This window comes from Arthrobacter sp. P1_D4 (assembly GCF_056406115.1).
Genome location: NZ_JBFUAU010000006.1, coordinates 1 through 56019, shown reverse-complemented (window position 1 = coordinate 56019; position 56019 = coordinate 1). Strand labels below are relative to the sequence as shown.

Annotated in this window: 54 protein-coding genes and 3 tRNA genes (1 of these 57 only partly in view); 40 read left to right on the top strand and 17 right to left on the bottom strand. The window is 69.4% G+C overall.

Annotation, left to right across the window (positions count from 1 at the left end):
• The 6 genes from AC1D0A_RS06825 to ppsA form a co-directional block, all read left to right on the top strand.
• Positions 1-281: the 3' end of an O-methyltransferase gene (locus AC1D0A_RS06825; protein ID WP_476945437.1), read on the top strand. 397 nt of this gene lie to the left of the window's left edge; only the last 281 of its 678 coding nucleotides appear in the window; the start codon falls outside the window, past its left edge; it ends in the stop codon at positions 279-281.
• A gap of 230 nt (positions 282-511) precedes the next feature.
• Positions 512-1618 (top strand): acyl-CoA dehydrogenase family protein, encoded by a 1107-nt coding sequence (locus tag AC1D0A_RS06820; protein WP_243178370.1) that lies wholly within the window; start codon positions 512-514, stop codon positions 1616-1618.
• Positions 1612-3177, top strand: a complete 1566-nt coding sequence (locus AC1D0A_RS06815) for a PIG-L family deacetylase (RefSeq protein ID WP_476945436.1) — start codon at positions 1612-1614, stop codon at positions 3175-3177. Before AC1D0A_RS06820 ends, AC1D0A_RS06815 begins: the two co-directional genes overlap by 7 nt.
• A gap of 5 nt (positions 3178-3182) precedes the next feature.
• A complete protein-coding gene (locus tag AC1D0A_RS06810; RefSeq protein WP_243181332.1) occupies positions 3183-3968 on the top strand; it encodes a glycosyltransferase family 2 protein in 786 nt (261 codons plus the stop codon).
• A gap of 42 nt (positions 3969-4010) precedes the next feature.
• The gene (locus AC1D0A_RS06805; RefSeq protein WP_028277122.1) at positions 4011-4229 is read left to right on the top strand and encodes a three-helix bundle dimerization domain-containing protein; all 219 of its coding nucleotides are present in this window, start codon (positions 4011-4013) and stop codon (positions 4227-4229) included.
• A gap of 248 nt (positions 4230-4477) precedes the next feature.
• Positions 4478-6907 carry a phosphoenolpyruvate synthase gene (gene ppsA, locus AC1D0A_RS06800; RefSeq protein ID WP_476945435.1) on the top strand — a complete coding sequence of 810 codons (2430 nt, stop codon included), beginning with the start codon at positions 4478-4480 and terminating at the stop codon, positions 6905-6907.
• Here ppsA and AC1D0A_RS06795 read toward each other — a convergent pair whose 3' ends face one another.
• Entirely contained in the window at positions 6908-8854 is a 1947-nt protein-coding gene (locus AC1D0A_RS06795) for a heavy metal translocating P-type ATPase (protein ID WP_476945434.1), read from the bottom strand.
• Positions 8855-9067: 213 nt separating this feature from the next.
• On the opposite strand from AC1D0A_RS06795, the gene AC1D0A_RS06790 reads away from it, so the two are divergent.
• The 3 genes from AC1D0A_RS06790 (at position 9068) to AC1D0A_RS06780 (ending at position 11312) form a co-directional block, all read left to right on the top strand.
• Positions 9068-10159 carry an SDR family oxidoreductase gene (locus AC1D0A_RS06790; protein WP_476942659.1) on the top strand — a complete coding sequence of 364 codons (1092 nt, stop codon included), beginning with the start codon at positions 9068-9070 and terminating at the stop codon, positions 10157-10159.
• Positions 10160-10222: 63 nt separating this feature from the next.
• Positions 10223-11188: a polysaccharide deacetylase family protein gene (locus AC1D0A_RS06785; RefSeq protein WP_476945433.1), complete on the top strand. Its 966-nt coding sequence runs from the start codon at positions 10223-10225 to the stop codon at positions 11186-11188.
• Complete coding sequence (locus AC1D0A_RS06780) at positions 11172-11312, top strand: hypothetical protein (RefSeq protein WP_476945432.1); 141 nt, start codon at positions 11172-11174, stop codon at positions 11310-11312. Before AC1D0A_RS06785 ends, AC1D0A_RS06780 begins: the two co-directional genes overlap by 17 nt.
• A gap of 56 nt (positions 11313-11368) precedes the next feature.
• Here the strand turns inward: AC1D0A_RS06780 and AC1D0A_RS06775 are convergent, their stop codons facing one another.
• Together AC1D0A_RS06775 and AC1D0A_RS06770 are read right to left on the bottom strand one after the other, a co-directional pair.
• Positions 11369-12376 (bottom strand): zinc-dependent alcohol dehydrogenase family protein, encoded by a 1008-nt coding sequence (locus AC1D0A_RS06775; RefSeq protein WP_308197248.1) that lies wholly within the window; start codon positions 12374-12376, stop codon positions 11369-11371.
• 54 nt (positions 12377-12430) lie between these two features.
• Positions 12431-13342 carry a universal stress protein gene (locus AC1D0A_RS06770; RefSeq protein ID WP_476945431.1) on the bottom strand — a complete coding sequence of 304 codons (912 nt, stop codon included), beginning with the start codon at positions 13340-13342 and terminating at the stop codon, positions 12431-12433.
• Positions 13343-13519: 177 nt separating this feature from the next.
• Between AC1D0A_RS06770 and AC1D0A_RS06765 the strand changes: the two genes are divergently transcribed.
• The gene (locus AC1D0A_RS06765; RefSeq protein WP_243181337.1) at positions 13520-14503 is read left to right on the top strand and encodes a spermidine synthase; all 984 of its coding nucleotides are present in this window, start codon (positions 13520-13522) and stop codon (positions 14501-14503) included.
• A gap of 28 nt (positions 14504-14531) precedes the next feature.
• Here AC1D0A_RS06765 and AC1D0A_RS06760 read toward each other — a convergent pair whose 3' ends face one another.
• Positions 14532-15449 (bottom strand): LysR family transcriptional regulator, encoded by a 918-nt coding sequence (locus AC1D0A_RS06760; RefSeq protein ID WP_459383653.1) that lies wholly within the window; start codon positions 15447-15449, stop codon positions 14532-14534.
• Positions 15450-15580: 131 nt separating this feature from the next.
• On the opposite strand from AC1D0A_RS06760, the gene AC1D0A_RS06755 reads away from it, so the two are divergent.
• Together AC1D0A_RS06755 and AC1D0A_RS06750 are read left to right on the top strand one after the other, a co-directional pair.
• Entirely contained in the window at positions 15581-16927 is a 1347-nt protein-coding gene (locus AC1D0A_RS06755) for an MFS transporter (RefSeq protein ID WP_476945430.1), read from the top strand.
• 16 nt (positions 16928-16943) lie between these two features.
• A complete protein-coding gene (locus AC1D0A_RS06750; RefSeq protein WP_028277131.1) occupies positions 16944-17693 on the top strand; it encodes a 3-hydroxybutyrate dehydrogenase in 750 nt (249 codons plus the stop codon).
• A gap of 181 nt (positions 17694-17874) precedes the next feature.
• Here the strand turns inward: AC1D0A_RS06750 and AC1D0A_RS06745 are convergent, their stop codons facing one another.
• Both AC1D0A_RS06745 and AC1D0A_RS06740 read right to left on the bottom strand, forming a co-directional pair.
• Positions 17875-18510, bottom strand: coding sequence for a LysE family translocator (locus tag AC1D0A_RS06745; RefSeq protein ID WP_476942652.1), 636 nt, complete (start codon positions 18508-18510; stop codon positions 17875-17877).
• A 64-nt stretch (positions 18511-18574) separates the two neighbouring features.
• Positions 18575-20071, bottom strand: a complete 1497-nt coding sequence (locus AC1D0A_RS06740; RefSeq protein WP_243181342.1) for an amino acid permease — start codon at positions 20069-20071, stop codon at positions 18575-18577.
• A gap of 378 nt (positions 20072-20449) precedes the next feature.
• On the opposite strand from AC1D0A_RS06740, the gene AC1D0A_RS06735 reads away from it, so the two are divergent.
• From AC1D0A_RS06735 to AC1D0A_RS06725, 3 genes are read left to right on the top strand one after another with little or no spacing between them, the layout of a single operon-like run.
• Positions 20450-20878, top strand: coding sequence for a hypothetical protein (locus tag AC1D0A_RS06735; RefSeq protein ID WP_476945429.1), 429 nt, complete (start codon positions 20450-20452; stop codon positions 20876-20878).
• On the top strand, positions 20872-21105 hold the full coding sequence (locus AC1D0A_RS06730; protein ID WP_028277135.1) for a helix-turn-helix transcriptional regulator: 234 nt from the start codon (positions 20872-20874) through the stop codon (positions 21103-21105). Before AC1D0A_RS06735 ends, AC1D0A_RS06730 begins: the two co-directional genes overlap by 7 nt.
• Positions 21102-22073, top strand: a complete 972-nt coding sequence (locus AC1D0A_RS06725; protein ID WP_459383657.1) for an NAD(P)-dependent alcohol dehydrogenase — start codon at positions 21102-21104, stop codon at positions 22071-22073. Before AC1D0A_RS06730 ends, AC1D0A_RS06725 begins: the two co-directional genes overlap by 4 nt.
• A gap of 28 nt (positions 22074-22101) precedes the next feature.
• Here AC1D0A_RS06725 and AC1D0A_RS06720 read toward each other — a convergent pair whose 3' ends face one another.
• Positions 22102-22542 carry a protein-tyrosine phosphatase family protein gene (locus tag AC1D0A_RS06720; RefSeq protein ID WP_028277136.1) on the bottom strand — a complete coding sequence of 147 codons (441 nt, stop codon included), beginning with the start codon at positions 22540-22542 and terminating at the stop codon, positions 22102-22104.
• A 56-nt stretch (positions 22543-22598) separates the two neighbouring features.
• Positions 22599-23516 (bottom strand): SDR family oxidoreductase, encoded by a 918-nt coding sequence (locus AC1D0A_RS06715; protein ID WP_476945428.1) that lies wholly within the window; start codon positions 23514-23516, stop codon positions 22599-22601.
• A 283-nt stretch (positions 23517-23799) separates the two neighbouring features.
• On the opposite strand from AC1D0A_RS06715, the gene AC1D0A_RS06710 reads away from it, so the two are divergent.
• The 5 genes from AC1D0A_RS06710 to AC1D0A_RS06690 all read left to right on the top strand — a co-directional run bounded on the left by AC1D0A_RS06710 (position 23800) and on the right by AC1D0A_RS06690 (position 30044).
• Complete coding sequence (locus AC1D0A_RS06710) at positions 23800-24675, top strand: IclR family transcriptional regulator (RefSeq protein ID WP_476945427.1); 876 nt, start codon at positions 23800-23802, stop codon at positions 24673-24675.
• 262 nt (positions 24676-24937) lie between these two features.
• On the top strand, positions 24938-26635 hold the full coding sequence (hutU, locus tag AC1D0A_RS06705) for a urocanate hydratase (RefSeq protein ID WP_476945426.1): 1698 nt from the start codon (positions 24938-24940) through the stop codon (positions 26633-26635).
• 9 nt (positions 26636-26644) lie between these two features.
• Positions 26645-28237: a histidine ammonia-lyase gene (hutH, locus tag AC1D0A_RS06700; RefSeq protein WP_243181348.1), complete on the top strand. Its 1593-nt coding sequence runs from the start codon at positions 26645-26647 to the stop codon at positions 28235-28237.
• 152 nt (positions 28238-28389) lie between these two features.
• Positions 28390-28626, top strand: a complete 237-nt coding sequence (locus AC1D0A_RS06695) for a hypothetical protein (RefSeq protein ID WP_243181349.1) — start codon at positions 28390-28392, stop codon at positions 28624-28626.
• Positions 28627-28739: 113 nt separating this feature from the next.
• Positions 28740-30044: a cation:proton antiporter gene (locus tag AC1D0A_RS06690; RefSeq protein ID WP_243181350.1), complete on the top strand. Its 1305-nt coding sequence runs from the start codon at positions 28740-28742 to the stop codon at positions 30042-30044.
• A 30-nt stretch (positions 30045-30074) separates the two neighbouring features.
• On the opposite strand, the gene hutG is transcribed toward AC1D0A_RS06690, so the two are convergent.
• Together hutG and AC1D0A_RS06680 are read right to left on the bottom strand one after the other, a co-directional pair.
• A complete protein-coding gene (gene hutG / locus AC1D0A_RS06685) occupies positions 30075-31034 on the bottom strand; it encodes a formimidoylglutamase (protein ID WP_243181351.1) in 960 nt (319 codons plus the stop codon).
• A 150-nt stretch (positions 31035-31184) separates the two neighbouring features.
• Positions 31185-32627 carry an NCS2 family permease gene (locus tag AC1D0A_RS06680; protein ID WP_028277143.1) on the bottom strand — a complete coding sequence of 481 codons (1443 nt, stop codon included), beginning with the start codon at positions 32625-32627 and terminating at the stop codon, positions 31185-31187.
• A gap of 121 nt (positions 32628-32748) precedes the next feature.
• Here AC1D0A_RS06680 and AC1D0A_RS06675 point away from each other — a divergent pair, with 121 nt between their 5' ends.
• Complete coding sequence (locus AC1D0A_RS06675) at positions 32749-33342, top strand: copper resistance CopC family protein (RefSeq protein ID WP_476945425.1); 594 nt, start codon at positions 32749-32751, stop codon at positions 33340-33342.
• A gap of 40 nt (positions 33343-33382) precedes the next feature.
• Here the strand turns inward: AC1D0A_RS06675 and AC1D0A_RS06670 are convergent, their stop codons facing one another.
• Positions 33383-34012, bottom strand: coding sequence for an NAD(P)/FAD-dependent oxidoreductase (locus AC1D0A_RS06670; protein ID WP_043436212.1), 630 nt, complete (start codon positions 34010-34012; stop codon positions 33383-33385).
• Between the two features lie 472 nt (positions 34013-34484).
• Here AC1D0A_RS06670 and AC1D0A_RS06665 point away from each other — a divergent pair, with 472 nt between their 5' ends.
• From AC1D0A_RS06665 to AC1D0A_RS06640, 6 genes are all read left to right on the top strand, one after another.
• The gene (locus tag AC1D0A_RS06665) at positions 34485-35522 is read left to right on the top strand and encodes a universal stress protein (protein ID WP_243181353.1); all 1038 of its coding nucleotides are present in this window, start codon (positions 34485-34487) and stop codon (positions 35520-35522) included.
• Positions 35523-35559: 37 nt separating this feature from the next.
• Positions 35560-38292, top strand: coding sequence for a PEP/pyruvate-binding domain-containing protein (locus AC1D0A_RS06660; RefSeq protein ID WP_476945424.1), 2733 nt, complete (start codon positions 35560-35562; stop codon positions 38290-38292).
• Positions 38293-38384: 92 nt separating this feature from the next.
• Positions 38385-39161: a hypothetical protein gene (locus AC1D0A_RS06655; RefSeq protein WP_243181355.1), complete on the top strand. Its 777-nt coding sequence runs from the start codon at positions 38385-38387 to the stop codon at positions 39159-39161.
• 109 nt (positions 39162-39270) lie between these two features.
• Positions 39271-40359 carry a LolA family protein gene (locus AC1D0A_RS06650; protein ID WP_476945423.1) on the top strand — a complete coding sequence of 363 codons (1089 nt, stop codon included), beginning with the start codon at positions 39271-39273 and terminating at the stop codon, positions 40357-40359.
• 58 nt (positions 40360-40417) lie between these two features.
• Positions 40418-41485, top strand: a complete 1068-nt coding sequence (locus AC1D0A_RS06645) for an ABC transporter ATP-binding protein (RefSeq protein ID WP_476945422.1) — start codon at positions 40418-40420, stop codon at positions 41483-41485.
• Between the two features lie 124 nt (positions 41486-41609).
• On the top strand, positions 41610-42422 hold the full coding sequence (locus AC1D0A_RS06640; RefSeq protein WP_459385941.1) for an ABC transporter permease: 813 nt from the start codon (positions 41610-41612) through the stop codon (positions 42420-42422).
• A 6-nt stretch (positions 42423-42428) separates the two neighbouring features.
• On the opposite strand, the gene AC1D0A_RS06635 is transcribed toward AC1D0A_RS06640, so the two are convergent.
• From AC1D0A_RS06635 to AC1D0A_RS06615, 5 genes are all read right to left on the bottom strand, one after another.
• Entirely contained in the window at positions 42429-43919 is a 1491-nt protein-coding gene (locus AC1D0A_RS06635) for a C40 family peptidase (RefSeq protein WP_476945421.1), read from the bottom strand.
• Positions 43920-44109: 190 nt separating this feature from the next.
• Positions 44110-45030 carry a cation diffusion facilitator family transporter gene (locus tag AC1D0A_RS06630; protein WP_243181360.1) on the bottom strand — a complete coding sequence of 307 codons (921 nt, stop codon included), beginning with the start codon at positions 45028-45030 and terminating at the stop codon, positions 44110-44112.
• A gap of 10 nt (positions 45031-45040) precedes the next feature.
• Positions 45041-45484 (bottom strand): metallopeptidase family protein, encoded by a 444-nt coding sequence (locus AC1D0A_RS06625; protein WP_243181361.1) that lies wholly within the window; start codon positions 45482-45484, stop codon positions 45041-45043.
• Positions 45485-45493: 9 nt separating this feature from the next.
• Positions 45494-46474 carry a DMT family transporter gene (locus tag AC1D0A_RS06620; protein ID WP_476945420.1) on the bottom strand — a complete coding sequence of 327 codons (981 nt, stop codon included), beginning with the start codon at positions 46472-46474 and terminating at the stop codon, positions 45494-45496.
• Positions 46475-46558: 84 nt separating this feature from the next.
• Complete coding sequence (locus AC1D0A_RS06615) at positions 46559-47440, bottom strand: ArgP/LysG family DNA-binding transcriptional regulator (RefSeq protein WP_476945419.1); 882 nt, start codon at positions 47438-47440, stop codon at positions 46559-46561.
• A 68-nt stretch (positions 47441-47508) separates the two neighbouring features.
• Here AC1D0A_RS06615 and AC1D0A_RS06610 point away from each other — a divergent pair, with 68 nt between their 5' ends.
• On the top strand, positions 47509-48111 hold the full coding sequence (locus tag AC1D0A_RS06610; RefSeq protein WP_243181364.1) for a LysE/ArgO family amino acid transporter: 603 nt from the start codon (positions 47509-47511) through the stop codon (positions 48109-48111).
• A gap of 161 nt (positions 48112-48272) precedes the next feature.
• Positions 48273-48818, top strand: coding sequence for a methyltransferase family protein (locus AC1D0A_RS06605; RefSeq protein ID WP_243181365.1), 546 nt, complete (start codon positions 48273-48275; stop codon positions 48816-48818).
• A gap of 98 nt (positions 48819-48916) precedes the next feature.
• On the opposite strand, the gene AC1D0A_RS06600 is transcribed toward AC1D0A_RS06605, so the two are convergent.
• Positions 48917-49936: a PHP domain-containing protein gene (locus AC1D0A_RS06600; protein ID WP_243181366.1), complete on the bottom strand. Its 1020-nt coding sequence runs from the start codon at positions 49934-49936 to the stop codon at positions 48917-48919.
• Between the two features lie 201 nt (positions 49937-50137).
• Here AC1D0A_RS06600 and AC1D0A_RS06595 point away from each other — a divergent pair.
• The 11 genes from AC1D0A_RS06595 to AC1D0A_RS06545 all read left to right on the top strand — a co-directional run.
• Positions 50138-50210: transfer RNA gene (locus AC1D0A_RS06595), tRNA-Glu, on the top strand.
• 105 nt (positions 50211-50315) lie between these two features.
• A tRNA-Asp gene (locus AC1D0A_RS06590) sits at positions 50316-50389 on the top strand.
• A gap of 48 nt (positions 50390-50437) precedes the next feature.
• Positions 50438-50513 (top strand) — tRNA-Phe (locus AC1D0A_RS06585).
• A gap of 230 nt (positions 50514-50743) precedes the next feature.
• Positions 50744-51217: a hypothetical protein gene (locus tag AC1D0A_RS06580; RefSeq protein ID WP_476945418.1), complete on the top strand. Its 474-nt coding sequence runs from the start codon at positions 50744-50746 to the stop codon at positions 51215-51217.
• 194 nt (positions 51218-51411) lie between these two features.
• Positions 51412-51930 (top strand): Asp23/Gls24 family envelope stress response protein, encoded by a 519-nt coding sequence (locus AC1D0A_RS06575; protein ID WP_459383677.1) that lies wholly within the window; start codon positions 51412-51414, stop codon positions 51928-51930.
• Positions 51930-52121 (top strand): hypothetical protein, encoded by a 192-nt coding sequence (locus AC1D0A_RS06570; RefSeq protein WP_243181369.1) that lies wholly within the window; start codon positions 51930-51932, stop codon positions 52119-52121. Before AC1D0A_RS06575 ends, AC1D0A_RS06570 begins: the two co-directional genes overlap by 1 nt.
• Positions 52118-52501, top strand: a complete 384-nt coding sequence (locus AC1D0A_RS06565; RefSeq protein ID WP_243181370.1) for a hypothetical protein — start codon at positions 52118-52120, stop codon at positions 52499-52501. The genes AC1D0A_RS06570 and AC1D0A_RS06565 overlap by 4 nt, the downstream gene beginning before the upstream one ends.
• Entirely contained in the window at positions 52498-53157 is a 660-nt protein-coding gene (locus AC1D0A_RS06560; protein WP_243181371.1) for a DUF6286 domain-containing protein, read from the top strand. The genes AC1D0A_RS06565 and AC1D0A_RS06560 overlap by 4 nt, the downstream gene beginning before the upstream one ends.
• Positions 53154-53765: a hypothetical protein gene (locus AC1D0A_RS06555; RefSeq protein ID WP_243181372.1), complete on the top strand. Its 612-nt coding sequence runs from the start codon at positions 53154-53156 to the stop codon at positions 53763-53765. Before AC1D0A_RS06560 ends, AC1D0A_RS06555 begins: the two co-directional genes overlap by 4 nt.
• A 196-nt stretch (positions 53766-53961) precedes the next feature.
• Positions 53962-55245, top strand: a complete 1284-nt coding sequence (locus AC1D0A_RS06550; protein ID WP_028277787.1) for an ABC transporter substrate-binding protein — start codon at positions 53962-53964, stop codon at positions 55243-55245.
• A gap of 7 nt (positions 55246-55252) precedes the next feature.
• Positions 55253-56019, top strand: a 767-nt coding sequence (locus AC1D0A_RS06545) for a carbohydrate ABC transporter permease (protein ID WP_476945417.1), incomplete at its 3' end; no start/stop codon positions are given.

The following is a 56019-nucleotide window of genomic DNA, read 5'->3' as shown; positions in this document are numbered from 1 at the left end:
CCGGGCCGCCCTTCGATTTCGTGTTCATCGATGCCGACAAGGAAAACAACCCGCACTACCTGGACTGGGCCATCCGGCTTGGCCGGCCCGGCACCATCATCGTGGTGGACAACGTCGTGTGGGAGGGTGCGGTGCTGGACGCGTCGATGGACCCGGTCAACGCCCCCGGAATCATCAGCACCCTCCAGATGATGGGCGATGACCCGCGGCTGGACGGCACCGTGATCCAGACCGTGGGTTCGAAAGGCTGGGACGGCTTCGCCCTCGCGATCGTCCGCTAGGTGCAAGAGATCGTCCGCCGGGGCGAACGCGCCGGTGGCAGCCGACCCCGTGAAGCGCCCGGCCACCTTCAAGTGCTAAGTATGCTTAGATTACTTGTCGACGGTGCCAGCGATGGCGGCGCGGCCGCGGACGCGCAGGACTTCAGCCACGTGGCCGGGCCCAGCCCGATCCGCCCAGCCCGATCCGCCCAGCCCGATCCGCCCAGCCCGAAGGAACACAGGCAGCCGAAATGAACGGGATCCCCATCTCGCACCACCCCCTACCTGTCCGGATCAGCTCCGCGGCCGCAGAGCTGGAGACGATCAGCCCCCTGCTGTCCGAGGCGCAGGACGCCGTCGGCGATGTGCCGGCGCTGCTGGAGCTGGCCAAGGCGGCCGCGGCGGCGGCGCCCAAACCAGGGGACGGCCGGACCGCGTTCCTGTGGGAGATTCTGGCCTCCGTGACCGCCGTCGATGTCGCCGCCGGACGGGTGCTGGAACCACACCTGGATGCCGTGGCGATCCTGGCCCAGGCCGGCGACGAGGCGGCACGGCACGGCCGGGACTGCCCGGACCCGGACGATGCCGACTTCGAGGGGACCTGGGGTGTGTTCGCCGCCGAGGCGCCCGGCCTGCGGCTCGAAGCCAAGGAAGCCGCAGACGGCTGGATCCTGCAGGGATCCAAGCCCTGGTGCTCGCTCGCCGCCCAGCTGGACCATGCCGTGCTGACGGCCCATCTGGAGGCCGGCGGCCGGGCCGCCTTCGCCGTCGACCTCCACGCGAACGGGGTGGGCTTCGCGAATCCGGAGTGGACCAGCCGGGGGCTGCGCGAGATTCCCAGCGGCACAGTCCACTTCGAGGCCGTTTCCGCCGTGCCCCTCGGCGGCGCCGGCTGGTATTACCAGCGCCCGGGTTTCGCGTGGGGCGGCATGGGCGTGGCTGCCTGCTGGCTCGGCGGCGCCGTCGCCGTGGCGCGCAGCTTCGCCGACTCCCTGCGGCACTCCGCCGACGGCGGACGGGAACCGGACCAGATTGCACTGGCCCACCTCGGCGAGATTGACCGAACGCTGGCCGCCCTGACCGCCTACCTGGCCGGCACGGCCGCGAGGATCGACGCCGGCGAACTCTCGGACCGCGGTGCGTGGCAGGAAGCCCTGCGCGTGCGCGGCAGCGTGGCCGCCGCCGTCGAACGCGTCCAGGCGCTCGTGAGCCAAAATCTCGGTCCGGCCCCGCTCGCCTTTGACGAGCGCTACGGAAAACGGATGGCCGATCTCGCCCTGTACATCCGCCAGCACCACGCGATGCGCGACGACGCGCAGCTGGGCGCCCTGGCGCTGGCCGAAAGCAACCCATGGTGACCTTCACCCACAACGACGCCGGGACCACCGAGGCCGCCTGGGCCGGCAGCCGTGCCGCCGGGCTGCCGGACCTGCCGCTGGATGACGCGGCGCTCGCCGGCCGGGCCTTCGTCGTCCTGGCCGCGCACCCGGACGACGAATCGCTCGGGGCCGGCGGGCTGCTGGCGCGGCTGCACGCCGTCGGCGCCACGGTCCGCGTGCTGCTGTGCACGGCGGGGGAAGGATCCCACCCCGGCTCGCCAACGACGACGCCGGAACAGCTCGCGGCGGTCCGGCTGCAGGAGTTCGGCGACGCCCTGAAACGCCTTTCCGGAGCCGGGAACGGGGCCGGGGACGTGGCGTGGCAGTGCCTGGGCCTGCCCGACGGTCACCTCGCCGGGCACCGGGAAGAGATCCGGAAGGCTGTCCGGGACGCGGTCCGGGAGGCGGCGGCCGTATGCGGTCGCGCCGCCGACGAGGTGGTCCTCGTGGCGCCCTACCGCTCCGATGGCCACACCGACCACGACGTCCTCGGATCCGTTGCCGCCGGGCTCAGCGCCGCGGCGGGCCACGCCCTCCTCGAATACCCCATCTGGTACTGGCTGTGGGCGGCACCAGGCGCGCCGGACGCCGGCGGCGACCCGGCGGGGGCGGCCGGCCTGACCGGACCCGGCGACCCGGCCGGCGGCGCATGGCGCGGCTGGTTCCGGCTGCCGCTGCGCCCGGCAGAGCTTGAGGCCAAGGCCGCCGCGATGGCGGCACATGTGTCCCAGGTCCGCCCGCTCTCCGGGCTGCCGGGCGACGAGGTGCTCCTGCCACCGGCCTTCCTGGCACACTTTGAGCGGGCCTGGGAGACGTTTGCCTGGCACCCCGCGGTCGCCCCGGCCGACGCCCCGGCCGMCGGCCCGGGCGACGGCCCGGACGATGGCCCGGGCGATGGCGGGTCCCGGCGGCCCTTCGTCGCGGGCGACGCGGAGCGCGTGTTCGATGCGGTCCACGCCCGGGAGGAGGACCCCTGGCAGTACACCTCGAGCTGGTACGAGCAGCGCAAACGCACCCTCACGCTCGCCGCGCTGCCCGGCAGCAGCTACACGTCCGGGTTGGAGATCGGCTGCTCCATCGGGACCCTGAGCGTGGAACTCGCGCCGCGGTGCGGAAGCTTCCTCGCCGTCGATGCCAGCGGCACCGCGCTGGACCGTGCCGCCAGGCGGCTCGTGCACCTGCCCGCGGCGACGACGCGACACCTGACCGTCCCAAACGAGTGGCCGGAAGGATCGTTCGACCTGATCGTGGTTTCAGAGGTGGGCTACTACCTCTCACCGGCAGAGCTCGCCGGACTGTTCGACCGGATTCAAGGCTCGATCATGCCCGGCGGGACCCTCGCGCTGTGCCACTGGCGGCACCCCATTTCCGGCTGGGAACTCGACGGCGACGCGGTCCACGCCGCGGCCCGGCGGCACCTGGGCTGGGCGGGCGGCGGGAGCTACCAGGAGCGCGACTTTGTGCTCGAGGTGTTTCTTGCCCCGGACGCTGTACCGGGTGCCGCGCCGGGCCTGGGCGGCCCGGAACGGATGCGGTGACCCCGATGACGGCGTTGCCATTGCCGCGCGGGCACCGCATCGACCGGGTCGCCGTCGTCATGCCCGCAAACAACGAGGAAGACCACCTGGAACTGGCGTTGGAGGCCGTCCAGCGGTCCGCGGACGCCCTCCGCAGGGTCCGGTCCGACGTCGACACCCGGGTGACGGTGGTACTGGACAGCTGCACGGACGGCTCCGCCGCCGTCATGGCCGGCTTCGCAGCCTCGGACCCGCGTTTCAGCGCACTGGAGGTCAGCTACCGCAGCGCCGGCGCCAGCCGGGCCGCTGGCGTCCGGGCCTCCGGCATCGGCGTGACCCGGCGGCGGCCGCCCGGCCAGCGCTGGACGCCGCCGCCCTGGGCCGGCCGGACCTGGCTGGCCAACACCGACGCGGATTCCCGGGTGCCCGAGAACTGGCTGGTGCGCCAGCTGGAGTTCGCCGAGGCCGGGGCCGACGCCGTGCTGGGTTCCGTGGAACCGGACCCCGCCGGGATGGACCCTGAACTGCTCCGGTGCTGGCACGAACGCCACCCCTTCCGCGAGGACCACCCGCATATCTATGGCGCGAATTTCGGGGTCCGGGCTTCCGCCTATCTTGCCGCCGGAGGGTTCGCCAGGGTCACGTCCGAAGAAGACCGGACCCTGGTGCACAGCCTCCGCAGCCGCGCCTTCACGGTCACCGCAACGGACAGCATCAGGGTCATGACCTCCGGCCGGACCCATGCCCGGGCGCCCCACGGCTTTGCCACCTACCTGCGGAGCCTGGGCCACCTGCTGCCGCCTGCCAGCTGAAGATTCATTGACGCCGGGACCTGGCCGCTCCACACTGAAGAAGTGACGGACGATGCGAAAGAACCCAGCATTGATCAGGTTGTCGAGCGTCTGGCTGCCAGGTTTCCGCACGTGCCGCGGATGCACATCGCCGGGATCGTCGGCGAGGAATTCGATGCCCTGAACGCAGGCCGGATCCGGACCTACATACCCACACTGGTTGAGCGCGGCGCCCGCGTGCGGCTCAAGAGCGAGTTCGGGATCAGCGCCGCCGAAGACTAACGCACGTGACGCCGCCCCCTAGCCCCGAGTTCGCCGGATCCGTGCGACCCCGCACCCTCGAGTTCGCCGGATCCGCGCGACATCGCCGTATAGTTCCGGCGATCCCGCAGGTGTCCGGCGATTTCGACGGCGGCGGCCCGGGGCAGGCGGCACAGTAGCCGGAGGGGGCGCGCGGGTCCAAAGCCCCTGACCCCGGGACACCGGCCCCGCGCAGTATGGGTCCACCGACAATCCACAGGAGTGCTGACATGGCTGAATCGCCCGTGATGTGGTTTGACGAGACCGGCATGGCCGACGTCCCACGGGTCGGCGGGAAGAACGCCTCGCTCGGCGAGCTCATCCGGACCCTCCAAAGCGAGGGGATACGGGTCCCCGACGGGTTCGCCACCACAGCCGCCGCCTACCGCTCGTTCGTCGCGGCCAACGGGATCGACGCCGCCATGCGATCGCGCATTGCCGCCTACCGGGCCGGGGACGCCACACTGCGCGCCACCGGCGAGGCCATCCGGGACCTGTTCCTGGCCAGCGAGTTCCCCGGCGACATCGCCGACGCCATCCGCGCCCACTACCGGACCCTGGGGGACCGGGCCGGCATGGACCGGCTCGCCGTGGCCGTGCGCAGCAGCGCGACGGCGGAGGATCTCCCGGACGCGAGCTTCGCCGGGCAGCAGGAGACCTTCCTGAACATCGCGGGTGAGCGGGAACTGCTGGACGCCTGCCGCCGCTGTTACGCCTCACTCTTCACGGACCGGGCCATCAGCTACCGCGAGGTCAAGGGCTTCGACCACATGGACATCGCCCTCTCGATCGGCGTCCAGCGGATGGTGCGCTCCGACGTCGGCGCCTCCGGGGTGATGTTCTCCATCGATACCGACTCGGGCTTTCCCCGCGCCGCCGTCATCAGCGCGGCCTGGGGCCTTGGCGAAACCGTCGTCCAGGGCACCATCAATCCGGACAAGTACCTGGTCTTCAAGCCGCTCCTGACAGAGTCCGCGGCCGCGGAGGGCATCACCCCGATCATCGAGAAATCCCTCGGCTCCAAGGCCCGGAAAATGGTCTACAGCCGCGGCGGGAGCGCCCGCACCCGGATGGTGGACACCTCGGAGGCCGAGCGCCGGGCCTTCGTGCTGGGCGACGCCGAGATCCTCGCCCTCGCCCGCTGGGCCGTCACGGTCGAAAACCACTACGGCCGGCCCATGGACATGGAATGGGCCCGGGACGGCGAGACCGGGGAACTCTTCATGGTCCAGGCCCGGCCCGAGACGGTCCAGTCACGCCGGACCGGGCCGCAGTTCACCATCCACCACCTGCTGGAACGGGGGCCCGTGCTCGCCACCGGATCGGCCATCGGCGACTCGATTGCGCACGGCACGGCCTGCGTCATCCGGACCGCGGCGGACATCGCGGGGTTCCGCGACGGCGCCATCCTCGTGACCGAAATGACCGACCCGGACTGGGTGCCCATCATGAAACGGGCAGCCGGCATCGTCACGGACCACGGCGGCCCCACGAGCCACGCGGCGATCGTCAGCCGCGAGCTGGGTGTCCCCGCCGTCGTCGGAAGCGGCAACGCCACGGCCGTCCTGGCCGAGGGCCGGCCCGTGACGATCTCCTGCGCCGAAGGTGATCTGGGCCGGGTCTACGACGGCACCCTGGCGTTCGAAACCGAAGAGGTGGACCTCGGCGCGCTGCCTGCGACGCGCACGGCCGTCATGGTCAACATCGCCAGCCCAGCCGCGGCCTTCCAGTGGTGGCGGCTGCCGGCGGACGGCGTCGGGCTTGCCCGGATGGAATTCATCATCAGCAGCCTGATCCGCGTCCATCCCATGGCGCTTGTCCACCCGGAACGGGTCACGGATCCGGCCGAGGCGCACCAGATCCGGGAGCTGGCGCAGGCCTATGCGGACCCGGCCGAGTACTTCGTGGACGCCCTGTCGCTGGGGATCGCCAAGATCGCCGCGCCGTATTATCCGCGCCCCGTGATTGTCCGGCTCAGCGACTTCAAGACCAACGAATACGCCCACCTGCTCGGCGGTGGCGCCTTCGAGGAACCGGAAGAGAATCCCATGCTCGGGTTCCGCGGCGCCTCGCGCTACTACGACCCCCGTTACCGCGAGGGGTTCGCGCTCGAATGCGCCGCGCTCAAACGTGTCCGCGAGAAGCTCGGGTTCACCAACGTGATTGTCATGGTGCCGTTTTGCCGCACGCCGCAGGAGGCGGACAAGGTCCTGGCCGTGATGGCCGAGCATGGTTTGGTCCGCGGCAGCAACGGGCTGCAGGTCTACATGATGTGCGAAATCCCGTCCAACGTGGTCCTGGCCGAGAAGTTCGCCACGCGGTTCGACGGGTTCTCGATCGGCTCCAACGACCTCACCCAGCTGGTCCTGGGCGTGGACCGTGACTCCGGCCAGCTCGCGGCGCTCTTCGATGAGCGGGACGAGGCCGTGATGGCGATGATCAGCGAGGCCATCCGCAAGGCCCACGCCGCCGGCATCAAGATCGGCATTTGCGGGCAGGGACCGAGCAACCACCCGGAGTTCGCCGCGTTCCTGGTGCGCGAAGGGATCGACTCGATCTCCCTGAACCCGGACAGCTACCTCAAGACCGTGCCGCGGATCGCGGAAGCGGAGACTGAGTCAGCCGTCGCGGCGGCAGAGACAGAGTCAGCCAGACAATAGTCATCCCGGTAGCGGGGCCTGCCGCTCGCTTTCCCGGGACCGCACCGGGCTGGCTGCGCCGCGGCGGCCGGGGCCGAGTGAACGCAGGGCATTGAGGATCGTGGCGAGGTCCACCAGTTCCTGGGACAGGGCGCCGGCGATGGCCGGCACGTAGCCCGCGGCGGCGGCCAGCATGAGGGCCACGCTCAGGCCGATGCCGATCCAGATGCTCTGCAGGGCCACCTGCACGGTGCGTTGCCCGATCCGGACGGCGGTCCCCACCTTGGAGAGGTCATCGAGGATGATCACGACGTCGGCCGACTCGCCGGCCGCCGTCGAACCGCGGGCGCCCATGGCGATTCCGACGTCGGCGACCGCCAGGACGGGGGCATCGTTGACGCCGTCGCCGACCATCATGACCGGACGGTCCGGCAGCGACCTGACGGCCTCGACCTTGTCCCGCGGCAGGCACTCGGCGCGGACGTCGGTGAGCCCTGCCTCGTCCGCGATGTGCCGGGCCGTGGCGAGCGCGTCACCGGTCAGCATGACCGTTCGGCGTACGCCCAGGGCCTTGAGGTCGGCGAGGGTGCGGCGGGTCTCTTTGCGGATGGGATCGCTCATCACCAGGGCGCCCACGAATTTTCCGCCGGCACCGACGTAGATGGCGAGCTCGCCGCTGGCCAGCCCAGCCTCCACCACGCCGGACGCCCACTCTGCGACGAACGCTGGCTTGCCCACCACCACGTCCTGGCCATCGAACCTGGCGCGGACCCCGTGGGTGGCGAATTCGGTGGCTTCGGTGGCGGCCGCGAAGGGCAGGGCCCGGTTCCGGGCGGCCTCCACCACTGAGGCGGCCAGGACATGCGAGGAATACTGTTCCGCGGACGCCGCCAACTGCAGGACCTCGTCCTCTGCGAGGGGCCCGGCGGTCCGGATACGCAGCAGGGACGGGCGGCCGTACGTGAGGGTCCCTGTCTTGTCGAAGGCGGCCGTCTTGATCCGGCTCAGCTGTTCCAGCACCCCGGCGTACTTGACGATGACGCCGGAGTGCGCGGCGCGGCTCATGCCGCCGAGGAACGCCACCGGCGCGGCGATCAGCAGGGGGCACGGCGTGGCCACCACGAGGACCTCCGCGAAACGTTCCGGGCTGCCACTGATGATCCAGCCCACGGCGCCGAGCACGTACGCGAGGGCCGTGAACGGCACGGCATAGCGGTCAGCGAGCCGGACCATGGGCGCCTTGCTGTCCGCCGCCTCCTGCACGAGGGCGACGATCCGGCTGTACTGCGAATCCTCCATGCGCGCCGTGACCCGCATCCGGACCGCGGCCTCACCGTTCAGCGAACCGCTCATGAGGCCGTCCCCGGCGTACCGCTCCACCGGCAGGCTCTCCCCGGTGAGTGAGGACTCATCGAAAGAGCCGGACTCGGAGAGCAGGACGCCGTCCAGCGGGACCACCTCGCCGGGCCTGACCAGCAGGATGTCCCCGATCTCGACGTCGGCGGCCGCCACGTCCTCGTGTTGGCTCTCCGTTGGGGTTCCGGCGGCGGGGGGTCCGGCTGTGTGGGTTCCGGCTGTGTGGGTTCCGGCGGCGGAGCCGTTGCGCTCCCGGTGGGCCGTCTGCGGGACGCGTTCGAGCAACGCGGTGAGTTCGCCCTTGGCCCGGCCGGCGGCGTAGTCCTCAAGGGCAGTGCCGCCCGCGAGCATGAGTACGACGATCATCGAGGCGACGTACTCGCCCACCAGCACGGTGCTGACGATTGCGGTGACGGCCAGGATGTCGATGCCGAACTGCCCGCCTGCGAGCCGGCGCGCCATCCCGACGGCAAGGTAGGCCGCCACGGCCAGGGCATAGACGCTCGCAGCGGCCCGGGCTATGCCTTCCTGCCCGGAGAACAGCAAGACCAGCACCGCCAGCAGGACGACGAGGGTCCCGGCCACGAGCGGATACCGGAGTACGAATTTCACGGATGTTCCGCCTTAGCTTCGTATCAGTTTTGGCGTCTCCCTGAATCCTACTGCGCGGCCGCGACCGGCTTGCCGGGACGGCCTCCCGGACCGTCGCCGGACCCCGGCATGAGAGGCTGGACGAGCAGCCGTTTCGATCAAGCGGGCCGGCGCGCAGGGACCCGACACAGGCGATGGGCGCGGCGCAGCACAAGCGATGCCAGGAGGAATGACGTGCGAAGCAGTTCAGAGACCGTCGACACCCGGACCGCCCTGGTGGTGGGGGCAAGCGGAATTGCCGGAGCCGCCCTGGTGGACAGGCTCGCCGAGAAGGGCTGGGACGTGGTGGGGCTCTCCCGCAATCCCCTCCGCCGCCGTGACGTGCGCCATGTGAGCGCGGATCTGACATCCGTGGAGAACCTGCGCGAGGCCCTGGCAGATGTTTCACCCACCCATGTGTTCTACACAGCCTGGTCCAGGCGGAAGACCGAACAAGAGAACATCGACACAAACGCGGGCATGCTGCGGAACGTCCTCGCCAGCCTCAACGGCAAGCCTGTGAAGCACGTCGCCCTCATGACCGGGCTGAAGCACTATCTGGGCCCGTTTGAGGCGTATGCGGCCGGGGAAATGCCGGACACCCCCTTTCGGGAGAGCGAGCCGAGGCTGCCGACGCCGAACTTCTACTACGCCCAGGAAGACGAGTTGTGGGCTGCTGCCGCGAAGCAGGGCTTTGGCTGGTCCGTGCACCGGGCGCATACGGTGATCGGGCATGCGGTCGGGAACGCCATGAACATGGGGCTAACCCTCGCCGTTCAGGCATCCATCTGTAAGGAACTGGGCCAGCCGTTCATCTTCCCGGGCTCCGAGACGCAGTGGAACAGCCTCACGGACATGACCGACAGCGGACTGCTGGCGGACCACATGATCTGGGCGGCCACAGCGGACAACGTTGGCGACCAGGCCTACAACATCGTCAACGGCGATGTCTTCCGCTGGCGGCGCATGTGGCCTGCGCTGGCCGACTACTTCGCGGTCGAGCCGGTGGGTTACAGCAACGAACCGCGGCCGTTGGAGCAGCAAATGAGCGGCATGGAAGGCGTGTGGTCGGGCATCGCCGCCCGCCATGGACTGGCCGAAGCCGACCTCGCGCAGGTCGCCTCCTGGTGGCACACGGACGGCGACCTGGGCCGGAACCTCGAGGTGGTCACGGACATGAGCAAGAGCCGGCTCGCCGGTTTCACCGGGTACCGCCGCACGGAAGACGCATTCCTGCAGCTGTTCGACCGGTACCGTGCGGACGGCCTGATTCCGGCGGCCTCCTAGGCTGCGGCACGGGCGGGGCCTTTGAGCCCTAGCCTGCCGTAGCGCGTGATGCCAAGGTGAAGCATGGGGTCCATGATCGCGGGCCGCCGCCGGCTGTTGGTGATCGCGGCCGTGGTGGTTGCGCTGTTTCTGGCCGCCGGTGCCGCGGTCGTGCTGCTTCAGGGGGTGCCGACTGCGTCACCGCCCCCATCTGCGCCCGTCACCGCACCGGTATCCGGACCCGTCAGCGCAAGTGCCTCCGGGACCGCGCCCCCTGCCTCCCCGTCCCCTGAACCGACCTCGGCATCGCCGGCTCCGAATACCAGCGGACCAGTTCCGGCCGAGCCGGGTCCCGTCCCCCCGCCGACCCGGGCACCGACGGCTCCCGCTACCGTGCCCCCCGCGGCGCGGTTCCCCGCCGCGCTCGCCGGCCACGACGTCGAGAGCATCCCGGGCGCCGGAACCGTAGTGGCCCTGACCTTCGACGCCGGCGCCAACGCTGCCGGACTGCCGAGCATCCTGCAGAGTCTTGCCGCCGCGGACGTGCGGGCCACGTTCTTCCTTACCGGCAGCTGGGCTGCCGCGAACCCCGGAGGAGTGGCGGCGATCGTTGCCGGCGGGCACCGGGTGGGCAACCATTCCATGACGCATCCGGCATTCACCGGGCTGCCCGACGTCGGCATCAGGGACCAGGTCCGGTCGGCCGAAGAGGCCATCCGGGCGGCCGGGGCTGACCCGCGGCCGCTCTTCCGGTTTCCCTTCGGCGACCGCGACGCCAGGACCATCGCCACCGTCAACAACCTCGGCTACCTTCCGGTGCGCTGGAGCGTCGACACCCTGGGCTGGAAAGGCACCAGCGGCGGAGTGAGGGCGCAGGTCGTGGCGGACCGCGTCCTGTCGGGCCTGCAGCCGGGGGAAATTGTCCTGATGCACATCGGCTCCAACCCCGACGATGGCACCACCCTGGACGCCGCTGCCCTGCCCCAGGTCATCAGCCGCATCCGCCAGGCCGGCTATGGCTTCACCACCCTCGATGCGCTCCTGGGCTGAGCGCAGCCGGGCCCAACGCCACTGTCGCGCGGCTCCGGTGCTGGTGCGGGTGGGCGTCGAGAAGGTGCTGCTCCGGGCGGGCCAGGAGCACGAGTTCCGCCGGGACGCCGGGACGCCCGGCTGACGCGCCGAAGCGTGTCCCCGGCGTCGGTGCGGTGACTTGCTTGCGGTGGTTCCGGGCTATGTCGCGTCCATGTGCAGCACGGCTGCTCCGGTGATCCGGTCCTCCGCCAGGTCCCGCAGGGCCCGGTCCGCGGCCTCGAACGGGTACGCCACAGTGGTCGGGCGGAGCGGGATCTCGGCGGCAATCCGGAAGAACTCCTCGCCGTCGGCCCTGGTGTTGGCTGTGACGCTGCGCAACTGGCGCTCTTCGAAGAGCTCGTCGGCGTAGTGCAGCGACGGTATATCGCTCAGGTGGATGCCCGCGACGGCGAGCGTCCCGCCGCGGTCCAGGGCCCGGAGCGCAACCGGAACCAGCCCGCCCGCGGGGGCGAAGAGGATCGCGGCATCCAGGGGATCGGGCGGTTGTTCCTCGGCCCCGCCCGCGAATGTCGCGCCCAGGTCCAGGGCCAGCGCGCGAGCCTGCGCGGACCGGGTCATGACGTACACGCGCGCACCCCGGTAAAGGGCGATTTGGGCCGCCAGATGCGCGGAGCCGCCGAACCCATAGATGCCCAGCCGTCCGCCGATCGGCAGTTCGGCCCGGGTCAGGGCCCGGTAGCCGATGATGCCTGCACACAGGAGCGGCGCAGCCTCCTCGTCGCTGAACGTCTCCGGGATCCGGTAGGCGAAGTTCTCCGCCGCGGTGATGAGTTCGGCGTACCCGCCGTCGCGGTCCCAGCCGGTAAACGTGGGGGACAGGCAGAGGTTTTCCTGGCCGCGCAGGCAGAACCGGCAGGCGCCACAGGTGCCGCCCAGCCAGGCCACGCCCACCCGTTCGCCGATGCCGAACCTGGCTGCCCCCGGTCCCTGCCCGATCACCTCACCCACTACCTCATGGCCCGGGATGACCCCGGCGTGCCGCGGCGTGAGGTCGCCCTCGGCCAGGTGCAAGTCCGTGCGGCACACACCGCAGACCCGCACTTTCAGCAGGACTTCGCCGCGTCCCGGCACAGGATCCGGGCGGTCGGCGGCAACGAGGGGGCCGCTGGACATGGGCCCGGGAAGTCCAACTTGCCATGCTCGCACCGCGGCCTCCTTCTTGCAGCGTCTGCAGGTCCGAATCGGTTGCGCTCGCGGCGGCTAGCGGGTGACCAGCACGTTGCAGCGCGCCTTGTGCAGCACGGCGGAGACCGTGTTGCCGGCTCCGGCCGCAGGGTTGTGGGTCCCGAGCACCAGCACGTCGGCGTCGTCCGCGGCGTCGAGGAGCTCCCGGGCCGCATGGCCCTCACACAGGGCGCCGGCAACCTCCAGCCCGGGCGCCATCCCGCGGGCCTCGTCGATGGCGCGCTCGAGCAGCTCCTGGCCGTGGAGCAGGGCATGGCGGCCGTGCTCTTCCCGTGCCCCGCCGCGCAATGGATCGACGTGGACGAGGTGCAGCGGGGCGCCGAGGACTTTGGCCAACCGGATGGCCTCGGCCACCGTGGCGGGGCTGCGGGGCGAGGCGTCGACTCCCACCACGACGGGGTGGGCCCGGCGGCGCGGGCGCCGGATTATCATCACCGGGCAGGGTGCCGAGCCGGCCAGATCGATGCAGACCGAGCCGGCCACCTGGCCCAGGACGGCGCCGAGGCCCCGGCTGCCCACTACCAGCAGGCGTGCGTCCCGGGAGGCGTCGCGCAGCACGGGCGCCGGGAGCCCGGCCTCCATGACGCCGTCGACGGCGGGGCCGGGACGTTCCGGCTGTTGCCCGGTGACGGCGCGCTCGGCCCCCAGCGGTGCGCCAGCGGCCGCATCGCGGGCGGCGCGGCGTGCCAGCTCGATGCCCTCGGCGAGGACAGCTTCCGCGGAATGCCGCAGCCCGCTGCCGGCCACGCCCTTGACAGGGCCCAGGTTCTTGGTGAAAACCGGCCACACCCAGGCATGGATCACCAGGAGGTCCAGCCCGGCCGCGGCCGCGTATTCGGCCGCCCAGCGAACGGCGAGTTGAGCGGCCCCGGACCCGCCGTAGCCGACCGCCACGGTGCCGCCCTGCTGCCCTGTGGGTGCCGACATTTTTCCTCCCGGCTCGTCGGACGCACCCCTTCGCCCGGCACTATGTGCAGCCCCAGTAGAACCCTGCGGCCCGGGAATGGGTAGGGGCTTTGGTCCCGCGGGCTGGCCGCGTACGGGGCCGCGTCCGGGGCCGCCGGTGAACTAGGGTTGAAACATGCACAATGCGGGGGATAGCTGATGGCCAAGCGGGGCAAAGGGCGGGGCGCCCAAACCGCCGGGCCGGGTGTGGTGGAAGTGCCCAAGGGTTCCCGCCCGGCCGGTCCTTTGGCCGGGGTGTACTACATCGATACCGGGGACTGCGAGCTGATCCCGGACCAGGACAATTCCACCGGCTGGCTCCTGCGCATCAACGGCGTCATGAGCTCGCACATTGACCTCGCGGACCCGTTGTTCCTCGACTTCGAGTACATGCGCTGGATGGCAGCCCTGGTGGAGTCGCGCTGGCCGCGGGAGCCTGGGCCCAAGCTGCGCGCCCTGCACCTTGGCGGGGGAGCATGCTCACTGGCGCGCTATTTCCACGCCGCCTACCCGGACGCCCGCCAGGTGGTGGTGGAGCTGGACGGCAAGCTCGCCGACTACGTCCGGGGCTGGTTCGACCTGCCCAAAGCGCCGTTGCTGCGCCTGCGCGTGGGAGAGGCCCGCGAGGTCACCGAGAGCCTGACCCCGCAGACCCGGGACCTGATCATCCGCGACGTCTTCGCCGGCTCGCTGACCCCGCGGCCGCTGACCACCCGGGAATTCATCGAGCACGCCAAGCGCGTCCTGGCCCCCGGCGGGATATATGTAGTCAACTCCGGCGACGCCCCGGACCTCAAGAATGCCCGCGAGGACGCCGCGACCATCGCCGACGCCTTTGCCTACACCGTGATCATCGCGGATCCGGCCATGCTGAAGGGCCGGCGCTTCGGCAACATGGTCATGGCCGGCAGCGATGTCCCGTTCGACGACGACCCCGGCCTCGCGCGGCGCCTGCTCGGCGGTGCGGTGCCGGCCCACATCTGGAACGACGAAAAGGTGCGGGCGTTCGCGGCCGGCGCCGCCGTCCGGCATGACCCGAAGTCGCCCGTGCTCGCTGAGCCGGCCGCGGAACCGCCCGTTCCCGCTCAGCCGCCCGCCGAGCCCCCGGCTGGGCCCCGCGCAGGGACGCCGACTGCTCCGTAGCGGCCCTTTTGCGGCACGATAGAGGCGGCTACGGAGCAATCGATGGGGCTGCTCCCCGTCCCAGCAGGGCATCGCGGTGCGCCGCGGTCTGCTCCCGCAGCGCCTGCACGAGCGCGGCCACCGCCGGCCGGCGCATCGAATCGGGCCGGAGCACCATCCAGTAGGGCAGCAGCTCCGCGAATTCCTCCGGCAGGAGCCGGACGAGGTCCGGATGCAGGTCGGCCGCGAAACAGGGCAGGAACCCAATCCCGGCGCCGGCCCGGGTGGCCTCCACGTGGACGAAGACGTTGGTGGAGCTCAGCCCGTCCCGCATGGTGGGCACCAGCCGCCGCGGGGCGTCCAGATCGTCCACCTGCAGCATCGAATCGACGAAGTAGACCAGTGAGTGGGCTGTCAGCTCCTCCACGGTGGCCGGGGTGCCGTACTCGGCGAGGTAGCCGCGGGAGGCGTACATTCCCAGCATGTACTCGCCGAGCCGCGCGGCCTCTGCCCGGTGCACCTGCGGCTCGCCGACCACCACCTCGATGTCCAGGCCGGACCGCTGCTGGAGCGCCCGGCGCGTCACGGTGATGATCTCGACGCTGAGGCCGGGATGGTCGCGGCGGAGCCGGGCCACGGCCGGGGCGGCGATGTAGGCGCTGAATCCATCCGTCGCGGTCATCCGTACGACGCCGGTGATGGGGTCCGGGGTGTGCCCGGGCTGCTCCAGGGTGCGCACGGCGTTCTCGACCTGCTCGGCCACCCGAACGGCCTCGGCACCGAGTTCGGTGAGCTCCCAGCCTCCCGAGGCGCGGGAGAGCACGCGGCCACCCAGCGCCTTCTCCAGCGCCGCGATCCGGCGGGAAACGGTGGTGTGGTTTAGTCCGAGCGTCTGTGCCGCCGTCGTGAATTTAGCCGAACGGGAGACCGCGAGCAGGACCAGCAGGTCATCGGGATTGGCGTTCATATCTGCAATTCTGCACATAGCGGGTGCTGGTTTGGCCATTGAATCGCCGTGGATGTGCGGCAATACTCAATGAAGCCATTTCAGTGCTGTGCGTCACAGCGCGTGTCACCGTGGACACTAAGGAGAATCAGATGAGCGTAAACGAACGCTCTGCAACAACCGCCGCAGCACCCGCATCCAAGGGTTCCGGGCTCAAGAAAATCGTCGCCGCATCGATGGTGGGAACCGTCGTCGAGTGGTACGAATTCTTCCTCTACGCCACCGCCGCCACCCTGGTGTTCGGCAAGTACTTCTTCCCCGCCACGGGCAACGAGCTGGACGGCATCATCCAGGCGTTCCTGACCTACGCCGTCGGTTTCGTGGCCCGACCCCTGGGCGGCATTGTCTTCGGCCAGATCGGCGACAAGCTCGGCCGCAAGCCCACCCTGCAGCTCACCATCATCATCATCGGTGTCTCCACCTTCCTGATGGGCTGCCTCCCGGGCTTCGCCACCCTCGGCTACCTGGCGCCGGCGCTGCTGGTCCTCCTGCGCTTCATCCAGGGCTTCGCCCTCGGCGGCGAATGGGGCGGCGCAGTCCTGCTCGTCGCCGAGCACAGCCCCAACAAGTCCCGTGGCTTCTGGTCCAGCTGGCCCCAGGCCGCCGTTCCCGTGGGCAACCTGCTGGCCACCCTGGTCCTGTTCATCATGTCCAACGTGCTCAGCTCAGCCGACTTCCTCAGCTGGGGCTGGCGGGTGGCGTTCTGGCTTTCCGCCGTGATCGTGTTCGTCGGTTACTACATCCGCACCCACGTCTCCGAATCGCCCATCTTCCTCGAGGCCAAGGCCCAGCTGGAAGAGGATCAGTCCGCCAGCTACGGCGTCCGCGAAGTCATCCGCAAATACCCCAAGGGCATCCTGCAGGCCATGGGGCTCCGGTTCGCGGAAAACATCATGTACTACCTCGTGGTCAGCTTCGCGATCGTCTACCTGAAGTCCGTGCACAAGTACGACACCTCCTCGCTGCTGCTGGCCCTGCTGATCGCCCACGTCGTCCACTTCCTGGTCATCCCGCAGGTCGGGCGCCTCGTGGACAGCTGGGGCCGCAAGCCAATCTACCTGATCGGTGCTGTCACCGGTGCCACCTGGCCGTTCTTCGCCTTCCCGATGTTCGATACCCGCAACCCGGTGATCATCGTCCTGGCCGTCACGATCGGCCTGTGCCTGCACGCCTTCATGTATGCCGGCCAGCCGGCCCTCATGTCGGAGCTGTTCCCGACCAGGATGCGCTACGCCGGGGTCTCCCTTGGCTCGCAGGTCACCTCGATCTTCGCCGGTTCGCTGGCGCCGCTCCTGGCCACCCAGTGGCTCAAGGACACCGGCTCCTGGCTGCCTACCGCGATCTACCTGCTGGTCGCCTGCGCCATCACCACCGTCGCAGTGCTGACCCTGAAGGAAGCTCCAGCCACGCTGGAGCCGGCCGCCTCATCGAATTTTTGACACGGAAGGCTGAGTTATGGAAAACACGCTGAACGGACGCAAGGCCCTGGTCACCGGCGGCGCCGGCGGGATCGGCGCGGCGAGCGTCCGGGCCCTGGCTGCGCGCGGGGCCAAAGTGGTGATCGCGGATATGGACGAGGCCGCAGCCGCCGCGCTCGCCGACGAGGTCGGCGGCACCGCGTGGGCCGTCAACCTGCTCGACGTGGAATCCCTCCAGACGCTCAGCCTGGACTGCGACATCCTGGTGAACAACGCCGGAATCCAGCGCATCAGCCCCATCGAGGAGTTCGATCCGGCCGACTTCCGCCGCATTATCACCCTCATGCTGGAGGCCCCGTTCCTGCTGATCCGGGCCGCGTTGCCGCACATGTACGCCAACAACTTCGGTCGCATCATCAACCTTTCCTCCGTGCACGGGCTCCGGGCTTCGCCGTTCAAGAGCGCCTACGTCTCGGCCAAGCACGGGCTCGAGGGCCTGAGCAAAGTGACGGCCCTCGAAGGCGGGGCGCACGGGGTCACCTCCAACTGCATCAACCCCGGCTACGTCCGCACGCCCCTGGTTGAATCGCAGATCGCGGACCAGGCCAAGGTTCACGGCATCCCGGAGTCCGAGGTGCTCGCCAAGATCATGCTGACCGAATCAGCGGTCAAGCGGCTCGTGGAGCCCGAGGAAGTGGCGTCCCTGGTGGCGTGGCTGGCATCCGACGACGCCGGCATGGTCACCGGCGCCAGCTACACGATGGACGGCGGCTGGTCCGCGCGGTAGCCCGGGCCGGGCTGCCGTGCGAGCGGCACGGACATGTTCCGCGTGCTCGCTCGTTCCTCCCCGCCGTCTCCCTGGCCTCGCAAGCTCGGCCAAGGAACCCGAACGGCGTGGGCCCTGCTTGGACGCACGCTTCCACATGCCCGCCGCCGCCCGCTTCCATCTGCTGGGCGACAGGAATCCGCTAGTTCTTGTTGCCCACGAGCGCCAGGGTGCCGCCCAGCCCGATCATCATCACGCCACCGGTGGTGCTGAGAGCGGCGATCCGCCGGGGGGAGCGCGCAAACCAGTGCCGGGCCGTCCCGGCCGCGAGGGACCACGTGCTGTCCGAGACCAGGGCAATGAGCAGGAAGACCGCACCCAAGGCGGCGAGCTGCACGGGAATCGCTCCGGCCGAGTAGTCCACGAACTGGGGAAGCACGGCCACGAAAAATACAATCGACTTGGGGTTGGTCGCGCCGACGATGAAGCCCTCCCGGAGCACGCGGGCGGTCGAGGCCGGGTTCGAGGACGACGCCGTCGCCGCGCCGCCGCCGCGGTGCCGGATCGCCTGGATCCCGAGGTAGACCAGATAGGCGGCGCCGGCGAATTTCACCACGCTGAACAGCAGCAGGGATTGGGCCAGCACCACGCCGACGCCCAGGGCCACGGCGGCGATCTGCACCACCTCTCCGGCCGCGTTTCCCAGGACGCTCAACAGCCCGCCCCTGCGTCCCAGGGCCAGCGTCCGTCCGATCACGAACAGCACGCTGGGCCCCGGGATGGCGATGAGCACGAGGGCGGCAAGGGCAAAGGCCAAGAGGTTGGTGGCAGGGACCATGCCTGATCTTAACCCCGTGGGGGCACCCCCGGGAGCGTCTTAATCCCTTGGGGGCGAGGCACTATCACCGCCCGGCGGGAACTTGCGGGAGCTGGGCGGTTTCGTCGACCAGTTCCGCCCGCGCCCGGCCGTGGCCGCGGACCCAGAGGCGGTAAGCGAGTACCAGGACGCCCAGCCAGGCGGCGCCCACGTACAGCGCCACCCGGGTGTCCTCGAAGGCGCCGAGAATCACGATCACCAGGGCCATGAACGCGATGGTCAGTATGGAGGCGGCGGGCCACCACGGTGACGGGAACTCCGACGCCGGCAGGGACTTGCGGGCGATCTCGCGTTTCATGGCGACATGGGAGGCCAGGATCATGGCCCAGACCCACACGGTCGCGAAGGTGGCGATCGAGGCGATCAGCAGGAAGACGTCTTCCGGGATCACGGCGTTCAGCACCACCCCCACCAGCAGGATGCCGGTCATCATCACCACCGTCATCCACGGCACCCCGTGACGGGAAACCTTGCCGAAGCTCGCCGGTGCGTGGCCCTGCCGGGCCAGGCCGAAGAGGATCCGGCCGGCGCCGAAGATGTCGCTGTTGACTGCCGAGAGCGCCGCCGTGATCACCACGGCGTTGAGGATGTGGGGTGCGGCCGGGATGCCCAGGCCGCTGAAGATCTGCACGAAGGGGCTGCCGTTGCTGCCAATTTCGTCCCACGGGAACAGGCTCATCAGCACGCCGAGGGTCAGCACATAGAACAGCAGGACCCGGACGGGCACGGTGTTGACGGCCTTGGGGATGACCTTTTTCGGATCGGCGGCCTCACCTGCGGTGATGCCGAGGGTCTCCACGCCGCCAAACGCGAACATCACCACGGCGAAGGAGGCAAGGAGTCCTTCGAACCCGTTGGGGAACAGGCCTCCGTGGTCCACGAGGTTGCCGAGCCCTGGTGCCACGGTGGCGCCGCCGGCCTGGAAGCCGAAGACGATGATCGCAGCCCCGCCCGCGATCATGGCGATGATGGCCGCCACCTTGATCAGGGAGAACCAGAATTCCAGCTCGCCGAACACCTTGACGCTGAGCAGGTTCAGGGCGGCCAGGAAGAAGATGATGGCCAGGATCCAGACCCAGCGCTCCACGCCGGGGAACCAGAATCCCATGTAGATGCTGAACGCCGTGACATCCGCGATGGCCACGATCGCCATCTCAAAGACATAGGTCCAGCCCGTCACAAACCCGGCCAGCGGTCCCAGGTAGCGGCTCGCGTACTGGCCGAAGGACCCGGACACCGGATGCCGCACCGCCATTTCGCCGAGGGCACGCATCACCATGAAGACCGCGGCGCCGCCGATCATGTAGGCCAGCAGGACGGCGGGCCCGGCCTTCTGGATGGCGGAGGCGGAGCCGTAGAACAGCCCCGTGCCGATCGCCGAGCCCAGCGCCATGAAGCGGATGTGGCGGACGTTGAGTCCCCGGCTGAGTACGGAGTCGACGGCTGCGCCGACGGCGGTGGCAGCACTGCCGGTGCCGGCCTCGGCAGGAGCCGCCTTCGTGGCGGTTTGGGCTTGTTGCATGCGAATACCTTCTCGTCATTGGGAGGGGGATCGCCATCCAGCAGACCACGTCCGGCCTTGCTGTGAGGAGTCTCACGGGAACTTCGTGTCTTTGATTTCAGACTGTGCGGCGCCCCCTCTGCCGGGATTCCCCACCTATGGCAGCGCCCGACGGCGTGTGGTCCCGCGAAGGCGGCGCGTCCCGGCGTCGTGGTTGCAAAGGTGGGGAAACTCCGCGCGGGGACCATGTGCGGAGCCGCGGCATGAGCGGCGCCCGCGCACGCCGCCGTCGAACTCAAACCCCAGGCGAGTCGAAAACTCTTGACACCTTGTCAGGTTTTCTTTACTTTTGGGGTGTCAGGTTTGTTTTACATTGCCTTGGTTGCGCTGGAGCGGCAGATGTCATTTGAAGAAAAGAGCACCTGGATCATGGGGGTGCTCGCGGCCGCAACCTACGCCGTGTACCTCGCCGTCGTTTTTGGCCTGGCCGGCACCATGCCGCTCACGGAAGTGCCGTATGTGGCGCCGCTGCTGTGGACAGTCGGCGCCTCGATCGGCCTTTCGATCGTGCTTCACCTGGTGATCCGGGCCCTGTCCGCCAAGGACGCCGGCATGAAGGATCAGCGGGACAAGGAGATCTACCGCTTCGGCGAATACATCGGCCAGTCCTTCCTCGTCGTTGGGGCCGTGGCGGCGCTCCTCCTGGCCATGGCCGAGCTCGACCACTTCTGGATCGCCAACGTCATCTACCTGGCCTTCGTCCTGTCCGCGATCCTCGGATCCGTGGCCAAGGTGGTCGCCTATCGCAAAGCCTTCCAGCCGTGGTGAAGCCGACCCGGGTCACGAACTCCATCCGTCGCCTGCGTTTCGAAAACGGAGAGCTGACCCAGGCGGAGCTCGCCGACCGTATCGGCGTGACCCGCCAGACGGTCATCGCAATCGAACAGGGCCGGTACTCGCCGTCGCTTGAGCTGGCGTTCCACATTGCCCACGTCCTCAAAGTTCCCCTCGATGACGTCTTCCAATACCCCGACTTTGAAGGAGAAGCACCATGAAAGCGATCGTCCAGGATGTTTACGGTTCCGTTGAAGTGTTGGAACTGCGCGACGTCGACGCCCCCGTGCCCGGCGACGACGATGTGCTGATCCGGGTCCGGGCAGCCGGTGTCGACCAAGGCGTCTGGCACCTCATGACGGGCCTTCCGTACCTGACCCGCGTGGTCGGCTACGGGCTCAGGAAACCGAAGACCCGCATCCGGGGCCGGGCCGTGGCCGGCCGGGTGGAGGCTGTCGGCCGGAATATTGTCGGCTTCCGGACCGGGGATGAGGTGTACGGCACCTGTGAGGGATCCTTCGCCGAATACGCGTGCGCAAAGGAAGGCCGGCTCGCGCTGAAGCCGAAAAACCTCAGCTTCGAACAGGCCGCCGCAGTCCCGATCTCGGCCGTCACTGCCCTGCAGGCGCTCCGGAACGCCGGCAGGATCCAGGCCGGGCAGGAGGTCCTCGTCATCGGCGCGGCCGGCGGTGTCGGCGCGTACGCGGTGCAGCTCGCCAAGGCGTTCGGTGCGCAGGTGACGGGGGTGTGCAGCACCGCGAAAACCGATCTGGTCCGCTCGATCGGCGCGGACCACGTCATCGACTACACACATGACGATTTCGCAGACGGATCCCGGCAATTCGACCTCATTGTGGACACCGCCGGCAACCGCCCGCTCACCGTCCTGCGGCGGGCGCTCAAGCCGAAGGGCACGCTCGCGATCGTCGGCGGGGAAGGCGGAGGGCGGCTGACGGGCGGATTTCAACGCTCGCTCGGCGCCGGGCTGCTCTCCGTGTTTGTCGGCCAGCGGCTCAGGGGCGTCATGGCCGCAGAGCGGGCGGAGGACCTCCGGTTCCTGACCGGGCTCATCGAGGCGGGCGCGGTGACCCCGGTCATCGGCAAGAGCTACGCCCTGGCGGACGCGCCGGCGGCAATCCGGGACCTGCGTGATGGACACCTCCGCGGGCAGGCCGTCGTCACCATTTGAGCCGGAGCGGTCAGGCCTTAGCCGCCGCCTACGGTGTGCCGGCCGGGAAGCGGGCGACGTACTGCCGCTGCCACGGGGTTTCCACTGTCCGGCGCCGGTACTGGCGGCGGACGTAGGACACAGCCTGGCCGGGCGGGACTCCGTCCAGGATCGCGATGCAGGCCAGCGCAGTGCCGGTCCTGCCGATCCCGCGCCAGCAGGCCACTTCAACCCGTTCGGCCTCGGCCCGGCGCCAGGCCTCCCGGAACGCCTCCAGGGCGTCCGGCTGGTCGACAGGCAGCCGAAGGTCGGGCCAGGGCACCCATCGGGACTCCCACCCCACGGGCGGCGGCTGCTTGCCCAGCAAATACACGCCGAACTCGGGAAACGGCCCGGCCGGAAGGGGGTAGTGCAGGCCGCGGCCACGAACGAGCCGGCCGGACGGAAGAGCCATGATGCCGTCCGCGGAAGCTTCCCACGTGTGCTTCATGAACCGATCGTAGTCCGTCCTGCCGCCGGTTGTCCGTGACCAGGAAGGGGCGGATGTCAGCGGTATCCGGCGGCATCGGCGTCGAGTCCTGCTTCCTGGACCTCAACGAGGTACCTCCAACAGTCCGGCTGCGAGCCGTCGGTGTCGGTGAAGCCGTACTCGCGGGCCAGCGCGCCGGACGAATACGAGCCGCCCGTGCGGCCGAGCACGTTGGGGTCCGCCGCCAGGGCCGCGACCGCACGCCCGACGAACAGCGGGCTTTCCGAGATCGCGGCGAAGTGCGGTTGCGTCCCGGCGGCCTCCCGCCAGTTTGCCTCGGTGACGCCAAAGTGTTCGAGCATCATCTCCGAACGCATCCAGCCGGGCGTCAGCGCCACCGCCGCGCAGCCGGAGGATCTCAGCTCCTCCGCCTGGCTGAACGCCAGGCGGAGCACCGCGGTCTTGACGAGGTCGTAAAACACGGAGACCCGGTAGTGCTCTGCGTTGTACTCGCGCGTGCCGTCGGTCATCTCCACCACCAGGCCGCCGGGGCGGCGGGTGAGCAGCGGCAGCGCGAAGTGGCTCGTAATGAGGTGGGTGTCCAGGCCGAGGTGGAGCATCTGCAGCCCGGCATTCAGATCGTGGGCCCAGAGCGGAGTATTCCATTCGATGAAGTCCTCGCCGCCCCAGATGTCGTTGACAAGGATGTCCAGCCGGCCCCGCTCGGCGTCGATCCGCTGCACGAGGGCTTCCACCTCGGCGGCCTGGCGGTGATCGACCTCGACGGCGATTCCAGTGCCGCCCGCGGCGTCGACGAGAGCGGACGTCTCCTCGATCGTCTCGGCCCGGTTGTAGTCGGAACGGTGGCCGGAGGTGGTGCGCCCGGTGCAGTACACCACCGCTCCGGCCTCGCCGAGTGCGACGGCGGTGCCGCGCCCCGCGCCCCGGGTGGCCCCGGCAACCAGGGCGACCCTGCCCGACAGCGCTGCATTCACGTCTGTGCCTTTCCCTCCGGGACCTTACGGGCTGGGCTCAGCCGGCGACGGGCTCGCTCCTATGGCGGGGTCCGATGGCGGGGCACGCACCGGAAAGCCGGCGCCCATGTTTCATCGGAACACCGGGCGTCGGTCCGGGCTAGGGGCGGAAGGCCCGCCATCGGAACGTGGCACTTGTCCGGCATTCCAGACAGTCGTTCCTGTGGGAGGCTGTCGGTTGACCGCCGCCGGGCGCATGCTTAAGTACGGGATACCGGACACCGCCCGACCGTGAAGAGGATCAATGCCACCCACCAGCACCGCAGTGAGCTCCGCCGCCGCCACGTTGTCCGCAGCGCCTGACACGCCCGCCCCCAAGGCCGTCCACCGGGCCGCCGGAACCAAGGCGGCGTCGAAGGTGCCGGCCGCCGAGAACACGCTGCGCATCCTCAAGCTGCTGGCCTCCCGGCGCGGGCCGATGGCGGCGTCGAACATTGCCACCGCGCTGGGACTGCCACGCTCCAGCGTCTACCACCTGCTCGGCGTGATGGAGGCGAACGGCTTCGTGCTGCACCTGCACGAGGAGCAGCGCTACGGCCTGGGCATCAGCGCATTCGAGCTCAGCTCGGCCTATTCCCGGCAGGAGCCGCTGTCCCGGCTGGGCCGGCCAATGCTCGCCTCGCTCGTGGACGTGATCGGCGAAAGCGCGCACCTGGCGGTGCTGCACGGCCGCGACGTGCTCTACATCGTGGAGGAGCGGGCCAAGAACCGGCCGTCCCTGGTGACCGACGTCGGCGTCCGTCTGCCCAGCCATCTCACGGCCAGCGGACGGGCCATCCTCGCCGCGCTGCCGAAGTCGCAGGTGCGGGCGCTGTACCCGAACGCTGCCGCCTTCACGGCCCGGCACGAAACCGAATCGCCCATCATGAAGTACTCCGCGCTGTCTTCGCATCTGGACCAGGTCCGCCAGCGCGGCTACGCCACCGAACACGGCGAGGTCACGCCCGGATTCGGTTCGATCGCCGCCGCCGTGACCGACCACGTAGGGTGGCCCACCGCCGCCGTCGCCGTGACGTTCCTGGAGGACAGGCTGCCCGCGGATCAGTGGCCGGTCCTGGCCGCCCGGGTCCAGAAGGTCGCCAACGAGCTCTCGGTCCGGATCCACGGCCGCCCCGCCTGACCGGTTGCCCCATCCCACCCCAGCCCACCCCCGGTTGCGCTGTCACTTAGGGCTCCCATTCGCCCTTTTTAGCAACCGGAAGTGACAGCGCAACGGGGGAGCGGAAGGGTCTGGAATCCCGGACAGCACCCCTCCGGCAGGCCTGTTTCCGCGGCCGCGAAGGGGCTTTAGTTGATACAGAACCTCATTCCTCCGGATACACCAGGACACCAGTCCGAACAGACATCATCCGGCCACATATCCAGCGACAAAGGAGACCCTCATGGCACCCGCCGATTTCACTACCGGTGCCCGCCCGGTCAAAGCAGCCCGCGGCACCGAGCTCACCGCCAAGAGCTGGCAGACGGAAGCCCCGCTGCGCATGCTCATGAACAACCTCGACCCCGAGGTCGCCGAGCGCCCCGATGACCTGGTGGTCTACGGCGGCACCGGCCGCGCCGTCCGGTCCTGGGCCGCGTTCGACGCCATCACCCGCACCCTGGAAACCATGGAAAAGGACGAGACCCTGCTGGTCCAGTCCGGCAAGCCGGTCGGCGTCTTCCGCACCAACGAATGGGCGCCGCGCGTGCTGCTGGCCAACTCCAACCTCGTCGGCGACTGGGCGAACTGGCCCGAGTTCCGCCGGCTCGAGGCCGAGGGCCTGATGATGTACGGCCAGATGACCGCCGGGTCCTGGATCTATATCGGCACGCAGGGCATCCTGCAGGGCACCTTCGAGACCTTCGCCGCGATCGCCCGTAAGCTCACCGGAGATGAGCACGGCACGCTCGCCGGCACCCTGACCCTCACCGGCGGCTGCGGCGGCATGGGCGGCGCCCAGCCGCTCGCCGTCACCCTGAACGACGGCGCCTGCCTGATTGTCGACGTCGACGAGACCCGCCTGCGCCGCCGGGCCGGGAAGCGCTACCTCGACGAGGTCGAAACTGATCTCGACGCCGCGATCGCCAAGGTCCTGAAGGCCAAGGAAGAGCGCCGCGGCTGGTCCGTGGGCTACGTCGGCAACGCCGCCGAGGTCTTCCCCGAGATCCTGCGCCGACACAACGCCGGCGAGCTCACCGTCGACATCGTCACTGACCAGACTTCCGCGCACGACCCCCTGAGCTACCTGCCCGAGGGCATCACGGTCGAGGAATGGCACAGCGAGGCCGCGGCCGATCCCGAAGGCTTCACCAAGAAGGCCCAGGCCTCGATGGCCAAGCACGTCCAGGCGATGGTCGAGTTCCAGGACGCCGGCGCCGAGGTCTTCGACTACGGCAACTCCATCCGTGACGAGGCCCGCAAGGGCGGCTACAACCGCGCCTTCGAATTCCCCGGCTTCGTCCCGGCCTACATCCGGCCGCTGTTCTGCGAGGGCCTCGGCCCGTTCCGCTGGGTGGCCCTCTCCGGTGACCCCGAGGACATCGCGGTCACAGACAAGGCCATCAAAGAGCTCTTCCCCGAGAACAAGCACCTGCACCGCTGGCTCGATGCCGCCGCCGAACGGGTCGAGTTCGAAGGCCTGCCGGCCCGCATCTGCTGGCTCGGCTATGGCGAACGCGCCAAGGCCGGCCTGCTGTTCAACCAGCTCGTCAAGGAGGGCAAGGTCAAGGCGCCCATCGTGATCGGCCGCGACCACCTCGACTCCGGCTCCGTCGCCTCCCCATACCGCGAGACCGAGGCCATGGCCGACGGCTCCGACGCGATCGCCGACTGGCCGCTGCTCAACGCCCTTCTCAACACGGCCTCCGGCGCCACCTGGGTTTCCATCCACCACGGCGGCGGGGTCGGCATCGGCCGCTCCATCCACGCCGGCCAGGTCTCCGTTGCCGACGGCACCGACCTCGCCGCGGAAAAGCTCGCGCGCCTCCTGACCAACGATCCCGGCATGGGCGTCATCCGCCACGCCGACGCCGGCTACGACCGCGCCGTCGAAGTCGCCAAGGAACGCGGCGTCCGCATCCCCATGAACGAAAAGAAGTAGGACTTCACAATGACTGTTACAACCCACGAACCGCTCACCGTCACCCTCGGCTCCAGCGGTGTCACCCCCGAGGACGTCGTCGCCGTCGCCCGCCACGACGCCCACGTCACCATCGCCCAGGACGCCCTGGACGCCGTCGCCAAGGTCCGCGCCCACATCGACGACCTCGCCCACAGCGAGGTCCCGGCCTACGGGATCTCCACCGGCTTCGGGGCGCTGGCCAACCGGCACATCCCCAACGAGCTGCGCACCCAGCTGCAGAAATCCCTGATCCGCAGCCACGCCGCCGGCATGGGCCCGGCCGTGGAACGCGAAGTGGTCCGCGGCATCATGTTCCTGCGCGCCAAGACCCTGGCCTCCGGCCGCACCGGCGTCCGCCCGGTGGTGCTGCAGACCATGGTGGACGTGCTCAACGCCGGCATCACCCCGGTGGTCCGCGAATTCGGCTCCCTCGGCTGCTCGGGCGACCTCGCGCCGCTGTCCCACTGCGCCCTGGTCCTGATGGGCGAAGGCGAGGCGACCGGCCCCGACGGCACGCTGTACGGGAGCAAGGATGCCCGCCCGGTCGCCGAGCTCCTCGCCGCGCACGGCATCGAACCGGTCACGCTGGCCGAAAAGGAGGGCCTGGCCCTCGTCAACGGCACCGAGGGCATGCTCGGCATGCTGCTGATGGCCATCGCGGACATCCGCCAGCTGCTTACGACGGCGGACATCACCGCCGCCCTCAGCGTCGAGGCGCTGCTCGGCACCGACCAGGTGTTCCTGCCGGAGCTGCACGCGGCGCTGCGCCCGCACCCGGGCCAGGCCGCCGCCGCGGACAACATGCTCCGTGTGCTGTCCAACTCCCCGATCGTGGCCTCGCACCGGATCAACGACACGAAGGTCCAGGACGCCTACTCGCTGCGCTGCGCACCCCAGGTGGCCGGCGCCGTCCGCGACACCGTGGACCATGCCGCTCTGGTCGCCTCCCGCGAACTGGCCGCCGCGATCGACAACCCGGTGGTCCTGCCCGACGGCCGGGTCAGCTCCAACGGCAACTTCCACGGCGCCCCGGTGGCCTACGTGCTGGACTTCCTGGCGATCGCCGTCGCGGACCTGAGCTCCATCGCCGAGCGCCGGACCGACCGGATGCTGGACCCGGCCCGCTCGCACGGGCTGCCCGCCTTCCTGGCCTCGGACCCCGGCGTCGACTCCGGCCTCATGATCGCCCAGTACACGCAGGCCGGCCTGGTTTCGGACAACAAGCGGCTGGCCGTCCCGGCGTCGGTGGACTCGATCCCGAGCTCGGCGATGCAGGAGGACCACGTCTCCATGGGCTGGCACGCGGCCCGCAAGCTCCGCCGCGCGGTGGAGAACCTGCGCCGGGTCCTGGCGATCGAACTGGTGACGTCGGCCCGGGCGCTGGACATCCGCACCCAGCTCTCCGGCGGCGAACTCACGCCGGGACCTGCGGGCGCGGCCGTGATCGCCGCGCTGCGCGACGTCGTCGACGGTCCGGGCACCGACAGGTTCCTGTCACCGGAGCTCGAAGCGGCGGATGTCCTCGTGGCCTCGGGCAAGGTCCGGGCGGCGGCCGAATCCGCCGTCGGAAATCTCGCCTGAGAAGAAACAAAATGCAGGGCAGCTGAACAATTCCCGGCGCCCCCGAAATCTTTGGCGACACGGACGGCGGGGGCCCGGGAACTGTAGTACAAATGGAGAGTCCACACCAACGAAGTTGTGGCAAAGAACACATACAAAGGGGTAAAAGTTCTATGAAAGCACGCGGCACGGTACTGTCCAGGCGCCTTGCATCCGCAGCTACGGTTTCCGACTGGAGCGGCCTCCGGGTCGGCGAACGCGTCGAAATTGTCAAGCACGCACAGGTCATTGCGGCCGGTGAGGTCGAAGAGGTCTCGGTAAGCGGGAATGTGCTCTGGCTGGTCCCCGAGGGGCCGTCCGAAACGCAGCTTTTCCTGCAGTCCGACGGCGTGCAGGTCCGCCGCAGCTAGGCTGGCCGGGTTTTACGCGTTCACGCGTATCGTTGGGTGAGGGGCGCCGTTCCACAGGGACGGGGCCCCGACTCATCCCCCGGGCATCCGGGCCCGGGCAGGAGGACCACGCAGTGTTTGAGGCTCCCAGCATCGTTTTTGCCGCGGCAGGCATGGCCGTTTTCGCCGCCGCACTCCTGCCCAAGCTGCTGCGAAACGCGCCGCTGTCCATGCCGATGGTCTTCCTGGCCGCCGGCATACTCGCCTTCACATTCATCCCCGGCCTGCCGGCCCCAGATCCCCTGCAATATGGGGAGTTCACCACCCACGTGACGGAAGTCTGCGTCATCATTTCCCTGATGGGCGCGGGCCTCGCACTCGACCGTCCCGTGGGACGACGCGAATGGTCCACCACCTGGCGGATGCTGGGGATCGCCATGCCGGTCTGCATTGTTGCACTGACCCTGCTGGGGCTCTGGGCGCTGGGGCTGGGGCTCGGCGCGGCACTGCTGGTCGCAGCCGCGCTCGCCCCAACCGACCCGGTGCTGGCCTCTGAAGTGCAGGTGGGCGAGCCTGCCGACGACGAGCACGAAACCGAGCGTGGCGAAGACGAGATCCGTTTCGGCCTCACCTCCGAGGCAGGCCTGAATGACGGGCTGGCCTTTCCGTTTGTCTACCTGGCCATCGCCATCAGCCTGTCCGGGTCGGCGCCGTCCGAGTGGTTTTGGCCCTGGTTCCTCACCGATGTCCTGTGGCGGATCGGCATGGGGCTACTCGTCGGCTGGCTGGCCGGGAAAGCGTTGAGCCAGCTGTTCTTCTCCGCCCGCGACAGCATCCGGCTGTCCAACCACTCGGAGGGCTTCGTGGCGCTGGCGGCGACGTTCCTCGCTTACGGGGTGACGGAAATGCTGGAAGGCTACGGGTTCATCGCCGTCTTTGTATGCGCCGTGACCATTCGGGCCGCTGAACGCACGCATGGGTTTCACCGTGTCATGCACGCCTATGTGGAGCAGCTCGAACGTCTCATGACGGTGGTCATCCTGGTGCTGCTGGGCGGCGCGATTGCACGAGGCCTGCTGGCCGGCATTGGCTGGCCGGAGGTTCTGGTGGCGCTGGCGTTCCTGCTGCTCGTCCGTCCGCTGGCCGGCTGGACCGGCCTCGCCCGGGGTAAGACCGGCCCGCGGGAACGGATCGCCATCGCCTTTTTCGGCATCCGCGGCATCGGCTCGCTCTACTATCTCGCATACGCGCTCAGCAAGGGCGACTTTGGAGCCCAGGCCGAGGAATTGTGGGCGTTCATCGGCCTGGTGGTGGGGATGTCCATCGTGCTGCATGGGGCGACAACGGCTCCCGTCATGAACCGGCTGGACCGGCTACGCGAACGGAAGGCTGTGCAGCAACATGGCGACGAGGGCAAGGCGCCGAAAACGCCTATCTGAGGCGGCGGCTGACCGTTCCCGCCGCCCCGCCTATCCCAGCAGCGTATTAACCAGCCGGGCGGCCACTTTGGCGGTGCGGCCGTCGATGTCGAACTCCGGGTTCAGCTCGGCGATATCCAGATGCAGGAGCTTCCCGCTCGCGGCCACCTGGCGGCACACGGCGCTGATCACCGGCAGCGGCACACCAAAGGCCGCGGGAGCGCTCACCCCGGGGGCCGCGGAGGCCGGCAGCACGTCCAGGTCGATGGTCAGGTACACCGCGTCCACCTGTGCCAGGAAGGCTGCCACAAACGCGTGCGCGGCGTCCGCCGAGCAGTCCTCGTCCAGCAGGTAGTCCACGCCGAGCTCGTCTGCCGTCCGGAACAGCGTACGGGTGTTGTTCGGCTCGGAAATCCCGACGACGGCGTAGCGCAGTTCGCGGCCGGCGGCTGCTTCGGCGCGGGCCATCTGGAGGAACGGCGTGCCGGAGCTGGGCACCGGCTCATCGCGGAGGTCGAAGTGGGCATCGAGGTTCAGCACGCCGACGCTCAGGCCCTCGCGCACGGCCGCCGACCCGGCCACGCCGAGATAGCTGGCAAAGGCGGTCTCGTGCCCGCCGCCGAGCACCACGGGAAGCCCGCCTGCGTCGAGCAGACTGGTGATCGCGAGCCCGGCGCGGGCCTGTCCTGCCTCGAGCGCGTCCCCGGCCACGGTGACGTCGCCGGCGTCGTGCACGGCGCGCGTCAGGTGGAACGCGAGCGGGCCGAGCGCGGCCCGGATGGCCGCGGGGGCGGCCGCGGCGCCGGTCCGTCCCTTGTTGCGACGCACCCCGGCGTCGCTGCCGAAGCCGAGGAGGACTGCGGGGCGCCCAGCAGGGACACCCGCCGGAACCGTGCCGGGAGCGTAGGGGGTCACCGCCTGCCACCAGCGCCGGTGTTCGTCGCCGTCGCCGTCGAACCTGCCGGTCCAGGGGTGGGGCGGGACATCAACGGGGAGCGCGGGAGAAACCATGCCCCTAGCTCACCGCAGCCCGGGCCGGAAAACCAGCCGGGCCGCCGTCGGACTGTCCGGAATCCCGGAAACTGAGCTTAAACGCCGCCGGGTGGGCCACGCCGGGTGGGCGTGGCCCACCCGGCGGGCGTGACCGCGGGCGGGGCTGCGTTAGTGGATCCCCAGGGCGGCCTCGATCGGGCCGATCGCGAAGAAGAGCAGGAACGCGGACGCCACGGCCCACATGAGCGGGTGCACCTCGCGGGCCCGGCCCTCGAAAAGGCGGATCAGCACGAAGCTGATGAAGCCAGCGCCCAGGCCGTTGGCGATCGAGTACGTGAACGGCATGAGGGTGAAGGTCAGGAAGGCCGGAATCGCGATGCCCCAGTCCTGCCAGTCGATCTTGCCCACCTGGGAGACCATCATGAAGCCGACGACCACGAGGGCGGGGGCCACGGCCTCGAACGGCACGAGGTTGATCAGCGGGGTGAAGAACATCGCCACGAGGAACAGCAGGCCGGTGACGACGGAGGCCAGGCCGGTGCGTGCGCCTTCGCCGATGCCGGCACCGGACTCGACGTAGATCTGGTTCGAGGAGACGGAGGCGCCGCCGCCGATGATCGCGCCCAGGGCGTCCACCTGCAGCACGCGGTCGACGTCGGGGATGTTGCCGTCCTTGTCGATGGTGCCGGCCTCGGTGGCCAGTCCCACCATCGTGCCCATGGCGTCGAAGAAGATACTGAGCAGGATCACGAACGCCAGCAGGGTCGCCGCGACGAAGCCGAGGTGTTCAAAGGCGCCGAAGGGGTTGGCCTTGCCGATCAGGGACAGGTCCGGGGCCGTCCACTCGGAGAACTGCGGAGCCACGAGGGACCAGCCCTGCGGGTTGTGGGTCTTGCCGTCAAAGCTGGGCCCGATGTGCAGGATGGATTCCAGGATCACGGACAGGATGGTCGAGGCCACGATGCCGATCAGGATGGCGCCCTTGACCTTGCGGACCACCAGCGCGATGGTCAGGATCAGGCCGAAGACGAACACGAAGGTCGGCCAGCCCAGGAGCTTGCCGTCGAAGCCCAGGCCGACCGGGACGGTGGTGCCGGCGACATCGGGGACGCGGCGCACGAAGCCCGCGTTGACGAGACCGATCAGGGCGATGAACAGGCCGATGCCCACCACGATCGCGGTCTTCAGCCCCTCGGGTACGGCCTTGAACACGGCCGTCCGGAAGCCGGTGAGGACCAGGATCAGCATGGTGATGCCCGAGAGCATCACCAGGCCCATCATGTCCGGCCAGGTCAGGCCGGGGTTCGTGGCCACCGTGACGGCGACGAACGCGTTCACGCCGAGCCCGGTGGCCAGGGCGAAGGGATGCTTGGCCCACGCGCCCATGAGGATGGTCAGGATGCCGGCCACGAACGCGGTGACGGCGGCGACGGCGGGGAAGCCCAGCGTGGCGCCCGAGGAGTCCGGCCCGGAGAGGATCAGCGGATTCAGCACCACGATGTAGCTCATGGCGAAGAACGTGGCGAACCCTCCGCGGATCTCGCGCGAGACGTTCGACCCCCGCTCGGATATCTTGAAATACCGGTCGAGTGCCGAGCCCTGCTTGAGCATTAGGTCTTGCATTAGTCCTCCGGGAGTGATGGGTGTTGCATATATCTTATTTGGCGCCCGAGGGCCAACCCTGCGTTTTCGCCTAGTCTGTAAGGAAGCCAACACTAGGAGTAGCCTGCCCATGCGCCGTATCCGCCAGCTTCGCAGTGCCCTCCTGGGCGCCGTCGTCCTTGTGGCCGTCCTGCTGGGAGCAGTGAGCCCGGCGTCGGCGCACGATACCGCGGAGTCCACCAGCCCGGCTGCCGGAGCAACCGTCGCGGCACCGCCGGAGCAGGTCTCGGTCACGTTCAACCACAATCCGCTTGTCCTGGGGTCGCAGATCGTGGTCAATGACGCCGCCGGCGCCAACTGGTCGGAGGGTCCCGTGGAAATCGTGGACAACGTCGCTGCGCAGAAGCTGAAGTCCGGCGCCCCCGCGGGGCCGTACACCGTGCACTGGCGGGTGGCCAGTTCCGACGGCCACCCGATCGAGGGCAGCTTCACGTTCACCGCGACGGCGGCTGCGGCAGGCACGACGGCGGCTGCGGCGGTCCCCACGATGGGCACCGCCCAGCCGGGGACCACGCCCGCGCCAGCTCCTGCGCCGGCCGGGTCGCAGCAGTTTCCCTGGAGCGTCATGGTCTTCGTCGCCGTCGGGGTCGGCATCCTGGTGGCCCTGGGCCTGATGGCGAAACGCCGCCTCACCCCGGACGAGGGCGGCGACACCGAAGGCTGAAATAAGCCAACCTGACTCCGGCAACGCGGCCAAAGCGGTGCTAGGCGGGGGCGGCCAGGGCAAAGCCGCCGGGCAGCAGCGCGGGGATCCCGTTCGGGTGGACCTTGGCGGAAATTGCCTGTCCCACCACCTTGGCCTGGCGCAGGACTTCCTTGGGCGTCGGGGTAATGAGTTCGCCCACCCCCACGAGGTACATTCCCAGAGCATGCATTGCCGCCATGAGGTTCTGCCCGGCTGCCATGCCAAGTTCCGAGAGCATGCGGCGCAGCTGGCTGTGGGCGCAGCGGGTCAGGACAAGGTGGTCGGCCAGCAGGACGCCGCCCGGGGTCTGGACGGCCCACTTCTCGGTGGGTGAGCCGTCCGTGCCGGCCTCCAGGAGGTCCAGCTGCAGGGCCCGGATGTTGTTCCGCACGTCAAGCTTGTGGCTTGCGGCGTAGTTGCGCAGGTGCCGCAGGATTTCATTGCGCTCCCTCAGGCTTGCGGCGTCCGCCGCGTCGCAGCGCTGAAGCGAGGAGGTGTTGGCCGGATGGCCGGCACCCAGGAGGTCGAGCCCGTCCACAATGATGGACGCAACGCCCCGGCGCTGGAGCTCGCTGGCCACAGCCAAGCCGGAGAGCCCCGTCCCGATGACTACGGCGGTGGTCCGCTCAATCCCGCCGTACAAAGGCATGCTCGACACTGCAGGGTACCTCCTTGAAATGGTGCGAGTCGCGGGGGAAACCCCGGACGCCAACCCGTGCCTGGTTCCACAGCCCCAGCGGCTGCTTTCTGGAACACCAGTCTCGGTTCAGCAATGCCTCGAAGGATACCTAAGATTCCCGCCCGTGGATAGGGGAGGTAGGACATTGGCTGTGGTGCCGGATTCCGGCGGTTTCCTTGCCCCCGCTCCAGCGGAAACCGGCTCAAAAGCCTGAATTTCGGGGCCGGGAAACGGCGTGTTAACTCTGCGTAAATCCTTCCGCCGCGGGCGGCCGGGGAGGCCTTGCCGCCGTCTTGAATGTTCGCAATTAACCGAGAATAGTGAGGAAAATCAGGGGTTCCTGCACGCAGATTCCGGGTCGCCTCGCCGGTGGACGCCGGGCGGCAGTACTTCTGGCAGAATAGCCGCAACATCAGGCAAGAATCGCGAGGAGGCGGACCCTATGGGCCGTGAACAGGTGCATCCGGACCCGGCATGGGAGACCGGTGGCGAGCCGGCGCCGCCCCGCGGAATCGTCGTGGGAGTGGACGGCTCGGACCACAGCCACTGCGCCCTGGTGTGGGCGGCCCGTGAGGCGGAACGCCGTCGCCGCCCGCTGCACATCGTGACCGCCTATTCCGTTCCGATCTTCGCCGCTTCCGGGCTCGACGGCGGCTACGCCACGGTGGACGACTCCGTGATCCGCGAGGGCGCCGAAGCCATCCTCAAGCACGCCATGGACAAGATCGCGTTCTACAACATCGACGTCGACGCGTCCGTCGAAAACGGGGACGCGTCCGGCGTGCTGCTGGAAATCAGCGAAACCGCGGAGCTTCTGGTCTTCGGCACCCGCGGCCGCGGTGGCTTCGTGGGCCGGCTGCTCGGCTCCGTCAGCAGCGCGCTGCCCGCCCACTCGAAGTGCCCCACCGTGACCGTGCCGCTGATCTGCGCGGACCGCCTGGGCGAAACCACAGACGACAAGCATGTCCTCGCCGAACGTGCCAAGTCGGGCAGCCAGCCGGTGGAGAACGTCGTGGTCGTCGGTGTCGACGGTTCCGAGCAGGCCCGCGTCGCCGTGCTGGAGGCCGCAGCGCAGGCCGAGCGGCTCTCCGCCCGGCTCCGCGTGGTGTGCGCGGTGCCGCAGTACACCGGCTCGCTGGCATGGGTGCCCACCCCGATGGACCGCGACGCACTGTTCGCCGACATCAAGGTACAGCTCGACGCCGGCGTGGCCTGGCTGCGGAGCTACTTCCCCGCCCTGCAGGTGGAGACGCAGCTCGTCGACGGCTCGCCCGTCGACATCCTCGTCGACGCCAGCCGGCACGTGGAGCTCGTGGTGGTCGGCACCCGAGGGCGCGGCGGATTCACCGGGATGCTGCTGGGCTCCACGTCTGACGGCGTCCTCCACCACGCCAAGGGCCCGGTCATGGTGGTGCCGGACCGCGACGACCCGCGGCTGGCGGACAGAGCCAGCTTCGGCCCGATGCTCGGCGACTCCTAGAAGGCGACGGGCCCGGCGTCGGAAGGACGGTTAACGGATGGAGCACCCCGGGACGCCGGATCCTGCCGAGGACGGGCCGGTCCTGGCCCTTGAACGCCTTGGCCCGGACATGCTGGCCACCGTCGGCGGGAAGGCGGCGAACCTGGGCGAACTGGCACGCGCCGGCCTACCGGTGCCCGCCGGCTTCTGCCTGACCACCAGTGCGTATCTGGACGCCACGGCATCCCCGGCGCTGGCGGACGTGCACCGCGCCCTCGCCGCAACAGCCCCCGACGACCTGGCGGGGCTGGCTGCGCTTGCGGCGAAGGCCCGCGCGCTGGTGCTCGACGCCGATGTCCCCGCCGGCATCGACGCCGCCGTGCGCGCCGCCTATGCGGCGCTGGGCACCGACACGGCGGTCGCTGTGCGGTCCTCCGCGACCGCCGAAGACCTGCCGTTTGCCAGCTTCGCCGGCCAGCAGGACACTTTCCTGAACGTGGTGGGTGCGGATGCCGTGCTGGCTGCCGTCCGCCGGTGCTGGGCCTCGCTGTGGACAGACCGCGCGGTGACCTACCGCGCGGTGCAGGGGATTGAGCCCTCGGCGGTGGCCCTCGCCGTGGTGGTCCAGCGCATGGTGGACGCGGCCGTGGCCGGGGTGCTGTTCACAGCCAATCCCGTGACCGGCCGGCGGCACGAGGCCGTCATCGACGCCAGCCCGGGGCTGGGGGAGGCCGTGGTGTCCGGGGCGGTCAACCCTGACCACTTCGTGCTCGACGGCACCACGGGACGGATCCTTGAGCGGCGAATTGGGGACAAGGGCATCATTATTCGTCCCCTGCCCGGCGGCGGCACCGAGCGGGTGGCGCAACCTGACGCCGGGCTGGCGCCCAGCCTGGACGACGCCCAACTGGCGGCACTGGAGCTCCTGGGCCGCCGTGCGGAGGTGCACTTCGGCTCGCCGCAGGACCTCGAATGGGCCATCGGCCGGGACGGTGCCGTGTGGCTGACGCAGTCCAGACCCATCACCACTCTCTATCCGATGCCGGACCGGCCTCCCTCCGGGCCGACGCCACGCGTGTATTTATGTTTCAGCCTGGCCCAGGGGCTGACCCGGCCCCTCACCCCGATGGGACTCGCCGGCATCCGGCTGATTGCGTCTTCGGTTGCGGGGGCGGCGCATTTCCCGGTGCCGGTGCCCCGTGACGGGCCCGCGCCGTACGCGGAGGCAGGCCAGCGGATTTTCTTCGATCTCACGCCGGTTCTCCGGAGCCAGACCGGGCGCGCCATTGTCCCCCGCGTGTTTGACGTCATGGAGGCGCGTTCGGCCACCGTGCTGCGCAACCTTTTCGCCGATCCGCGGTTCTCCGTGACCACAACAATGCCGTGGGGGCTCCTGCGCCACGTCGCCCCGGTGGCGGCGCGGGCGAAGGTCCCGGAGACCTTGATCCGCGGCCTCATCCGGCCCGAGGCGGCACTGCGCCGGGCAGACCGTGTGGGAGAACAGCTCCGCGCGGCACTCGCTGTGCCCGCCGGCGCCACCGCCACGGAGCGCCTGGACCACATCGAGCGGATCCTTGGCCAGCATGTCTTTCCCGTGGTTCCCGCGATCCTGCCGCTGCCCGCCCTGGGGTTCGCCTTGCTGGCCGTGGCCGGAAAACTCGCCGGGAAACCGGGGAACGGGGCGCTGCAGGAAGTCCTGCGGGGGCTGCCCAACAACGTGACCACCGAAATGGACCTTGACCTGTGGTCGCTGGCTACTGCCATCCGCAACGACCCGGCGTCGGCGGCGGTGTTCGGGGAAGCCGCATTGCCCGAGATAGCCCGGCGTTACCGGGCGGGGGACCTGCCCGGCGTCGTGCAGTCGGGGCTGCGGGACTTCCTGGGCCGGTACGGCCACCGCGCCGTGGCGGAGATCGACGTCGGCATGCCCCGCTGGTCTGATGACCCGACCCACATCCTCGGGGTCCTGGCCAACTATCTGCGCATGGATGATCCCGCGCTCGCCCCGGACCGGCAGTTCGGCAAGGCGGCCCGAGAGGCGGAGGCACAGGTGGCCCGGCTGGTGGAAGCGGCGGCGCAGCGCAGCCGCCTTCGCGGTGCACTCGCCCGGGCCGCGCTGCGGCGGACCCGGATGTTCGCCGGGCTGCGGGAGCTGCCCAAGTACCACCTCGTGGAAGCGCTCGGCGCCGTCCGGGAGCAGCTCGCAGCCGTCGGGGCCGAACTCGCCGCGGCCGGGGCCCTCGATGCGGCCGACGATATCTTCTTCCTCGACCTGGCTGACGCGCACCGGGGGCTCGGCGGCGCCGCGCTGCAGGGGCTCGTGGCACGGCGTCGGGAGGCGTACGCGGCTGAACTGGGCCGCCGGCACATTCCCCGCGTGCTGCTCTCGGACGGCACCGAGCCGGAGGCGGTGCAGACCACAGCCGGCGGAAGGGGGCCGGCGGGTTCTGACGGCGGCGCGGGGCGGCTCTCCGGCACACCGGCCTCGGCCGGCACCATCACGGCCCGGGCCCGGGTGATCCTGGACCCCCAGGGCGCGCACCTGGAACCGGGCGAGATCCTCGTGGCGCCGTCCACCGATCCGGGCTGGACGCCGTTGTTTCTGACGGCCGGCGGCCTCGTGATGGAAATGGGCGGGCCCAACTCCCACGGCGCCGTCGTCGCCCGGGAATACGGGATCCCCGCAGTGGTGGGGGTCCCCGACGCGACGTCGAGGATCGCCACGGGCCACAGCATTACGGTCGACGGCGCCGCCGGCACCGTGACGCCGTCAACGCCGCCGGCACCCTGACGCCGTCACCCTGACGCCGGCCACTTCGCGCCGGACCGCCGACGGCGGCGGGCTCCGCACCATGGTGTCGGCCGGCTCGCTACAGTGGGGCCATGAGCGAAGTGCGCGGCTCCGAGGGGCGGGAGCCCGGGAGCGCCGGAGTTCCCGCGACGGGCATACCGGCGCCTGACACCCGGCCGCCCGGCAGCCCCGCGCCTGCGACTGACGCGACCCCCGCGCCCGCGGACCCGGACGCGTGGCTGCCGGAGTGGTTCGTGGGGCGTCCGCTCACCGCCGGCTGGGCGTGGGCCGGGTTCTGGGCGGCGCTGATCGTGGCCGACGAGTTCCTGGATCTGGCCGGCTGGTCCTGGTATGTGCTGGTTGGCCTCGCCGCCCTGCCGACGCTGCTGGCAAGCATCGCCCTTCTGCACGCCACCCCGCGCCGCTACCTGAAGCCGCGCCGGGACTCGGTCCTGGGCCACTTCTTCGTCCGCTTCCTGGCCCTGATCGCCGCCTTCCTCGTGTGGGGCGTGTCCGTGGTCATGAGCGCCTCGATCTCAACGACCCTTCAGTCACTCGTCGGGGCGTCCGAACGCGAGGTCACCGCGGTGGGCTTCAACCTCCTGCTGGCCGCGATCCCGCTGGTGGTCTCCGTACTGTGGCTGGCCTTCATCATTCGCTGCGCCTGGTTCCTGCGGCGGCTCCGGGGCTGGAAACAAACGCCGGAACCGGGCGCCGTGCCCAAGAAGTTCCTGCGGGACAGGCCCCGGCTGAGACGGGTGGTGGTGGGCCTGGCCCATCCCGGCCTGCTGCTCGTGGCGGGCCTGGGCACCTCTGTGCTCGCGTTCCTGCTGGGCGCCGTGGAACTGACCATTAATGTGCTGAAGTAGGATAACCGGGCTGCCGGGGCCAGGCGTACTGTTGACCTATGAGCTGCACTGAAGCGCGCATTCCCCAGGCGCGGATAGTTGGAACATCTCTTTCCGGAGCGCGGTCGCGATGACGCGCACGTGGCTGCGCTGGCTGCCTGCTGCCGCCGTTCCTGCCGTTATTGCCGCCGGCGCGCTGGCCGGATCCCTGCCCGCCAGCGCCGGGGATCCCCTGCCGCCCAAGACGCCGGAGCAGGTGCTGCAGTTGATTGCCCAGCACCGCGAGCCCGCCCTCTCCGGAACCCTGGAACAGTCTTCTGCGCTCGGGCTTCCCGAGTTGCCCAAGACCGGTGCCGGCTCGGCCCCGTCAGGTACGGCATGGCTCGAACTGCTGACGGGGCCGCACACCGCGCGGGTTTATCGCGACGGCCCGGACAACGCCCGCGTCCAGGTGATGGACCGGCTGGCCGAACGCAACGCGATCCGCCACGGCAACGACGTGTGGTTCTACAACTCCAAGGACAACACGGCCGCCCATGCCCAGCTCCCGGCCAACGACGCCGGTGACACAGGCCGTCACAGCGCCGGCAGCGACGTCACCGCCACCCCCGACCAGCTCGCCGCGATGCTACTGGCCAAGATCGAACCGGGCACCGACGTGGCGGTGGGAGCCGATGTCCAGGTAGCCGGCCGGCCCGCCTACAACCTGGTGCTGACACCAAAGTCCGATGCGACGCTGGTCGGGTCCATCGCAGTAGCCGTTGACGGCCAGACCGGTCTGCCGCTGGGCGTCGAGATCAAGGCTCGCGGACAGTCGGATCCCGCCTTCCGCGTCGCCTACACCAGCCTGACCCTCGGGGCCCCCGACGCGTCGGTCTTCACATTCACCCCGCCGCCGGGTGCCACGGTCGAGGAGATTCCGGTAAAGGAGCACAAGCACGGAAACGACGCCGGGAACGCGACGGCGCCGGCGGCCAAGGACCGCGCCGGCAAGCCGGCCGTCACTGGCTCCGGCTGGGACTCGGTTGTTGAGTTCCCGGCGGGAACGGCCGGCCCGGCGTCGGACGCCACGGCCCTGCTCGAACAGGCCACCGTCCCGGTCCAGGGCGGCCGGCTTTTGTCCACCGCGCTGGTGAACGTGTTGGTGCTCGACGACGGCCGGGTCGTCGCCGGCTCCGTGCCACCGGAGCGGCTCCAGGCCGCTGCCGCACAGAAGTGATGTCCGGCGCGGTATCCGGTGGCCGACGGTTGCTCCCTGACCATCCGGTGACGGCCGCGTGAGCGCCGCCGGGCCGGCGGCCGAGCTGAGCATTGAGACCACGGGCCTGACCAAACGGTTCGGCCAGCAGATGGCTGTCGACGGCGTCGACCTGGCCGTGCCGAAAGGCGCGGTCTTTGGTTTCCTGGGCCCGAACGGTTCGGGGAAGACCACCACCATCAGGCTCCTGCTCGGCCTGGCCACGGCCACCGGAGGCTCCATGCGCGTGCTGGGCGAGGAGATGCCCGGCAAACTCAATGACGTGCTGCCCCGGGTCGGGGCGCTGGTGGAAGGACCGGCGTTCTACCCGTTCCTCTCAGGCGCCGCCAATCTGCGCCGCATGGACGCCGCGGACCCCTGTGGTGCGGGCGCGACGCGGCGTGCCCGCGTCCACTCGGCCCTGGAACGGGTGGGTTTGACGCACGCCGCGGACAAGCTGGTCCGGGCCTACTCGCTGGGGATGAAGCAGCGGCTGGGGATCGCCAACGCCCTGCTCGCCCCGCGGGAACTGCTGGTGCTGGACGAGCCCACCAACGGGCTGGATCCGCAGGGCACCCGTGAGGTGCGGAGCCTGGTGCGATCGCTCGCGGCCGACGGCGCCACGGTGTTCGTCTCCAGCCATCTGCTGGCCGAGGTCGAGCAGATCTGCACCCATGCGGCCATCATGAGCGCTGGCCGGCTTGTGGCGCAGGGAACCCTGACGGAACTGCGCGGGGCCGGCCAGGCAAGGATCCGCGTGTTGACCCCGGATCCGGTTACCGCGGCGCAGGTGCTGGCCGGCCTCGGCCTGACCGCGACCCTGGGCACCGACGGCCGTACTCCCGGTGGCGCTGGTTCCGGTGCCGCCGGCTCCGGGACCGACGCGGCCCTGTTCGCGTCACTGCCTGGGGCTCCGGCTGGGGCTCCGGCAGCCCAGGAAGACGGAGGATCATCCCGGTCCGTGGAGCGGGCGGCCGTGCAGCCGGAAGCCGTGGTGGCGGCCCTCGTGGCGGCGGGGGTCCGGGTCCGCGGCTTCGCGACCGAGCAGGCCAGCCTTGAGGACCGGTTTGTGGCATTGACGGGGGAGGGGTTCGACGTTGTCCAGTAACAGCTCATCCGCGGGCGATCCGGCAGCCGGCCCGTCAGTTGCCCCGGCGCCGGGCCGTAGCGGCGCGGCCGCAGGCGCTGGCGGGGACGGCGGGGCCTACGCTGCGCCGGTCCGGCGCGGGTCCCTGACCGGTGACCTGCTGGCGTCCGAGCTCGGGGTGCTGTTCCGCCGCCGCAGGACGTGGGCCATGTTGTGCGCGCTGGCGGCCATCCCGATCCTGATCGCGGTGGCGGTGCGGGTCTCCTCGGCCGTGCCGGCAGGCCGCGGGCCGGCCTTCCTGGACCGGATCGCCCAGAACGGCCTGTTCGTGGGCGTCACGGCAATGGTCGTCTCCGTTCCGCTGTTCCTGCCCCTTACCGTCGGCGTCGTGGCCGGAGACACGATCGCCGGGGAGGCCGGACAGGGGACCCTGAGGTACCTGCTGGTGGCTCCCGCCGGGCGGATCCGCCTGCTGATCGTCAAATATGCCGGGGCGGCCGTGTTCGTGATCGTTGCCCCGCTCGTGGTGGCCCTGACCGGGGCCGGAATCGGCGCGGCGCTCTTTCCCGTGGGGCCGGTGACCCTGCTCTCCGGCGACACGATCGGCACCGGCGAGGCCATGGTCCGGCTCTTGCTGATCGCCGCGTATCTGGCGGTTTCACTGCTGGGGTTGTCGGCGATCGGGCTGTTCATCTCCACCCTGACCGATGTTCCGGTGGGGGCCATGGCGGCCACCGTGGTGCTCTCGGTCGTCGCGCAGGTCCTGGACGCGCTGCCGCAACTCGAGTGGCTGCATCCCTGGCTTTTCAGCCACTACTGGCTGGACTTTGGTGATCTGCTCCGGCAGCCGGTTTCCTGGGATTCCTTGGCCGCCAATGCCCTCCTCCAGGGCGGCTACGTCGCCGTCTTCGGCGCGCTGGCCTACGGCAGGTTCATCACCAAGGACGTGCTCTCCTAGCCAGTCTCAGTAACGGGCCGCGTAGCCGTACAGCTGCATCCCGGACATAGCGGCAACATCGGTCACGGTAATGCCGGCGTCGGGGTTCAGCGCCTGGACCACGCGGCCGCCGCCGAGGTAGATGGCCACGTGGTAGAAGCCCGGGGCCGAACCCCAGACGAACAGATCGCCCGGACGCGCCTGGGAGAGCGGGACATGGACAGGGGCCTGGGCGAACTGCTGGGAGGCAGTGCGGGGCAGGTACTTCCCTGCCGCGGCGAACGCATTCTGCACCAGGCCCGAGCAGTCAAACCCATAGCTCCCGGTTCCGCCGTACTGGTAGAAGAACGGCGATCCGGTCTTGCCGAGCGCCACCGAAATCGCGGTCTGGTTTGACCCGCCGGAAATCGGCGCCGGAACCGGAACAGGTACTGGCGCCGGAACCGGGGCAGGAATCGGTGCGGGGACCGGAGCAGGTACTGGCGCGGGAGCCGGCGCGGATGCCGGAGCCGGTGCGGGTGCGGGTGCGGGTGCGGGCGCTGCAGCGGGGGCCGGCACGTCGGCGGGAGCCGGAGCGGCTGGCTGTCCTGCTGCCGAATCGTCCCGTCCCGGAGCTGTTGGTGCCGGCTGTGAACCCGTGCCAGGCTGCGGCGCGGGGCCCGCCGCCGCGGTCAGTGCTGCGAGCCGAGCCTGCTGGCGCTGGCGGTCGAGGGCGTCCACCCGGGCCGATTCCAGCGCCGCGGTGGTGTTTCTCAGGCTTGCCAACTGGTCCACGAGCGCGCTGCGCTGCGCTTTGGCATCGGCCACGACCTGGCGCTGGGCGGCGTCGGCGCGGTCGGCGTCGGCCTTGCGGTCCGCGGCAGTCGCGGCGGCCTCGTCGGCGGCGCGGTTGGCGTCGGCTGCGGCTTCGGTCAGGGACTGCGCGGCCGTGGCCGCGTTTTCCGCGGACTCGAAGGCCCGCGCGCGTCCGGCCGTTACGGCCTCCAGCGTGGCGGCATCCTCCAGGGCCCGCCCGGAGCCGCTGACAAAGCTGCTGAGGGCCGGGTTCAGGCCGCCGTTGCGGTACAGGTCACCGGCCAGCTGGCCGAGCTGTTTGCGGGTTTTGGCCTGTTCTGCCCCGGCCGCGGCAGCCCTGGCGGCCGCCACAGCCGCCGCGTCACGGCGTGTGGCCAGCTCCACGAGGGCCTCGCCGTACGCGTTGTTTGCTTGCAGGGATGCGGCGAGGCTGGTTTCCTGGCCGGCCGACGCGTCGGCCAGAAGCCCGTCGATCCTGGTGACCTCTGCCGCCGTCGAGCTCGCACTGGACTTGGCGGCAGCGATCTCTTCCGGTGAGGGGATCTCCGGCGACGCCGGAACCCGGCCGGCAGTCTCCAGCGGCGGGCGCCCCTGCGCAGAAAGCTGCGAAGAAATCAGCGCGGTGGTCAGCGGCGCGGCCTGGGCCGGGAGCGCGAGGGTTCCGAGGAGGACGACGGCGGTGCAGAGCACAGCCGTCTTGCGGCCGGATCGGATCCAACTCATGGGCAACCTCGCTGAAGTCTCAGGCTGGAGTGAGCGAGGTCGGATTTGGCGCGTGAAAGCCCTCTGCGGATCACCCAGCAGGCATGAGGCTACGTGCCAAAGGCTACTTTGGCAACACGAGTCACATGAATAACATAAACAACACCAGTGTCATTTGGCCACGTCCGTGACGGGCGTGTCCTGCCGACGGTCAGGCGTGCTGGTGGGCCTCGTGCTCTGAATGCGTGGTGGGCTCGAGCTGGAATGTGCAGTGTTCGGTGTCGAAATGGGAGCCAAGGCAGCTGGTGAGTTTGTCCAGGACCCGGTCGGCGCCCTTGGCGCCGAGCGCTGCGTCCTCCACCACCACGTGGGCGGAGAAGACGGGGACGCCAGAGGTAATGGTCCAGATATGGATGTCGTGGACGGATACCACGCCGTCCACCGCCAGGATGTGGTCGCGGATCATCTGAACGTCCACGCCCTTGGGCGTGGCCTCGAGGAGCACGTCCACGACGTCGCGCAGCAGGTGCCAGGCACGGGGCAGGATCATGAGGGCGATGAGGATCGAGGCAATGGTGTCGGCCGCCTGAAACCCGGTGACCATGATGACCACCGCCGCCGCGATGACGGCAAAGGACCCCAGCAGATCCCCCAGGACTTCGAGGTAGGCGCCGCGGACGTTCAGGCTTTCCTTCTGGGCGCCGCGCAGGATCAGCAGGGAGACCAGGTTGGCGACGGCGCCGAGGACCGCCGCGGCGAGCATGACGTCGGTGTGGACCTCGGGGGTGGTGCCGAGCCTGCGGATGGCCTCGATGAAGATGACCACCGAGATGACGATCAGGACCAGTGCGTTGGCCAGCGCCGCCAGAACTTCGGCGCGCTGGTAACCGTAGGTGCGCAGATCGCTGGCTGGCCGGGTGGCGATCCATGCGGCCAGCAGGGCGATGAAGACGCCGGCTGCGTCCGAGAGCATGTGTCCGGCGTCGGCGAGCAGGGCCAGGGAGCCGGAGACCACCGCACCGATCGTCTGCACGAGCACCACGGCGAGCGTGATGGCCAGGACGGCGACCAGGCGCTTGCGGTGCTTGCCGGTGGCGGTCAGGCCGTGCGAGTGGCTGTGGTCGTGTCCCATGCCTACAAGGCTATCCCCAGCCGAGCTCGTGCAGGCGCGCGTCGCTGATGCCGAAGTGGTGGGCGATCTCGTGCACCACGGTGACGGTGACTTCCTCGATCACGTCCTCCCGGGAGGTGCAGATGTCCAGGATGGGTTGGCGGAAAATGGTGATCCGGTCCGGCAGCGAGCCGGCGTCCCACCAGGAGTCCCGCTCGGTCAGGGGCACCCCCTCATAGAGCCCCAGCAGCACGGTGTCCGGATCCTCCCCGGGCTGCGGGGTGTAGTCGTCCTCGATGAAGATCGCGACATTGCTCATGGTCTTTGCCAGATCCGGCGGGATCCGGTCGAGGGCATCACTCACGGCAGCCTCGAAATCGGCCTCGGACATCGGGAAGGGGCCGCCGTCCGGGCCGTCACCACCGTCCCCGCCGTTCGGAACGATCGGCAGGCCGGGCGGGAGGGAGGAGGGCATAGGCAAACTCTAGCGGGACCGGCGCCGGGTCAGCCCCACGCCCACAAGGCAGATCACGCCGCCCACCAGGCCCCAGATGGTCGGAATCTCGCCCAGAACCAGCCAAGAGATCAGGATCGTGGTGCCCGGGACCAGGTAGGTGGTGGCCGCGAGGCGTCCCGCATCAATCATTGAGAGCGCATAGGCCCACGTGGTGAATGCGATCGCAGTGGGGAAGATGCCCAGATAGACCAGGCCCAGGGTGGCCGGCAGGGGAGCGGCCTGCAGCTCGGTGACCAACTGGCCGCTAAAGGGCAGGCAGCACAGGGCGCCCACCATGATGCCGAACCAGGTGGCCTGGGCGGCCGGGAACTTGCGGAGCACCGGTTTTTGGACGATCACGCTCACGGCGGCCAGCCCGGCCGCGAGCAGGCAGAGCAGCACGCCGGCCACGTCCGCCGTCGACCGCTGGCCGGAACCAAGCGCAATCACGGCCACGCCGCCGAACGCGATCAGGCTGCCGATGATGAGCGAGCGCGGGAACCCTTCCTTCAGGATCACACCGGCCATGACGGCGACCAGGATGGGGTTGACGTTGATCAGCAGGGCGGCCGTGCCGGCGTCGAGCATGTGTTCGGCGGCGTTCAGGGCCACGTTGTAGCCTCCGAACCACATGACGCCATAGGCCAGGATGGGCCACCACTCGCGGCCCCGGGGCAGGCCCCTGAGCTTGGGCACCACCAGCAGGCCCAGCACGACGGCGGCAACGGCCAGCCGGCCGAGCGTCAGGGAGCCAGGGGAGAAGCTCGGGCCTACAGCGCGGATGCCCACGAAGGCGGAGGCCCACAGGACCACGGTGACGACGACGGCGGCGATGCCGAGCCTGCTGATCGTGGCCGGCTGCCCGGGAGGGGGCGGCGCGGGTTGCGGGGCGGGTGCGGGGGCAGCGTGCGGAGACCCTTCGTGGGGGCCTGCGGACGGAGTGGGGCCGGATGCGGCGGTTGTTGCCATGCTGCCAATGTAGCCGTTCCCGCCTCCTCCCGGCTGGCGGGAATCGGTCACGTCTAGTCGAGATCCTGCCAATCCCGAATGGCCTCAGCGCAGGACGCGTGCCGCCGTCCGGACGGCGGCCGCGACGTCGTTCAGCGCCGCCGAGCCGCGCCGCCACTGCTGCCAGTAGAGGGCAACGTCCACGTGCGCTCGCGGGGCGAGGGCCTCGAGCCTGCCGGCCAATAGGTCCTCGCCGATTTCGATCTCGGGCATCATGCCCCAGCCCATGCCCCAGCGGATGGCATCGCCAAACTCCTGGGCGGCCGGCACATAGTGGCGCGGCGGCTGCAGGGAAGCCCGGCTGACCCGGCGCAGCCAGCGGTCCTGCAGGTCGTCCTTGCGGTCGAAGACCACAACGGGAGCCGCGGCGAGCGTCGCGCCGGTCGCGCCCTCCCCAAACCAGCGGCGGGCGAAGTCCGGAGCGCACACCGGCAAATAGCGCATCGTGCCAAGCTTGCTCGATGAGCAGCCGGGCACGGGCTGGGCTGTTTCCGTGATGGCGGCCGCGGCGGCTCCAGCGCGCAGCAGGTCCAACGAGTGCTCCTGGTCTTCTCGCAGGATCTCGAGCTGGACGTTGTGACTGGCCCCCGCGAGGCCGGCCAACGCCCAGGTGTGCAAGGAATCGCTGTTGATCACCAGCGTCAGGCGCGTTCCTCCGCGGGGGTGCTCCGGCTGCAGCTCCTCGGCCAGGTCCGCGGAGAGCATTTCCAGCTGCCGGGCGAAGCGCACCACGGCCTCGCCGGACTCCGTGAGTCCGGGCGGCCGCGCCCGGGTCAGGACCGGCCGGCCGACGGCGGTCTCGAGGGCCCGGACCCGCTGGCTGATCGCCGACGGCGTCACGGACAGGTGCGCGGCCGCGGCGTCGAAGCTCCCGTGCGTCAGAATCGCGGCCAGCGTCCGGGCCTGTTCGTGGGTGATCTCCATCATTAGCCCATCTTACGTATCAGCAGAATCTTTAACTGGTTTCATCTCTGGCGGCCGCCTACCGTGGGGTGGTGATCCTTCCCCTGTTTTCCGGTCTTTCCGCCGGACTGTCCCTCATCGTTGCTATCGGCGCGCAGAACGCTTTTGTCCTCCGGCAGGGCATCCAGCGCTCGCACGTCGTCATGGTGGTGGCAGTCTGCGCGGTCTCGGACCTCGTGCTGATCCTGCTGGGCGTCGCGGGCATCGGCATCCTCCTGGACCGGGCGCCCGCTGCCCTCGTCGTGATCCGGTGGGCCGGGGCGGCGTTCCTCCTTGCCTACGGGGCGCTCGCGGCCCGGCGTGCGGTCCGCGGGGAGCAGATGGAGAATCCCGGCAACAAGCCCGCCGCCGGCCGGGCCGCCGTCCTTGGCACCTGCCTGGCCTTCACCTGGCTGAACCCGCACGTCTACCTGGACACGGTGCTGCTGCTCGGGTCCCTCGCTGCCGCCCAGGGCGAAGCCGGACGCTGGTGGTTCGCCGCCGGGGCCGGCCTGGGAAGCATTGCCTGGTTCACCGCCCTCGGCGCGGGGGCACGGTTCCTGACGTCCCTGTTCCGGCGCCGGACGGCCTGGCGCGTGCTCGACGCCGGAATCGCCGTCGTGATGGTCACCCTTGCCGTGCTGCTGCTCACCTGAACCTCGACCACCCACCGCTCCTCCCCGCCGCGCTCCTCCCGCAGCGCGCCGCCCATCGCGCGCCCACGCAAAGTGTCGGGAAAGTTCAGGCTGATCCCCCGTCCCCGGGTTAGGCCGGTGGGCCCTTGTCCGTTCAACGTGGCGGGGTCACGATGGCTGGTATGACAGCATCCGCAGCCTCGGCCAGCGAACGACGGCGTGCAGCCATCGGCACAGCCGTCTTCGCCATCGCCCCCGCAACCGCCGCCGGCGTGGTGCCGTGGCTGCTGACCCGCTGGAAAGTGGAGTCGCCGGTCCCCGGCGGGGTGCCCGCGCAGATCGCGGGCGCCATGATGATCGGTGCGGGCGCCGCCGTCATCGCGAACTCCTTTGTGCATTTCGCCGTCGAGGGCATCGGGACCCCCGCGCCATTTGCCCCGCCCAGGCAATTGGTGGTTGGCGGCCTTTACCGGTACGTGCGGAATCCGATGTACGTGTCCATTGCCGCGGCCGTCGCGGGGCAGGGGCTTCTGCTGGGGCAGCCGAAGCTCTTCCTGGCCCTGGGCATCGGCGCCATCCCGGTGGTGGCTTTCGTCCGGCAGTACGAGGAGCCCACACTGGCCCGGAAGTTCGGTGCGGCGTACGAGGAATACCGCAGCAACGTCCCGCGCTGGCTGCCCAGGTCCACGCCGTGGCGGCCCGACGGGCCGGAGCCGTCCCGGCCCTAGGCGTTGGCGGTCTGGGCCTCGGCGGGAAGGCATTGGCGGGCTGGGCATCCCCGGGCTGGGGTAGCCCTGGGGCCTGGCCCAGGACAGCTGTCCGGCCGCTATTTGCCGCTTCCGGCCCACTCCAGCAGCCGATCCAGCGGCCAGGTGGTGACGATCCGCTCGGCGGGAACCCCGTTCGAGGCCGCGCGCTCGGCACCGTACTGCAGGAAATCCAGCTGGCCCGGCGCATGGGCGTCGCTGTCGATGCTGAACAGACAGCCGGCATCGAGGGCCAGCCGGATCAGATCGTCCGGCGGATCCTGCCGTTCGGGGCGGGAATTGATTTCGACGGCCACATTATTGCCGGCGCACGCCGCGAACACGCGCGCGGCGTCGAACTCGGACTGCGGGCGGGTTCCTCTCGACCCCTGCAGCAGCCGGCCGGTGCAGTGGCCGAGGACGTTCGTGTGCGGATCGTTGATGGCGCCCAGCATCCGCTCGGTCATGGTGCTCCGGTCGGAGCGGAGCTTCGAGTGGACGCTCGCCACCACGATGTCCAGCCGGTCCAGCATCTCCGGGGACTGGTCCAGGGTGCCGTCCTCCAGGATGTCCACCTCGATCCCGGCCAGGAGGCGGAAGTCGCCGCCGTCCGCGTTGATGTCCGCAACAACGTCCAGCTGTTCCCGAAGGCGTTCGGCGCTCAGGCCGTTGGCGATCTTGAGGTTGGGGGAGTGGTCCGTCAGGGCGAGGTAGTCCCGGCCCAGTGTCCGGGCGGCGTCAGCCATCAGTCCGATCGGCGACCCGCCGTCGGACCAGTCGCTGTGGCTGTGCAGGTCCCCGCGGAGGGCCGAGCGCAGTTCGGCCCCGCCGGTCGCCAGGGGTTGCTGCCCGCGTTGGCGCAGATCCTCAAGATAGTCGGGCACGCCGCCGTCGACCGCCTGCCGGATGACGTCGAACGTTCTGTCGCCGATCCCCTTCATGCTCTTGAGCCGGCCGTTGCGTGCCCGCGCTGCGACCTCCTCCGGGTCCAGGGCGCCGATAATCCCGGCTGCCTTGCGGAACGCCTGGATCTTGAAGGTGGGGGCGAACCCGCGTTCGAGCCAGAACGCAATCTCATTGAGGGCATCAACGGCATCCATCAGTCCATCTTGCACCCACTCTGCCCGGCTCCGCCCCCATCCTGGCCCGGCTTTTGTATCGGCGGGAGGGGCCGATTTTGGATAATCCGGGGGTCTGCCCTTATAGTTTTATAGTCCAGTTCGGAGGAACCCGAAAGGACAAAAACGACAGGCTTCGGCCCTTAATTTTTGCCCTGATATGTTTCACCGGATGGCGTCCTGGCCCCCATCGTCTAGCGGCCTAGGACACCGCCCTTTCACGGCGGCGGCACGGGTTCGAATCCCGTTGGGGGTACGCAAGGAACTGGTCAAACCGGGTAAAAAAGTCTGGTAGGCTAAAGGCCTTGAAAATCTGCGGTAGCGATATCGCAGGCAGCAAGAACAGGCAGTAAACAAGCAAGGCCCTGTAGCGCAGTTGGTTAGCGCGCCGCCCTGTCACGGCGGAGGTCGCGGGTTCAAGTCCCGTCAGGGTCGCTCTGATTGCCGGAAGAAATTCCGGCCTTCAAGGTGACATGTCACCTAGGCTCTGTAGCTCAGTTGGTAGAGCGTTCGACTGAAAATCGAAAGGTCACCGGATCGACGCCGGTCGGAGCCACCACTGGGAAGCATCAGTTCTTTGAGAACTGGTGCTTTTCTTCTTTAACACCATCTCCTGCTCCGCTTTATCGACGGGGGAGACGGGCGGCGAGGGGCGGCCGGCGGCGGCGACCGTTTGGGGGCCGTCCAGCCGGCCGGGCTAGACTCGCACGCTGGGGAAAGACCACCAAAGCCGCCGGCAGCCCGGTCCGGGCGGGCGGCGCAATCTCAACCGAAAAGTGATTCTGCAACGTGACTTCGAAGAATATTGCCCGTCCTCTCGCCGCAACCGCCCTCCTCGCAGCCCTGGCGCTTACCGGGTGTTCGGCCCCGCAGGCCGGCAGCGCGCCTTCGTCCGCCGCGGGCACGTCCGCCGGGGGCGAGTCCACTGCTTCGGCGTCCGCCACGCCGAGCCCCAGCGGGACCTCCGGGACGTTCGGCGGCTTCACCAGCGCCGCCGAGGCGTGCTCCAAGATCTCGGAGCAGGCAACCGGCGCCACGCTCCTTCCGTTGTCGGCCGCCCAAGGCAAGACGGCGGAACTGGAACAGTTCAAAACGGAGCTGGCCGAGACGGCCGAACGCGTCCCGGACAGCCTCAAGGCCGACTTCGCCAACCTCAAGGAGGTGGCCGTTGCCGGCGTCACCGACCAGACGGTCTTCTCCAGCGGAAAGCTCCAGGCCGCCATGGCGCCGGTCACGACCTGGATCGCCATCAACTGCAAGTAGGGGGTTCGGCCAGGCCAACGCCCGCGTCGGCTCGCGGCTGACATCCCGCAGCCGACAAACGGCCGGCCTTGTCCCCAACGCGGGCCGCCCGTTCCCGCCCCCACCTGCGTGGACTGTGGGATGGCGCCGCAAGATTCCCCCACGGGCCCCCAGGCAGGGACTAGGGTTGTGTCAAAGAGAAGGGGGAGTGCGTTATGGAATACCAGAATTCTCAACCCGTCGCCGGTCCCGCGGCCGGTCAACACGTTGCCGGCCTCGCAGCAGGTCAGCCCGGTCCCGGCGCCCTGGTCAGTCCTGCGGACGGTCTGTCCGCGCCGGCCGGCACCGGCCGCACGGTCATAGCGGAAACCGCCGTCGCCAAGGTCGCGGGCATCGCCGCCCGATCGGTGCCCGGCGTCTATTCGTTGGGCTCAGGACCCTCACGCGCCCTCGGGGCCATCCGCGACGCCGTCGGCAACGCCGATCACGCAGCGGGCGTCCGCGTGGAAGTCGGCGAAACGCAGGCGGCCGTCGACATCGATCTTGTTGCGGTGTATGGCACCCCCCTGCAGGCCCTAGCGGACCAGGTCCGCGCCGTCGTCTACGCCGCCGTCGGGGAACTGGTGGGTCTCGAAGTGATCGAGGTCAATATCGAGATCAACGACGTTTATGTGCCCGGCCCGGCCAAACCGGCCCCGTCCGCCGAGGCCCGGCCAGTCAGGGAGGCAATCTAATGAGCCTGACGGTAGTGGGAATCGCCATGGGCGCCTTCGTGGCCTTCATGTCCTTCCAGTTCGGTGCCTGGGGCTTCCTCGGCGCCCTGTTCTTCATGGCCATCGGCGCCCTCCTGGGCCGGGCCGCAGAGGGGAAGCTGGACCTGCGCAGCGTGTTTGACGCCCTCACAGGCCGGCGTTCCTCCTCATGAGCATCACGGCTGAAGCGCCGATCCCCGGCACCGCGATGGCCGGGCACAACCGCATCAGCACCCAGGCCCTGACGAGCGTGGCCCGGGCGGCCGCGGGGGAGGCCCTCGGTGTCCCGGCGCACGACGTCCGCGCCGACTGGTCGGACGATGACGGGCTGCTCGCGCTGTCGCTTGTCATGCCCGTCGCGGTCCCGAACCTCACCGCTGTGGTCCGGGACCCCGGCCGCGTCGCCGGATTCGGTGGTTCCATCTGGGAGCGTGCCGTCGCCGCCAAGGCCGAGATTCTGCACCGCGTGACGGAACTGACCGGAGCGCAGCTGAGCCGGGTGGACATCCGCATCAGCGGGGCCGCCGTGCGCGGGGGAGGCCGGGTACATTGAGCCAGGACACCCAGAACGCCGGAATCGACTCCGCCGGGCACGACACCGATGCGGTGCCGGGGAGCGCGCCGCTGGGTTCCGGCGCCGCGGGCATGGGCCGGATAGTGAAACGGGAGACGCACACATCGCGCGCTGTTGTGTCCGTGATCGCGGCCGGCCTGGTCATGGCCTTGTTCGGCTATGCGCTGCTTGAGACGGGGGTCCGTGCCATCGGGCAGCCGCCGTGGCTCGTGGATCCGCAGACCGCGGCCGAGCGGGTAGTAGCGCTCCCGGCGGGAATCCCGCCGCTTCTGCTCGGCGTCACGGGCGCTGTGATCGCGATGGCCGGATTGTTCTTCTTCCTCAATGCCGTGCTGCCCGGCCGGCGGGCACGCCACCTGCTCCCGGACCGCCGGGCCGCCGTCGTGGTGGACGATGAGGTGATCGCCGCTGCCCTGGCGCGCCGGGCCCGGCTGGCCGCCAACGTGGCCAAGGAACAGGTGATGGTGGTCGTGTCGCGGAACCGGATCACGGTCAACGTCCGGCCGACCTCCGGTGTGCCGCTGCGCCCGGACGCCGTCCTGGAGGCTGTGCGCCGGGAAGTGGAGGAAATGGGCCCCTGGCCGATGCCGGAAGTGCGGATCCAGGTATCCACAGCCGGGGTGGTGGGGGCATGAACAACACCCCCCGGGCGCTGAACCGCGTACTGATCGGCACCCTTGGCATCCTCCTCCTCGCCATCGGCGTCCTCCTGATACTGCTTGCGAGCGTCCCGGCTGTCGGCGTGTGGTGGCATGAGTGGGCCGGCGGTGTCCTGAGCTTCTGGCTCGATTTGTTCGAACGGACGCAATTCCCCCGCCGCCAGGGGAGCTGGCTGTGGCTTGTCATCTGCCTGGCGCTGCTGGTGGTGATGGGCCTGATGATCGCCTGGATTGCCCAACAGGGTACGGGCCGGACCAGCCTGCTCGTGGCAGAGGAGGACCCGGGTGAAGTGCCCGGCAACGTCGGAATCAGCGGCGGCGTGGCGGAGCAGACGCTCCGCGCAGCGCTCGCGGACCGGCCCGACCTGGCCGGCGTTACGGTAGCCGCCTACAAAATCAGCGGGGAGCCGGCCCTCAAGATCCGGGTGGAACCGCGCCAGGGTGTTGCCCCGCACCGGCTCGCCGCCGAAGTTTCCGCCCTGGTAGAGGCGCTCGACGCGGTAATCGGCAAACGCACGCCGGTGCTGATCCACATCGGATCCGGCGCGCGGTCGCGGTTCGGCCGTTCCGAGCGGGTCCGCTGAGCCGGCCGTGAGGCTGAGGCAGCCTTCCCGGCAGGCGCGCCGCGGGCCGGCCGGCCGGCCGACGGGCCACGGGATCTCCTTTGCATAAAGCTTTCATGTAAACGCTTGCATTCGGGGTACCTGTTGATTACTGTGATGGTCGGCACACGATCAGTACGGCCGTTTTTCACCGGTACTCAGCGAGGAGCACTCCAGTATGAAAACCCGCAATTTCCTACTTCCCGTCGCAACGGCAGGCATTTTGGCTATTACCCTTTCGGCGTGTGGCGGCGGAGGGGGCGGCACTACCAGCGGCAGCGACGCCGCCTCGCAGGGCCTGGACGGGCGCGGCCCCATCACTTACGTTCAGGGCAAGGACAACAGCAACGTGGTCCGCCCGCTGATCGACAAGTGGAACGCCGCCCACCCGAACGAAAAGGTCACCTTCAAGGAGCAGACCGACCAGGCCGACCAGCAGCACGACGACCTCGTCCAGCACTTCCAGGCCAAGGACCCCGGCTACGACGTCGCGAGCGTTGACGTCGTCTGGACCGCCGAATTCGCCGCCAAGGGCTGGCTGCAGCCGCTCAAGGACAAGATGGCGCTGGACACTTCGGCCATGCTGAAGCCGACGGTTGATGCCGCTTCCTACAAGGGCACGCTGTACGCGGCACCGGAATCATCCGACGGCGGCATCCTGTACTACCGCAAGGACCTGGTCCCCACGCCCCCGAAGACCTGGGACGAGATGATGAGCATGTGCTCCATCGCCAAGACCAACAACATCGGCTGCTACTCCGGCCAGTTCAAGAAGTATGAGGGGCTCACCGTCAACGCCTCCGAGGCAATCAACTCCGCCGGCGGAGCCGTGCTGGACGAGAATGGCAAGCCCAACCTGCTCACCGCGGAGGCAAAGGCCGGCATGGCCAACCTGACCAAGGCCTACGCAGACGGCTCGATCCCGAAGGAAGCCATCACGTTCCAGGAAGAGGAAAGCCGCCAGGCATTCCAGGACGGCAAGCTGCTGTTCCTGCGAAACTGGCCCTACGTCTACAACCTGGCCACCACTGAAGGCTCCTCCAAGGTCAAGGACGTCCTGGGCATGACCGCACTCCCCGGCAAGACCGGTCCGGGCGCCTCGTCCCTCGGCGGCCACAGCGCCGCGATCAGCGTCTACTCCAAGAACAAGGCCACCGCAGTGGACTTCCTGAAGTTCCTCACCACCGAAGAAACCCAGAAGTTCTTCGCCACGCAGGGTTCGCTCGCACCGGTGCTCGGCAAGCTCTACGACGACAAGGAGCTCGTCGCCAAGCTGCCGTACCTGCCGGTCCTGAAGACCTCGATCGAGAACGCCGTGCCGCGCCCGGTCACCCCGTTCTACCCGGCCGTCACCAAGGCCATCCAGGAAAACGCGTACTCGGCCATCAAGGGCGAGAAGACTGTAGACGCGGCCCTGTCCGACATGCAGAAGTCCATCGAGTCCGCTAGCGCGGGACAGTAGGTCCATCATGGCAACTGAAGTAGGCCCGACGTCGGTCAAGGCACCGACGTCGGGCGGGGCACCGATCCACCACGCACCCAAGGGTGTTGGGGAGGACAACCGCATCGCGACGCAGGGGCGCTGGGCAGCTTGGCTGCTGGCGCCGACCATCCTCGCATTGTCGGTAGTGATCGTGTATCCGATCATCACCGCCATTGTGATGTCATTCCAAAAAGATGCCGGTCTGGACCCCGCTACGGGTCTCTTCGTTGAGGGCGGCCCGGCCGGCTTCTCCAACTACTACAACTGGATCTTCCAGCAATGCCCGGCTCCGGACGGCGGGACCGTGGACTGCCCGCCGGGAACCCTGGGCGCGCAGTTCTGGTCCGCCACCGGCACCACGTTCTTCTTCACTATCGTCACGGTGGCCCTGGAGACAGTGCTTGGCTTCTGGATGGCCGTCATCATGGCACGGGCCTTCCGGGGCCGCAGCCTGGTCCGTGCAGCCGTCCTGGTGCCGTGGGCCATCCCCACCGCAGTGACGGCCAAGCTGTGGCTGTTCATCTTCGCCTTCGAAGGCATCGGCAACAAACTCTTCAACACCACCGTCCTGTGGACCGGCAGCGAATGGCCGGCCAGGTGGGCAGTGATCATCGCGGACGTCTGGAAGACCACGCCGTTCATGGCGCTGCTGATTCTCGCCGGGCTGCAGATGATTCCCGCGGAAGTGTACGAGGCGGCCAAGGTCGACGGCGCCTCAGCCTGGCAGCGGTTCCGGATGATCACCCTGCCGCT

Coding starts and splice junctions, on each gene's coding strand:
- AC1D0A_RS06550 (WP_028277787.1), top strand. CDS start 53,962: ATGAAAACCCGCAATTTCCTACTTCCCGTCGCAACGGCAGGCATTTTG.
- AC1D0A_RS06770 (WP_476945431.1), bottom strand. CDS start 13,342: ATGTCGGCACCCACAGGGCAGCAGGGCGGCACCGTGGCGGTCGGCTAC.
- hutG (WP_243181351.1), bottom strand. CDS start 31,034: ATGGTTTCTCCCGCGCTCCCCGTTGATGTCCCGCCCCACCCCTGGACC.
- AC1D0A_RS06680 (WP_028277143.1), bottom strand. CDS start 32,627: ATGCTCAAGCAGGGCTCGGCACTCGACCGGTATTTCAAGATATCCGAG.
- AC1D0A_RS06695 (WP_243181349.1), top strand. CDS start 28,390: ATGAAAGCACGCGGCACGGTACTGTCCAGGCGCCTTGCATCCGCAGCT.
- AC1D0A_RS06720 (WP_028277136.1), bottom strand. CDS start 22,542: ATGAAGCACACGTGGGAAGCTTCCGCGGACGGCATCATGGCTCTTCCG.
- AC1D0A_RS06785 (WP_476945433.1), top strand. CDS start 10,223: ATGGGGTCCATGATCGCGGGCCGCCGCCGGCTGTTGGTGATCGCGGCC.
- AC1D0A_RS06670 (WP_043436212.1), bottom strand. CDS start 34,012: ATGCCTTTGTACGGCGGGATTGAGCGGACCACCGCCGTAGTCATCGGG.
- AC1D0A_RS06570 (WP_243181369.1), top strand. CDS start 51,930: ATGAGCCTGACGGTAGTGGGAATCGCCATGGGCGCCTTCGTGGCCTTC.
- AC1D0A_RS06655 (WP_243181355.1), top strand. CDS start 38,385: ATGAGCGAAGTGCGCGGCTCCGAGGGGCGGGAGCCCGGGAGCGCCGGA.
- AC1D0A_RS06650 (WP_476945423.1), top strand. CDS start 39,271: ATGACGCGCACGTGGCTGCGCTGGCTGCCTGCTGCCGCCGTTCCTGCC.
- AC1D0A_RS06555 (WP_243181372.1), top strand. CDS start 53,154: ATGAACAACACCCCCCGGGCGCTGAACCGCGTACTGATCGGCACCCTT.
- AC1D0A_RS06660 (WP_476945424.1), top strand. CDS start 35,560: ATGGAGCACCCCGGGACGCCGGATCCTGCCGAGGACGGGCCGGTCCTG.
- AC1D0A_RS06620 (WP_476945420.1), bottom strand. CDS start 46,474: ATGGCAACAACCGCCGCATCCGGCCCCACTCCGTCCGCAGGCCCCCAC.
- AC1D0A_RS06675 (WP_476945425.1), top strand. CDS start 32,749: ATGCGCCGTATCCGCCAGCTTCGCAGTGCCCTCCTGGGCGCCGTCGTC.
- AC1D0A_RS06665 (WP_243181353.1), top strand. CDS start 34,485: ATGGGCCGTGAACAGGTGCATCCGGACCCGGCATGGGAGACCGGTGGC.
- AC1D0A_RS06625 (WP_243181361.1), bottom strand. CDS start 45,484: ATGCCCTCCTCCCTCCCGCCCGGCCTGCCGATCGTTCCGAACGGCGGG.
- AC1D0A_RS06780 (WP_476945432.1), top strand. CDS start 11,172: ATGCGCTCCTGGGCTGAGCGCAGCCGGGCCCAACGCCACTGTCGCGCG.
- AC1D0A_RS06755 (WP_476945430.1), top strand. CDS start 15,581: ATGAGCGTAAACGAACGCTCTGCAACAACCGCCGCAGCACCCGCATCC.
- AC1D0A_RS06710 (WP_476945427.1), top strand. CDS start 23,800: ATGCCACCCACCAGCACCGCAGTGAGCTCCGCCGCCGCCACGTTGTCC.
- AC1D0A_RS06750 (WP_028277131.1), top strand. CDS start 16,944: ATGGAAAACACGCTGAACGGACGCAAGGCCCTGGTCACCGGCGGCGCC.
- ppsA (WP_476945435.1), top strand. CDS start 4,478: ATGGCTGAATCGCCCGTGATGTGGTTTGACGAGACCGGCATGGCCGAC.
- AC1D0A_RS06600 (WP_243181366.1), bottom strand. CDS start 49,936: ATGGATGCCGTTGATGCCCTCAATGAGATTGCGTTCTGGCTCGAACGC.
- AC1D0A_RS06765 (WP_243181337.1), top strand. CDS start 13,520: ATGGCCAAGCGGGGCAAAGGGCGGGGCGCCCAAACCGCCGGGCCGGGT.
- AC1D0A_RS06810 (WP_243181332.1), top strand. CDS start 3,183: ATGACGGCGTTGCCATTGCCGCGCGGGCACCGCATCGACCGGGTCGCC.
- AC1D0A_RS06820 (WP_243178370.1), top strand. CDS start 512: ATGAACGGGATCCCCATCTCGCACCACCCCCTACCTGTCCGGATCAGC.
- hutU (WP_476945426.1), top strand. CDS start 24,938: ATGGCACCCGCCGATTTCACTACCGGTGCCCGCCCGGTCAAAGCAGCC.
- AC1D0A_RS06725 (WP_459383657.1), top strand. CDS start 21,102: ATGAAAGCGATCGTCCAGGATGTTTACGGTTCCGTTGAAGTGTTGGAA.
- AC1D0A_RS06615 (WP_476945419.1), bottom strand. CDS start 47,440: ATGATGGAGATCACCCACGAACAGGCCCGGACGCTGGCCGCGATTCTG.
- AC1D0A_RS06760 (WP_459383653.1), bottom strand. CDS start 15,449: ATGAACGCCAATCCCGATGACCTGCTGGTCCTGCTCGCGGTCTCCCGT.
- AC1D0A_RS06740 (WP_243181342.1), bottom strand. CDS start 20,071: ATGCAACAAGCCCAAACCGCCACGAAGGCGGCTCCTGCCGAGGCCGGC.
- AC1D0A_RS06565 (WP_243181370.1), top strand. CDS start 52,118: ATGAGCATCACGGCTGAAGCGCCGATCCCCGGCACCGCGATGGCCGGG.
- AC1D0A_RS06630 (WP_243181360.1), bottom strand. CDS start 45,030: ATGGGACACGACCACAGCCACTCGCACGGCCTGACCGCCACCGGCAAG.
- hutH (WP_243181348.1), top strand. CDS start 26,645: ATGACTGTTACAACCCACGAACCGCTCACCGTCACCCTCGGCTCCAGC.
- AC1D0A_RS06635 (WP_476945421.1), bottom strand. CDS start 43,919: ATGAGTTGGATCCGATCCGGCCGCAAGACGGCTGTGCTCTGCACCGCC.
- AC1D0A_RS06575 (WP_459383677.1), top strand. CDS start 51,412: ATGGAATACCAGAATTCTCAACCCGTCGCCGGTCCCGCGGCCGGTCAA.
- AC1D0A_RS06735 (WP_476945429.1), top strand. CDS start 20,450: ATGTCATTTGAAGAAAAGAGCACCTGGATCATGGGGGTGCTCGCGGCC.
- AC1D0A_RS06745 (WP_476942652.1), bottom strand. CDS start 18,510: ATGGTCCCTGCCACCAACCTCTTGGCCTTTGCCCTTGCCGCCCTCGTG.
- AC1D0A_RS06605 (WP_243181365.1), top strand. CDS start 48,273: ATGACAGCATCCGCAGCCTCGGCCAGCGAACGACGGCGTGCAGCCATC.